Below are 57215 nucleotides of genomic sequence, written 5' to 3' on the forward strand. Positions count from 1 at the left end.
CGCAGATCCACAACCTGGAGCTGGACCTGGCGCTGGAACTGTTCGACCGCAGCGGCAAGTACCCGGCGCCCACCGCCACCGCCCAGGCACTGTTGCCACTGGCGCGCCAGGCCATCGGCCAGTTGCAGCGTTTCCAGCAGGCGGCGGATTCCTACCAGCGCGGCGAGGAGCCGCAACTGCATATCGTGTTCGAGGAACTGGTGATGCCGGACCGGCTGAACGATATGCTGGCCGCCTTCGCCGAGCGTTTTCCGCACACCCGCATCCGCTCCAGCAGCGCCGGCACCGACTGTGCCATCGGCCAGATCGCCGGCGGCCGCGCGGATTTCGCCTTCGTCACCGCCAGGGACAACTACCCGGATGCGCTGGACTTCAGCAACCTGGGGCAGCAGCGCATCCTGACCCTGGCCAGCCCCGAGCACCCGCTGGCGCAGCGGGCCGCACCGACACTGAACGATGCGGCGGAATACCGCCAGATCATCGCCGCCTCGCCCACCGACAATGGCCGCTGGCGCCTGTCGCCGCACTGCTGGAGTTGCGATTCGCTGCTGCAGGCGCTGGACCTAGCCGGCCGCGGGGTCGGCTGGGTCAACGCGCCCTTCGAACTGGCCCGCCCCTTCCTGAAAAGCGGCAAACTGGTGGAGCTGAACCTGACCAGTGCACTGAGCGCCTGGAGCCTGGGCGTCGACCTGCTCTGGTCCGCCAGCACCCCGCTGGGCACCGCCGCGCGCTGGTTCGCCCGCGAGGCGCGACGCCTCTACGGCAACTACTACAGCCCGCCGGTGGAGGATGCCCGCAGCGCCACCTAACGGAAAACCCGATAGATTCCAACTTTCACCCATCTCACACCGGTCGCACTATGACGCCCTCGCTGCGATCTGCCAGTCGACCATTGCCCGGACACCGAACCCGCAGATTGACCAAAAAGGAAAACGTTATGGACGCAGATTTCTGGCACCGAAAATGGACGGACAACGAGATCGCCTTCCACGAGGGCGAGGCCAACACCCTGTTGGTCGAGTATTTCCCGCACCTGTCGGTACCCGACGGTGGCCGCGTGTTCCTGCCACTGTGCGGCAAGACGCGCGATATCGCCTGGCTGTTGTCGCAGGGCTACCGCGTCGCCGGCGCCGAGCTCAGCGAAACGGCGGTACGGCAGTTGTTCGACGAACTGGATGTGGAGCCGGAAATCTCCACGGCCGGCGACCTCAGCCACTGTCGCGCCGACGGTATCGATATTTTCGTCGGCGATATCTTCCAGCTGTCCCGGGCAATGCTCGGGCCGGTGGATACGGTCTACGATCGCGCCGCACTGGTGGCCCTGCCCCGCAGCATGCGCGCGGGCTACACCTCACACCTGGTGGACATCACGGATCGCGCGCCGCAGCTGCTGATCACCTTTGAATACGATCAGGAGCTGATGGACGGCCCACCGTTTTCCATCCACGACACGGAAGTCCGGCAGCACTACCGCGACCACTACCAGCTGACCCGGCTGGAGCAGAGAAAGGTGCCCGGCGGCCTCAAGGGCAAATGTGCCGCGCAGGAAAGCGCCTGGTTGCTGGTTCCGTAGCGCGCGCCGCGCGCCACACCAGATTCAAACTATCCGAAGAGGAGCAACACCGTGGACAGACAAGAGCAATTGCGGGAACTGGAAAGCTTCTCGCAACACTACCGCTACGACGCGACCTACCTGAAGGAACTGTGGGAAAGTTCCCCGGAAGGCTTCCGCAAGTTCGCCGACTTCCGCCCGCTGTCCTACCACCGCGAGTTCCTGCCACTGGAGACCTACTGGGTCGGCAAACTGGCGGCGATGCAGGTGGCGGACTGCGGCGAGTGCCTGCAGCTGATGGTGCGCATGGCGCTGGAGGCGGGTGTGGACGAGAGGCTGGTGCGCGCCTGCATTCACGGCGGCAGCGGCCTGCCGGAAGCGTTGAAGGATATTTTCGATTTCGCTACCGCCGTGGCCAGCTACCGCAATATCGATCCGCAACTGAACGAGCGTATCGATACACAGCTCGACAGGCACCAGCGCATCGAACTGGGCGTCTGCGTCGCCAGCGCGCCCATCTACCCGACCATCAAACGCGCGCTCGGCCATACGCAGAGTTGCAGCCTGGTGGAGATAGAGTTTGCGGCCTGAGCGACTGCCTATTGCACCAATAGTCGCTCTGCAGCCCGGACAAGCTGGCCGGTAAGCTCTCGCAACAGTTCACCGCCGTTGCGCCAGTAGTGCCAGTAAAGCGGTACATCCACCGGCCGCTCCGGCAGCAATTCCATCAGCTCGCCGCGGGCCAGCGCGTCACCGACCTGCAGCTCCGGCACCAGCCCCCAGCCGAGACCCGCCGAAGTAAGGCGTACAAAACCCTCCGAGGACGGGCAAAGGTGATGGGCGAAAGTGCCGGCGATACCCAGCGATTCCAGGTAGCGGTGCTGGAGAAAATCGTCCGGCCCGAAAACCACGGCCGGGCTCCGGGCCAGTGCCGCGGGCGTCACGCCTGCAGGGAAATGTCGGGCGATAAACCCCGGGCTGGCCAGGGCCCGATAGCGCATGGCCCCCAGCGGAACGCTGCGCGCGCCGGCCACCGGTCGCTCGGCGGCACAGACACTGGCCGCTACCTCACCCGCCCGCATGCGCCTGAAACCCACCTCCTGATCTTCCACCACCAGGTCCAGCAGCACTCGCTGCCCGGCACAGAAATCGGCCACGGCGGTCGCCCACCAGGTCGCCAGGCTGTCGGCATTGATCGAGATACGCAGGCGCTCCGGTGGGCCGCCCTCATCGAGGGCCGGTACCTGCCCCTGCAGGTCCCGTTCGAGCAGACGCACCTGCTGCACATGGTTGAGCAGGCGCCGGCCGAGTTCAGTGGGCTGGGGCGGTGTCGCCCTCACCAGGACCGGCTGGCCGACCCGCGCCTCGAGCAGTTTGATCCTCTGCGACACCGCCGATTGCGACAACCCCAGCACCTGTGCGGCCCGCTCGAAGCCGGCCTGCTCCACCACCACAGCCAGTGCAGATAGCAGCTTGTAGTCAAACATATCGATTTCTCTAATGGGCCATCAGGGATATTTGTTTTTCTTATAGCAGTTATCGGTACAGACTCGCCAGCGCTGGAACAGATCGATGAATTGACACAAAGAGGAGCAGTGGTGGAATGTGGCAGAGTTACCTGAACGGCTTGCTGGTGGGCGCCGGACTGATCATCGCCATAGGAACACAGAACGCCTTTGTACTGGCACAGAGCCTGCGCCGCGAACACCACCTGCCGGTAGCTGCGCTGTGTGTACTGTGTGATGTGGTGCTGGTTACCGCCGGCGTATTCGGCCTGGCCACCCTGCTGCTGCAGAGCCCGTTGCTGCTGGCCGCGGCGCGCTGGGGCGGTGCGATTTTCCTGTTCTGGTACGGATTCCGGGCCCTGCTTCGCGCCCTTCGCCCACAGGGACTCACACGGGCCACGGACGCCGGCCCCCGCTCCCTCCGCGCCGTGCTGCTGACCGCCCTGGCAGTAACTTTGCTGAACCCGCACGTCTATCTGGACACGGTATTGCTGATCGGCTCCCTCGGCGCCCAGCAGGCCGAACCGGGCGCCTACGCGCTGGGCGCCGCCAGCGCATCAGTGACCTGGTTCTTCGGCCTCGCCCTCGCAGCCGCCTGGCTCTCGCCCCGGCTCGCTCGCCCGGCGGTCTGGCGCCTGCTCGACCTGTGTGTGGCCGCGATGATGTTCGGCGTGGCCGCGCAGCTGCTGCTTGCGCACTGATACCCGGTCCCGTTGTCACTTGCCCTGGGCGCGCAACAGGCCCGACCCGGCAATACCGCCGGCGACGCAGGCCAGCACGATGACCAGCGGCGCCAGCATTCCCAGCGCCAGGGCGCCGGGGCCGTAGCCGCGCATCGGCAGCAGCAGGAACAGCAGCACGCCGGCCGGTATCAGCGACAGGAAAAATCCCCGCGCCAGCCAGGACCTCCGCCACGGCAGCAGGAAAATCAGCCCGCAGATGCCGCCCCAGACAATGCGCTGGTACAGGTAGGCGTTGGAAAGATACGGGGCGATATCGACACCCGCCCAGCGGGTAAAACCGTAGTGGCCCAGGGCCCACAGCGCCAGCGCATAACCGAGGCCGCCGAGGCAGCCGGCGGCGAAGCAGACCGACAGGTTTTTGACGAATTCTCGCACTGGTTATCTCCGACGCAATGAATGGGCGGCAGTCTGTCAAAGCCGCGGAACCGCACCGTAAACGGGGAGTTCACTATTACGGCTCAGGGGGGATTTACAAAAGAAATCGGGCACAGCCCCGTTTGCGGGGCCATGCCTCCCGACGGGGATCAGGCGGGCCGTCCGGACTCGCCGTAGAGCGCTTCCAGCATCGCCTGTGTGCGCTCGGCCAGCGCCCGCTGGCTGTCGTCCAGCAGAATCACGTGGCCCATCTTGCGCCCGGGGCGCAGGCTCTTGCCGTACAGCCAGACACCCTCGTTCGCCAGCGTCGGCTTCTTGTCGACACCGAGCATATTGATCATCACCGCCGGGCGTTCGCTGTCGGTGTCTCCCAGTGGCATGCCGAGGATCGCGCGCACGTGATTGGCAAACTGGCTGGTTTTGGCACCGGCCAGCGTCCAGTGACCGCTGTTGTGCACGCGCGGGGCCAGCTCGTTGATCAGCAGGCCGTCGTCACTGACAAAGCACTCCATCGCCAGTACGCCGACATAGTCCCAGGCGTTCATCAGCGTCGACAGGTAGTCCTGCGCGGTTTTCTGTAATGCCTCGCCGACGTCCGGTGCCGGCGCGGTGGATACCAGCAGCGTGCCGCGGTAGTGATCGTTCTCCGCCAGCGGGTAGGTCACCACCTGGCCGTCGGCGGTGCGGGCGCCGATCAGCGACACCTCGCGGGAGAAGTCAATGCCCTTCTCCACCACGTATTCATCGTCCGGCACCTGGCCGCGGAGCGCCTCGAGCGACGCGTCGCTGTCCACCCGCCACTGGTTCTTGCCGTCGTAGCCGTTCTCACAGCTCTTGATAAACGCCGGGTAACCCAGTTTCTCGACTGCGGTGCAGATCTCGCCGTAGTTGTTGGCGGGCAGGAAAGGCGCCACCGGCAGGCCGGCGGCGGTGATGGCATTTTTCTCCCGCAGGCGGTGCTGGGTTTTCCCGAACGCATCCGGGCGCGGGTAGACCGGGCAGAATTTCTCCAGCGCACGCAACAGCTCTACCGATACCTGCTCGCGCTCGGCGGTGATCACTTCGGGACTGCCCATGGCGCGGTAGAGCGACGCCGCATCCGCGTCGTCGCCGTCGCCGGCGTGCACAATGGTGCCCAGCCCCTCGACGCAGCTGGTGTTTTCCCCGCCCTCGGCGAGAAAGCTGAATTCGATACCCAGCGGCCGGGCCTCCTGGGCCATCATCTGCGCCAACTGGCCACAGCCGACTATGCCTACGCGCCTGACTGTCATTTCCGGACTACCTCTCTCAATCCCGACTTCACTCGACCTCGAACGGCACCTGGGCGCTCTGGTTTTCGCGCCAGGCGATCAGCCGCTGCTGCAGTTGCGCGTCTGTCAGCGACAGCATCTGCGCCGCCATCAGGCCCGCGTTGTAGGCCCCGGAGGCGCCCACGGCCTGGGTGGCAACCGCCACGCCCTTGGGCATCTGCACGATCGACAACAGGCTGTCCATCCCGGTCATGAATTTGCTCTCCACCGGCACGCCGATCACCGGCAGCGGCGTCATGGCGGCGATCATGCCCGGCAGGTGGGCGGAGCCGCCGGCGCCGGCGATGATCACCTGGGTGCCCCGCTCGTGGGCGTTGCTGGCGAATTCCACCAGTCGCTGGGGCGTGCGGTGGGCGGAGACCACAGCGGTGGCGAAGGGCACCTGCAACTCCGTGAGCGGTACCGTCGCCCGCTGCATGGTCGGCCAGTCAGATTGGGATCCCATCACGATGGTGACTTTTTCGAAGGGAATCTGTTTCACTTACTGTTAACTCCAGTATTGCACGAGCGCCTGACTGGCTGGTTTCGCCACCGGCTGATAGTAAAGGGTAGGGTGATCGCGGGTGGAAAATCCGGCAGAACGCCCGCTCCGGCACCACCGGCTGCCCCAAAATAGGGGCGAGAGGATACCAAAACCCGGCGAGAAAGCACCCCTGACGGGGCCCTTTTGGCCCGCTCAGCTGGCGCTGGGGACCGATCGGGTCACTCTTCACCCAGCCGCGCACGCAGCCCGGCCAGCACCGGCGCGACCTCCGGGCGCACTCCGCGCCACAGGTAAAACGATTCCGCCGCCTGCCCCACCAGCATGCCGAGGCCGTCCGCGACCTCGGCGCCGCGCGCCGACGCCCAGGCCATGAACGCCGTCGGTTCGGCGCCGTAGACCATGTCGTAGGCACAGCAGCCGGGGCCGACCACGGAGTCCGGCAGCGGTGGCAGTTCGCCGCCGAGGCTGGCGGAACTGGCATTGATGATCAGGTCGAAGTCGCCGGGGAAGAGCTCCAGGCCGCCGGCGCTCATCGGGCCGCGGGCGGAAAACTCGGCAACCAGCTGCTCCGCCTTCGCGAAGGTGCGATTGGCCACATGCAGCAGTTGCGGCTTTTCGTCCAACAGCGGCAGCAGTGCACCGCGGGCGGCGCCGCCGGCGCCGAGCAGCAGGACTTTCCGGCCGCCAATCGACCAGCCCAGGTTATCGCGCAGATCCGCGACCAGGCCGGCGCCGTCGGTGTTGTCACCCAGCAGGCTGCCGTCGTCGCGCTTTTTCAATGTGTTGACTGCGCCCGCGGCGCGGGCGCGCTCGGTCAGCGCATCGGCAAAGCCGTAGGCATCCAGCTTGAACGGCACGGTGATGTTCAGGCCGCGGCCGCCGGAGGCAAAAAACAGGCGCGCGAAATCCGCAAAGCCGTCTTTTTCCGCCAGCAGTTTATCGTAGCGAATGTCCTCACCGATCTGCGCGGCAAAGGCGCGGTGAATCTGCGGCGACAGCGAGTGGGCGATCGGGTTGCCCACAACGGCGTATTGATCGGTCATCCCTGCGCTCCACCAGCGGCTCTTTTCCCCGCGCGCACGGCGCCGCGAATCTTCGCCGCCTCGTCCACCAGCACCAGCCCGTCGATTTTGAGACCGTCCTCCGTGTCGCCGACGAGATAGCGGGTGGTGGCGCTGTAGAGCTCGCCGCTTTTTTCCCCCTGCGGGCGGAGCAGCGTCCAGTTCAGTGAAGCCAGGCTGCTGTTCTCGTTCAACTCGATCACATCGGTCACGGTGCCGACTATCTGGCTGACCTGCAGGCGCTGGTAGGCCCTCAGCAACTTGTCCACCTGCTGTACAAACTCTTCGCGACCGACGGCCTGCTTGCTGCCATCCTCGCGGTAGTAATGCAGCGGGAAGCGGTAAAAGTCCGCCACCTGTCGCGCGTCGCCAACCTCGAACTGGCGGCGGTAGTCCAGGAACAGGCGGTTGATTTCCTCGAGTCGCCCTTTGTGCACTGCGGCTCTCCTCAATTCGTTTTTTTGCGGTTCAGACCCAGTCGCGGTGCGGCAGGAAATCCGTGTAGAGTTTTTCCTCGGCGGAGCCGGGTTCCGGCTGCCAGTCGTATTGCCAGCGCACCAGCGACGGCAGCGACATCAGGATCGATTCCGTGCGGCCGCCACTCTGCAGGCCGAACAGGGTGCCGCGATCGTAGACCAGGTTGAACTCCACATAGCGGCCGCGGCGGTACAGCTGGAAATTGCGCTCGCGCTCGCCATAGTCCGTCTCCTTGCGTTTCTGCACGATGGGCAGATAAGCGTCCAGATAACTGTCGCCGACCGAGCGCATCAGCGAGAAGGCGCTGTCGAAGCCCCCCTCATTGAAATCGTCGAAAAACAGCCCGCCCACCCCGCGCGCCTCGTTGCGATGCTTCAGGTAGAAGTAGTCGTCGCACCATTTCTTGAAACGCGGATAGACATCCTCGCCGAAAGGCGCGCAGGCATCGCGGGCTGTACGGTGCCAGTGCACCACATCTTCATGAAAGCCGTAATACGGTGTCAGGTCGTAGCCACCGCCGAACCACCAGACGGGTTCGGCACCGGGTTTTTCCGCCACGAACAGGCGCACGTTGGCGTGGCTGGTGGGCACGTAGGGGTTGCGCGGGTGGATCACCAGCGACACCCCCATGGCCTGGAAGGAGCGCCCGGCCAGCTCCGGCCGGTTCGCGGTGGCCGACGGCGGCAGGCCCTCGCCGTGCACATGGGAGAAATTCACCCCGCCCTTCTCTATCAGCGCGCCCTCTTCCAGCACACGGGTGCGGCCACCGCCTCCGCCGGGCCTGTCCCAGGCGTCCTCGCGGAAGGCGCCGCCATCCTCGGCGGCGATGGCATCACAGATGCGGTCCTGCAGATCGAGCAGATAGTTTTTGACCGCGTTGGTATCCACTTCACTCATGGTAGGAATCTTTGTTGTCGGGGAGGTTACTGACCGGGGCGCACTACGCCGCCATTGATCAGGTCGCGGATCTCGCTGGGCGCGCGGCGGCCGCCAGTGGCGCCGCCACCGACGAAGTCCAGCGCATCGCCGAAATAGCGCAGCACCTGGAATTTGTGCCGTGCCGGCTGGCAGCCGGCCGGATTGGCCGAGGTGGACACGATAGCACCGCCATAGGCGCGCGTCAGTGCCGCGGTAAACGGGTGGTCGCTACAGCGCAACGCGACCGAGTGATGGGCGCCGCTGATCCAGGGCGGAATACGGCCGAAATGCGGCACCAGCCAGGTAACCGGGCCGGGCCAACTGGCGTGCAGCTGCTGCAGCTGCGCCGCCGACAGGTTGTCCAGCAGCGCACCGAAGTCGCGCTCGTCGCCGGAAACCAGGATCAGCCCCTTCTCCAGCGGCCGGTTCTTCAGGTGCAGCAGCCGTTCGACCGCCTGCGCATTGAACGGATCGCAGGCGAGCCCCCAGACCGATTCCGTGGGGTGCGCGATGACACCGCCGGCGGCGAGGGCGCGGGCGGCTCGGTTGACGGCGAGAGACGAGTACATCATCGACCCTTACCCGATCTGGCGCCGTTGCAATTGATGGCCCAATTTCGCCGTGAATGGCTTTCTCATGTCAGCCCTCTCGCCCTGATAATTCCGGAGACGCGGCAAACTAGCGGATTGTTACCCGCCGCACAAGTTCACAACTGCCCGGAACAGGCTTCGAGCAGTTTATCTCCGGTGTCTACGCAACTCGTTGAACAGCCGAGCCAGTTCTGCTCCACGGTGCTCAATGCCACCACCACCACAAAGGGGCACGGTTTGGGTGGCGCCGCTCCCGGCGCGGCGAGGCCGCAATCTCCTCTCCCAGCAAATCCATTTTGCGACGATATCCACTGAGCGCCACGTCACTGTCCGCCAGTTTCATGGCAGTACGAAACTCCCCCCGATAGTCGCTATCACCGAGACGGAAGCGGGCCATTCCCAGCAGGAAGTGAAAACGGTGGTCCAGGTCCTCGATCGAAATGGCATTTTCCGCGCTGTCCGCAGCGGAAGTGTAGTCGCCGCGTCGATAGGCCTTCAGGGCCTGCGTGTACCAGAAATAGGGGTTTTTCCTGCGATAGCTCGTCAGCCGGTGGCTGAGGTTATCCGCGAGCGCCAATTCCCCACCCGCCCGGGACAGTTGCTCCAGGTTGGCCATTGCAGACAGGTTTTCGTCATCCTGCTGCAGTGCAATCAGGTAAGCCGACCGGGCGCGGCTCGCTTCACCCGCCCGGCGGTAAATGACCCCGAGGTTATTCCACAGGGTGGTGTCGCCGGGATTAAGCTGCAACGCCTTCTGCAAATACCGGTGGGCCTCGCGATAATCGCCATTATCCAGTAGTTCCATCGAGATATTGCTATAGTAGCGTGCGAATGCCTCGGCGTCCGTCAGTTGCCGCTGCCGGTAGTCGGCGCTGTAGCCGGTGAAGTTGAAATCGATCACGCGTTGCCCGCGCCCGGCATCCGCCACCACGTTGACGTGCCGGTAGACGGCGATCTGTTCGCTCTCCAGCTGCCAGGTGGCCGGCACCATCACTTGGTTAAAGTGAGCCTCGATACCCAGCTCCCGGGCCATGGCCACCATCAGTGCGCTGAACGCCATGCAGTTGCCCCGACGACGGGAGAACACTTCCGCCGCGGGCAGGGTGGCGTTGGCGTCGTAATAGACACTGAATGCCCGTGACTCCAACTCTGTCATCAAGTGATCCAGACGGTACCCGGGTGGGCCTTCGGGGATGGTTTCGAGAAGCGCCTTCATGGCGGGGCTGAGCTGTAATATCTGGTCGTCCGGCAGTGCACTCACTGTGGCCAGGGGGCCACCGCGAAGCAACCCGGCCCGGGAGTGCTCCGGTGGCGGGAGAAACTCAACAATCGGCGGCTGCGAGGCACAGCCCACCAGAACAGCGATGAGAAGGCAGAGACAGGCCCTTATTGTTATCGGCATACGGTCCTCCAGATCCTCAGAAATCGCAAAACTGCCGGGAGTCAGGCCCCCGTCAACAGGGATTCCGCTCCTCCAGGTGTGAGCTGGTAACCGCCGGCTACCTGCTCCACCAGCCCCGCCAGCTCCATTTGCAGCAGCGCCGCCATCAGTTCACCAGTGTCATCCCCTGTGTCACGGGCCAATTGCTCCATGCTGCGGAGGTCACCACCGAGGGCATCGACCAGGCGGCGCTGGATCGGCTCCACTACAGCTTCGGTCGAAGCGATTTCCTGCACCTGCGGCCGCGCCAGCAATCCGCCCAGCTGCTCGACGATATCGGCACTGGTCTCCACCAGCGCCGCGCCCTGCTTGATGACCCGGTGACAGCCGCGCGACATCGGGTTGTGGATGGAACCGGGAATGACGAACACCTCGCGGTTCTGTTCCAGCGCCAGGCGCGCGGTGATCAGGGAGCCGGAGCGCACCGCGGCCTCCACCAGCAACACCCCCATGGACAGGCCGCTGATGATACGGTTGCGGCGCGGGAAGTTGGCGGCCTCGGCCGATGCGCCCAGCGGCATCTCGCTGATCACGGCGCCGCCGCTGGCGAGAATTTCCTCTGCCAGGGCGACGTTGCGCCGCGGGTAGAGCCGGTCGACACCGCTGCCGAGCACCGCCACCGTGTTACCGTCGGCCTGCAGCGCACCGCGGTGGGCGGCGGCGTCGACCCCCAGCGCCAGGCCGGAGGTGATGGCGAAACCGGCGCCGGCCAGATCCGCGGAGAAGGCGCGGGCGTTGTCGAGCCCCGCGCGGCTGGCGCGGCGCGCGCCGACCACGGCGATCTGCGGCAGGTGCAGCGCGTCGGGTCGACCGCGCAGGTAGAGAATCGGCGGCGGGCGCGAGATCTGCGCCAGCAGCTGCGGATAGTCGTCTCGATCGCCGCACAGCAGCTGCACACAGGCATCGTCACAGCGCGCCCTTTCGGCCTGGGCCCACTGCACCAGCTCGCTGCCCTCACCGCGGCGCTCGAAATCGCGCCATTGGGACCGGGCCCGCTCGGGCAGCTTGTGCAACAGGGGTTCGGGGAGAGAGGACAGGGCCGTGCCGGCATCGCCGAAATGTTCCAGCAGTTGCCAGTAGCGGCCGGGGCCCATGCCCTCGAGCCGCAGCAGGGCCAGGGTTGCAGTCAACGCGTCCATGCGATTGTCGATTCAGGTTGTGATTGGGTTTGGGAGCTAATTGTTCAAGCGCCGGGGCATCCCGAGTCCCGAGTCCCGAGTCCCGAGTCCCGAGTCCCGAGTCCCGAGTCCCGACTAAGGATTCCGCACCAGGTCCATGACTTCCAGCGGGCGATCCGCCTCCAGCACCAGTGCCAGGCTCATCTTTTCGAAGGTGCGGAACACCATCAGCACACCGGCGCGCTCGTCCGGCAGTTTCACGGTGTCGCGCTCGATGCGGTCGCGCACCGTGGCGCCGCGCTTGAAGATGGCCAGCACATGACCCGGCTGCAACCCCTCGCGGGCGCCGCGGTTGACGGCCACGACGTCGAACTTGGCGATCTGGGTGACGCCCTCTTCGACACCCAGGATCACACCCTCGATCGGCATCGGCGGCGAACCCGGCTGGAACAGGGCGGCGATGGAGCGCTCTTCAACCGGCAACAGCCGATCCTCGAGGCGGATCTCGCGGGAGGTGCGGGTCACCTCCATGGTGGCCACGGCAAAATCCTGGCGGTTATCCGGATCCAGCTGGTAGAGGTCGGCGGAGCCCACATCCAGCGCCTTCATCCCGAGCACCTCGCCGCTATAGGGATCGGTGTACACCTCACCCGGGCGATAGATACCATAGGAAGCCAACGGCTCGCGGAAATCGCCGCGGGCGTAGATTTTCTCGCCGGCCCCCATCAGGATGCGCTGGTCGGCGCCGGAGATCACATAGGGAGTGCCGCGGAAGGCCTCCGGGCCGACGATGCGGGTGCGCGACAGGAAGGCGTTGATGGCCTCCAGCGGCACCGCCGGAATCGCCTCGCCCACCGCCTCGCGGCGCACGCGCGGGTGCAGGCTGCCGGCATCGGCGGCCGGGCTCAGCTTGTAGGCCTGGGGACCGCGCTCCAGGTGCAGCTGCGGCTCGCCGTCCACATAGACCAGGCGCAGGCGGTCGCCGGGGTAGATCAGGTGCGGGTTCTCGACCTGGGGATTCACCTGCCAGATTTCCGGCCAGTACCAGGGCTGGGTGAGGAAGCGACCGGAGATATCCCAGAGGGTGTCGCCTTTCTGCACCACATAGACATCCGGGTGGTCGGGATTGAGGCGCACCTGATCCTGCGCCTGAATGCCGAAGGTCGCCGCCAGTAATACGGCCGCGGCCAGGATAATTTTTTTCATGGAAGCATTCCTATGCTCTTTATCGCTATAATTCACAGCGCCGGGCCGCTGCCCCATCGGGCCCCGCCGCAGAGGCGGCGGGCATGGCTGGAGCCTGACGGGAACGTCAGTAGAAAATAAGACTCCAAAATCGGCAAATATTGAGCGCGATCATTATGTTATCAGCGCAAGTTCCACGATTACTAGAAGTTTGTCACAGGTGGGCAGCGCTGTAGTCGTGACGGGCGGACACCCGCGGGTGCCCGCACAGTAGATTGACAGAGATGACCAGGGTGTTATGGCCAAACTCGAAATTCTAGAATTCCCCGATCCGCGCCTGCGCGAGGTCGCCAAACCGGTCGACAAGATGACCGACGAGCTGACCCGGCTGGTGGACGACATGTTCGAGACCATGTACGACGCCCCCGGCGTGGGACTGGCGGCGACGCAGGTCAATGTGCACAAGCGCATCGTCGTCATCGACGTGTCAGAGGACCAGAGCGAACCGCTGGCGTTCATCAACCCGGAAATCGAAATCCTCGACGAGGAGATCCACCAGTACGACGAGGGCTGCCTGTCGGTACCCGGTTTCTACGAGACGGTGGAACGCCCGCGCAAGGTGCGCGTCAAGGCGCTGGACAAGCACGGCGAGCCCTTCGCCATCGAGGCCGAGGGCCTGCTGGCGGTATGTATCCAGCACGAGGTGGACCACCTGAACGGCAAGCTGTTCGTGGACTATATCTCGCCGCTGAAGCGCAACCGCATCCGCTCCAAACTGGAGAAGTCCCAGCGCAAGCGCGCCTGACGCGCCCCGCACCGAAGAGTATCCCGCCGCCGGCCCTCCCGGCGGCTTTTTTTGTTTTGAATCTATGCAACCACTGAACCTGATCTTCGCCGGCACGCCGGACTTTGCCGCCGTGCACCTGCAGGCCCTGCTCGACAGCCCGCACCGGGTGATCGCCGTCTACAGCCAACCGGACAGGCCCGCCGGGCGCGGCAAGAAGCTGCTCGCCAGCCCGGTCAAGCAGCTGGCGCTGGAACACGGGATACCGGTCTACCAGCCGCAGAGCCTGCGCGACGCATCGGCGCAGGCGGAACTGGCGGCGCTGGAAGCCGACGCGATGGTGGTGGTGGCCTACGGCCTGATACTGCCGCAGGCGGTGCTGGACACGCCGCGACTCGGCTGCGTGAACGTACACGCCTCACTGCTGCCGCGCTGGCGCGGCGCGGCGCCCATCCAGCGCGCCATCGAGGCCGGCGACGCCGAGAGCGGCGTCGCCATCATGCAGATGGAGGCGGGCCTGGATACCGGCCCGGTGCTGGTGGAGCGCCGCTGCGCCATCGCCCCGGGCGATACCGGCGGCAACCTGCACGACAAACTCGCCCAACTGGGCGGGCCGGCGCTGCTGGACGCACTGGCACAGTTGGCCGACGACACGGCAGAACCGCGAGCGCAGGATGAGGCCGGGGCCAACTACGCCGGCAAGATCAGCAAGGACGAGGCGCGGATCGACTGGCAGCGCCCGGCGGCGGAACTGGAACGCCAGATCCGCGCCTTCAACCCTTTCCCGGTGTGCTGGACCAGCTACCAGGACAAGAAGGGCCCGCAACGGCTGCGCATCCACGGCGCACAAGTGGAACACGGCGGCCGCGACGATGCCCCGGGCACCCTGCTTGCCGCCGACGACGAGGGCCTGCTGGTGGCCTGCGGCAGCGGCGCGCTGCGCCTGAAATCACTGCAACTGCCGGGCAAAAAGGCCCTGCCGGCAGCGGAAATTCTCAAGGGCTACCGGGCGCTGTTCGCGCCCGGCACGCGGCTGGGGCAATAGATCGATGAGCGGAGATGTGCGCGCACAGGCGGCGCGGGTACTGGGCGACCTGCTCCAGCAACGGGGTTCGCTGGCGCGGCTGCTGCCGCGCGCCGAACAGGGTGTCGACGAACGCGACCGCGGCCTGCTGCGGGAACTCTGCTACGGCGGCGCGCGCACCGCGCCGCGGCTGCAGCTGGTGGCCGGGAAGCTGCTGCGCAGGCCGCCGGCGGACAGCCGCGTGGAAGCACTGATCCTGCTGGGCCTCTACCAGCTGGAGTACACCCGCATCCCCGACCACGCCGCCATCTCGGCCACGGTCAACGCGGCCCGCGCACTGGAACTGGACCGCGCCACCGGCCTGATCAACGGCGTGCTGCGCAATGCACAGCGCAACCGCGAGCAGTTGCAGCGCAAACTGTCCGGCAATCCCCAGTTCAGTTCCATGCACCCGGCCTGGCTGCAACAGCGCATCAAGTCGGCCTGGCCCGAGCGGGCCTCCGATATTTTCCGCGCCAACAACAGCAACCCGCCGATGACCCTGCGGGTCAACGCCGCCAGGACTTCCCGTGACTCCTACCTGCAACTGCTGGCCGACGCCGGTATCGCCGCCGGCGCCTGCCGCGTGTCGCCGGTGGGTATCCAGCTGGCCGCGGCCTGCGCGGTGGGCGAGCTGCCGGGCTTTGCCGAGGGGCTGGTCAGTGTCCAGGACGAATCCGCGCAGCTGGCGGCACTGCTACTGGCGCCGCGTGCTGGCGAGCGGGTGCTGGACGCCTGCGCCGCGCCCGGCGGCAAGAGCTGCCACCTGCTGGAGCAGCAGCCGGATATCGCGCTCGGCGCACTGGATATAGACGAAGACCGCCTCGAGCGGGTGGCGGAAAACCTGCACCGGACCGGCTTCGAGGCGGAGCTGATCTGCGCCGACGCCGCCGAGGTGGACGCCTGGTGGAACGGCGAGCCCTACGATCGCATCCTGCTGGATGCGCCCTGCTCCGCCACCGGCGTAATCCGCCGCAACCCGGATATCAAGCTGCTGCGGCGGGAATCGGATATCGGCGAACTGGCGCAGCTGCAGGCTCGGATACTGCGCGCCCAGTGGCGCCTGCTGAAGCCCGGTGGCAGCCTGCTTTACGCCACCTGCTCCATACTGCCGGCGGAAAACACGGAGGTGGTGGCGCGTTTCGTTGCGGAGACCGGGGATGCGCGCGACAATACGCCGCAATTGCTGGGCGACGAACCCTGGGGGGAACCGCAGCAAGCGGGTATGCAGTTGTTTCCACACGGCGATGGTGGCGACGGTTTCTACTACGCTCTGTTGCAGAAGTCATAGGGCGCGCCGTGCGCCCGCCCATCTCAAATTCGCTCAACTTATGTATAGAAGGTGCGAGGCCACCAGGTGAGCGTCCGTGCGGGCAATGCACGGAGCCGTTGTCCGCCGCCGCGCACCCTGCGGCCAGAATAACAAGTCGGCTGTGATCGCTTATGAAAATTGTCATTCTTGGTGCCGGCCAGGTGGGCGGATCGCTGGCGGAGAGCCTGGCCTCCGAGCGCAACGATATCGTGCTGGTGGACAGCAACGAGAAAACCCTGCGCGAGCTGCGCGACCGCATCGATATCGGCGTGACCATCGGCCACGCCTCCCACCCGGACGTACTGCTGGACGCCGGCATCGAGGATGCCGATATCCTGGTGGCGGTGACCAATAACGACGAAACCAACATGGCGGCCTGCCAGATCGCCCACTCGCTGTTTCGCGTACCCACCAAGATCGCCCGCATCCGCGCCGCCTCCTACCTCAAATACCCGCAGCTGTTCGATACCCAGGCCATTCCCATCGACGTGCTGATCAGCCCGGAGCAACTGGTCTCGGAATATATCGCGCGGCTGATGGAACACCCGGGCGCACTGCAGGTGCTGGACTTCGCCCACGGCCGCGTACAGTTGGTGGCGGTGCGCGCCGTCCAGGGCGGCCCGCTGGTAGGACACCAGTTGAGCTACCTGCGCCAGCATATGCCCAAGGTGGATACCCGCGTGGCGGCCATCTACCGGCGCAACAGCCCCATCATTCCCCAGGGGGACACGGTCATCGAGGCCGGCGACGAGGTCTTCTTTATCGCCGCACGCGCCGATATCCGCGCGGTCATGAGTGAACTGCGACGCCTCGAGCAGGGCTACAAGCGCGTCACCATCGCCGGCGGCGGCAATATCGGCCTGCGGCTGGCGCGCAAGCTGGAACAGCGCTATTCGATCAAGATCATCGAGCAGAGCCACGAGCGCTGTGTGTTCCTGTCGGAAGAACTGTCCAACAGTATCGTGCTGCACGGCAGTGCCTCGGACCAGGACCTGTTGCTGGAAGAAAATATCGAGGACACCGATGTCTTCCTGGCGCTGACCAACGACGACGAGGCCAATATCATGTCGTCGCTGCTGGCCAAGCGACTGGGCGCGCGCAAGGTGATGACGCTGATCAACAACCGCGCCTACGTGGACCTGGTACAGGGCGGCGAGATCGATATCGCCATATCGCCGCAACAGAACACCATCGGCAGCCTGCTGACCCACGTGCGCCGCGGCGATATGGTCAATGTGCACTCGCTGCGGCGCGGCGCGGCGGAAGCCATCGAAGTGATCGCCCACGGCGACAGCCGCACATCGAAAGTGGTGGGCAGGAAGATCGAGGATATCGACCTGCCGGAGGGCGCCGCCATCGGCGCCATCGTGCGCGAGACCGACAGCGGCAGCCAGGTGCTGATCGCCCACGACAATGTGGTGGTGGAGACCAACGATCATGTGATCGTCTTCCTGGTGGATCGGCGCCACACCCGGCATGTCGAGCAGCTGTTCCAGGTGGGCTTCAGTTTCTTTTAAGAGCGGGACTCGGGACTCGGGACTCGGGTAGGGTGCGCCGTGCGCACCGCCGGTATCAACGGTGCCCACGGCGCCCCCTACATTTGGATCAATGACAGGCTGAAATGCGAATAGCGGTAATTGCGCGGGTTTTCGGAATTCTCCTGACGGTGTTCAGCCTCACGCTGTTGCCGCCGATCGCGGTGTCCCTGTGGTACGAGGACGGCTCCCACAGCGCCTTTACCGCCGCCTTTGTCATCACGCTGGTGACCGGCCTGTTCATGTGGCTGCCGGTACACGACCTGCGCCAGGAAATGCGCACCCGCGACGGCTTCGTGGTGACCTCCCTGTTCTGGCTGGTACTGGGCAGCTTCGGCGCCCTGCCGCTGATCATCAGCCCCCACCCGGCCCTGAGTATTACCGACGCCATCTTTGAATCCATCTCCGGACTCAGTACAACCGGCGCCACCACCATCACCGGCCTCGACAGCCTGCCGCCGGCGATCCTCTACTACCGCCAGCAGTTGCAGTGGTTCGGCGGTATCGGCGTGATCGTGATTGCACTGGCAGTACTGCCGATGCTGGGCATCGGCGGCATGCAGCTGTACAAGGCGGAGATTCCCGGGCCGGTGAAGGACACCAAGCTGACGCCGCGCATCGCCGAGACCGCTCGCGCGCTGTTCGTGATCTACATCACCCTGACCGCGCTCTGCAGCCTGGGTTACTGGTGGGCCGGCATGACAGTGTTCGACGCTGTGGGTCACGCCTTCTCCACGGTCGCCAACGGCGGCTTCTCCACCCACGACGCCAGCATGGGCTTCTACGCCAACAATCACGCGATCATGGTGATTTGCATCATTTTCATGCTGACAGCGGGGATCAACTTCGGCCTGCACTTCTTCGCCTTCCGCAATCGCACCCTGCGCCACTACTGGCGAGACTCCGAATTCCGTTTCTACGTGCTGATGACCATCGGCGCCTGCGTACTGATCGTCGGTTACCTGTGGGCCTCCGGTACCTTCTCACTGCGGGGCAGCCTGCTGCACGGTGTTTTCCAGGTTGTCTCCATCGGCACCACCGCCGGCTTCGGCTCCGAAAGCTTCTACGCCTGGCCCGCGTTCCTGCCCTACATACTGATCATGATCGGCATCATGGGCGCCTGTGCCGGTTCCACCTCGGGCGGTATCAAGGCGGTGCGCGTGATGTTGATCATGAAATCCGGCCTGCGGGAGCTGAACCGGCTGGTCCATTCCAACGCGGTGGTGCCGATCAAGGTCAACCGGAAAATCGTGCCGGAGAGAGTCACCGACGCCGTGTGGGGCTTTTTTGCCGTCTATATCCTGTCTTTCTTCGTACTGACGATCGTGGTCATGGCCACCGGCGAGAATTTCGAGACGTCTTTTTCCACCGTTGCCTCTTGCCTGAGCAATATCGGCCCGGCCCTCGGTGAGGCCGCCGCGAATTACAGCTCGGTCAACGAGGTGGCCAAGTGGTTCCTGATCCTGGCCATGCTGATGGGCCGCCTGGAAATCTTCACCCTGCTGGTGCTGCTGACGCCCGCGTTCTGGCGTCATTAGTCGGCCACAATCGGTACTCTTGTGCGATAGTCAAATTTGTAAGTTTCTGCCACAGTAGCGGACTACAGGAAGTAGTCATAATAAGAAACCGGCAGCATGAGCAGAAACACCAGCGAACTCCTCGACCAGTTGAAAATTGACCGGGAGGCGAGAACCGATTCGCGCACACCGACCAGAGGCCTCCTGATCGCCGCTGCCATCAGCGCCGCCACCGGCATACTGATCGGGGCCGTGGCAATGGCGCAGTTTGCCGCGGATCCTGCAGCGGAACCCGCGCCGGCAACCGCGCCACCAGCCACCGCTTCCGAGACATCCGCACCGGCCCGACCCGCGCCTCTCCCCGCTGCCGAAGTCCGCGAAACCGTACTCAACGCCTCCGGTTATATCACCGCCCGCCGCATGGCCACCGTATCGGCGGAAGTCATGGGGCTGATCGTCGGCGTCGATGTCGAGGAAGGCATGCGCGTCGACGAAGGCCAGGTACTGGCGCGACTGGATGCCGCCAAGGCGCGGGTGGCACTGGACCTGGCCGCGGCGCGGGTGCAGGTGCTGCAGGCCCGCATCGCCAGTATCGAAGCCAACCTGGCCGAGGCACGCCGCCAGCGGGTCCGCTACGCCGGACTGATGGACAAGAACTATTCCAGCCGCGCCCAACTGACCCAGAGCGAAGCCAGTGTCGAGAGCCTGGTTGCGGAACTGGCCAGCGCGCGCGCCGATATCCGCGTGGCGGAACTGGAAGTGCAGCGCCAGCGCGAACAGCTGGATGACTACACCATTCGCGCGCCCTTCACCGGTGTGGTTACACAGAAAAATGCACAGCCCGGCGAAATCGTCGCCCCCAGCTCCGCCGGCGGCGGTTTTACTCGCACCGGTATCTGCACCATCGTCGATATGGATTCACTGGAAATCGAGGTGGATGTCAACGAGGCATTTATCGGCCGCGTGCGCGAGGGGCAGAAAGTGAGCGCAACCCTGGATGCCTATCCGGATTGGGAAATCCCGGCCACCGTGGTTGCGATCATTCCCACCGCCGACCGCGCCAAGGCGACAGTGCAGGTGCGCGTCGGTATCGACAGAAAGGATCCGCGCATCCTGCCGGATATGGGCGTCAAGGTAGCCTTCCTGGCGGAGGGGCAATCTTCGTAGCCGGAGAGCCCGATCGAAAAATAACGTTACAAACAAGCGGAGGGATTTGGCGATGTCAGAGGATGTACTGTTTCAACTCAACGGTGTCAGCAAACATTTCGTGCGCGGCAAGGAAGAGATTTCCATTTTTGACAACCTGGACATGTCCATCGAACGCGGCGACTTCCTCGCCATCATGGGTCCGTCCGGTTCCGGCAAGACCACGCTGCTGAATATGCTCGGCGGCGTCGACCAGCCCAGCGGCGGCGAGATCCATTTCGACGGCAGCCGCGTCGACAATCTCAGGGAAAGCGAACTCACCCGCTGGCGCGCGCACAATATCGGTTTCATTTTCCAGTTCTACAACCTGATGCCGATGCTCAATGCGGCGCGCAACGTGGAACTGCCACTGCTGCTGACAAAGCTCTCCAGGGCACAGCGCAGGGTCAGCGTGGAGACCGCGCTGGCCCTGGTGGGCCTGAACGACCGCGCCCGGCACATGCCCAACCAGCTGTCCGGCGGACAGCAGCAACGCGTCGCCATCGCCCGCGCCATCGTCTCCGATCCCAACCTGATTCTGTGCGACGAGCCCACCGGCGACCTGGACCGCAAGACCGCCGACGAAATCCTCGAGATGCTGCAATTGCTGAATCGCGAGCACGGCAAGACCATTGTCATGGTGACCCACGACCCGGAGGCGGCGCGCTACGCGAAGCGGACGGTACACCTGGACAAAGGCCGGTTCGAACAGAGGGAAGTGGCGGCATGACTGATTTCTACCTGATCGTCAAGAACATGACGCGCAAGCCACTGCGGCTTTTCCTGACCTGCTTTGCAATTTTTATCGCCTTCCTGATATTCGGCGCGGTAACGACGCTGAAAGGCGCACTGGATTCCGGCATCGACCTGGCCGCCGACGACCGGCTGGTGGTGGTGAACCGCATCAATTTCACCAATCCACTGCCGATTTCCTACTACCGCAAGGTGGCGGCCATGGAGGGCGTGCGCAACGTGACTCACATGAACTGGTTCGGCGGCTACTACCAGGATCCGACCCAGCAGCTGGTGACCATGGCGGTGGAGCCGGAATCCTACCTACGGGTTTATGATGAGGTGGTGATAGAACCGGAACAGCGCAGCGCCTGGCTGCAGGATCGCCAGGGCGCATTGATCGGTGAAAAACTGGCGAAAATCCACGGCTGGAAGATCGGCGACCGCATACCGATCTCGTCCAGTATTTTCTCCCACCGGGACGGCGGCCACACCTGGGATTTCGTCGTCTCCGGAATCTTTACCGGCGAGAATGAGCAGTACGATACCGGCTACCTGGTATTTCACTACAAATACTTTATGGAGACACAGACCTTCGGCGGCGACACCATCGGCTGGCTGACGCTGACCACCGAGGACCCGTCGCTGAACGAAGCCGTCGCCAAGCGCATCGACGAGTCGTTTGCCAACTCCCAGTACGAAACCGATACCAGTACCGAAAAGGCTTTCAATAAAGCGTTTATCGAACAGATCGGCAATATCGGCCTGATCATTTTCGGGGTCGTGTTCATGGCCTTTTTCACCATCCTGGTGGTGGTCGGCAACACCATGGCGCTGGCAATCCGGGAACGCACCGGCGAAATTGCGGTACTGAAAACCCTCGGCTTTTCCAGCGCGCGGATTTTCCGCATGGTGCTGTCCGAATCGCTGCTGGTGGCGCTGATCGGCGGCCTCGCCGGTCTGGCCGCCGCCTGGTTCCTGATCGAGGGCGCCAAGGCGGCGATGGCGCGCTTCCTGCCCAACCTGGTCATGGGCGGCGATACCGTGCTGCAGGCAATCGGCTTCATGCTGCTGCTGGGCCTGATCACCGGTCTGCTGCCGGCGATCAATGCGCTGCGCCTGAACATCGTCACCGCATTCAACAGGGGATAAAGCGATGGGCTCTCTATTTTCTCAGATCGCCACGGTCACGGTAATGAATGTCCGCAGCCTGCCGCGGCGCCTGTGGATGTCGCTGGCAATGGTGCTGGCATCGGCGGTGGTCGTGGCCATCCTGCTCGCTTTCCTGGCCATGGCCAGGGGCTTCGAACGCACCATGGACGGCGCCGGCTCAGAGGGCACCGCCATCCTGATGCGCGAGGGCGCGGCCTCGGAAATCAACAGCGTCATCTCGCGCGAACAGGTGAACCTGGTGGAGGCGTCGCCGGGTATCGCCCGCGATGCGGAGGGGCCGCTGGTGTCGCCGGAACTCTACGTGATTGTCGACGGCATCAAGAAATCCACCGACAGCGAGGCCAATATCGCCCTGCGCGGCCTGAATGCGCGCGGCATGGCGATGCGCGAAAACATGCAGCTGCTGGAGGGCCGCCTGTTTACCCCCGGCACCAACGAGATGATCGTCGGCGCCGGCGTGCTGCGCGAGTTCGACGGCTTCGCGGTCGGCGACGAGGTGCGTTTCGGCAAGAACGTGTGGCGCGTGGTGGGCGTCTTCAGTACCAGCGGCAGCGCCTTCGAAAGCGAACTGTGGGCGGATGTCAAGGTGATCCAGAGCCTCTACGACCGCGGCAGCAGTGTGCAGACGGTGCGAGCAAAACTGGAGAACCCCGGCGACCTGGCGCCACTGGAAAAAACCATCGAGCAGGAACCGCGCCTGAACCTGGAAGTGCAGACGGAACAGGCCTACTTCGCCGGGCAGGGCAAGCAGTTGCAGTACATGGCGATCTTCGGCCGTGTCATCAGCTTCGTAATGGCGCTGGGGGCACTGGCCGGGGCCCTGAATACCATGTACACCTCGGTGGCGGACCGGGCGCGGGAAATCGCCACGCTGCGCGCCCTGGGCTTCAGCAGTTTCTCCGCCTTCTGCGGCACCCTCGCCGAGGCGCTGGTGCTGGCGATTGCCGGCGGGCTGCTCGGCTCGCTAGCGGCGTTCCTGTTTTTCGACGGGCTCAACGCCTCCACTTTCGGCGGCAGTTTCACCCAGGTGGTCTTCCGCTTCGAGATGTCGCCGGACCTGCTTTTGCAGGGCGCCTGGCTGGCGCTGGTGATCGGCTTTGTCAGCGGCTTCTTCCCCGCCTGGCGCGCCGCGCGGCTGCCGGTGATCGTCGCCTTCCGCAACGCCGCCTGAAACCGCTACAGGAAACCGTTCCATGACCGGACAACTGACACTCTACGGCGCCAGGGGCGGCGGCTCCGCCATTATCGAGGCGCTCTTCGCACTGGCGGGTATCGAATACCAGGTCCGCTATTTCTCCTGGGAGGATCTGCCGGACAGCGAGCTGCTGGCAATCAACCCGCAGGGGGAGATCCCCGCGCTGCGCCTCGAAAACGGCGAGATACTGACCGAGACCGCGGCCATTGCACTGTGGATTGGCGACCACTTCCCCGAGTCGGGCCTGGTACCGCCGGCCGGCGACCCGTGCCGCAACCGGTTCCTGCACCGCCTGATCTGGCTGGTGGCGGCCGTCTATCCCACCTTTACGTTCAGCGATCACCCGCGCCGCTTTATCCCCGGTGACGACGGGGCGCAGGCGCTGTACGAGTCCACCGAGCGGCGCCGCCAGCAGTTGTGGCGCCAGTTCGAGGCGGAGCTGGATGCCCCCTGGGCCTGTGGCGAAGAGATGACTGCGGTCGACGTGTTCATCGCCGTGATGAGCTGCTGGCGACCGCGGCGGGCGTGGTTTGCGCAGGAGTGCCCGAAACTGTTCGCCATCGCCCGGCAGGTGGACAAGTTGACGCCGCTGCACCGGGTCTGGCGCGACAACGAGCTGGCGGGCGAAGCGGGGATCTGAGCCCTATCCGAAGGTGTCATGGCGGCCGCGCAGGATCATCCAGTAGCGCGGCAGAAAGATCGCCAGGACCCAGGCTTCCAGTGCGCAGCCCACCAGGCTGAAGACCTTGATGGCGTTGCTCACCAGGCGCGCAAGTTCGGAAGTTTCCGACAGCCAGTTGATGGCCACCAGCTGCAGAAAACCTGTCCCCAGCACCAGGAAGGCGACAGCGGTCGCCGCCTTCGGCAGCAGCCGCGGCGCCACCTTGAACGGGATCTTTTTCCAGCCGATCAATACCGCGATCACGGACAGCTGCGCGCTGTACCGCAGCAGCACCAGCGCCGCGTAGAGCGGCACCTGGGTCTCGTTGAACCACAGCAGCGCCATCAGTGACAGCACGAACAGCTTGTCCGCCAGCAGGTCCAGCAGCGCACCGACATGGGTGCGCCAGTTGAAGGCCCGCGCCAGGCGACCGTCGAGGAAATCCGTCAGGGCGCCGGCAACGAACGCCGCAAAGGCAAACAGCGGATAGCTATTCCATGTGAACCAGGCAATCACGGGGATCAGCGCGATGCGCAGCGCGGAGAGGAAATTCGGCAGGTGTCGCCAGTAACTGCGGTCTATATCTTGCGCCAAAATAACTCAGCCGTGCGAAATTCAGCCACTGTCGCCAAGTATAGTTACGGCTTGCGGTAGATCCTGCTCTTGCCCTCCGGTTGCTTGCGGAAGCGCTTGTACTCCCACTGGTACTGCTCCGGCGCCTCCGCGATGCAGGCCTCCACACCGCGGTTCATGGCCGCCAGCGACACCCGGGTCTCGTCGCTGTAAATGGCTTTTTCCGCCGGCAGGAACACCAGTTCAAAGCCGTCATCGATCCGCTTGCCAAAACCGAATACGCAGCGGCAGCCGGTGCGCTGCAGCAGGTTGTGGGCCAGGGTCATGGTCAGCGCCGGCTTGCCGAAGAAGGGCGCGAAATCCCCGCCCATGTCCGGCTCCTGGTCCGGCAGTACCATCACGATGCCCCCCGCCTTCAGCGCTTTCAGCAGCGCCCGCACACCGTGCACATTGGTGGGCACCATCTGCGCGCCGGTAGCCTCGCGCCCGGCGCGGATCACCGGGTCCAGCGCGGTGATCTTGGGCGGCGCGTAGAGGGCGGTGGACGGCCCCAGGGTCGCCAGGTACATGCCGAAGATCTCCCAGTTGCCGGTATGCGGCATCAGTACCAGTACCCCGCGGTCGTCATCGACCTCCTCGCACAGCAACTGCTGGTTGCGTACGCGCACGATGCGGTCCTCGCTGCGGCTCCAGGGCTGGCGCCAGAGGGTCGCCACCTCGCAGCCGGTCACGGCGGTGTGCACGACGCTGTCCCGCGCCAGCCGCTCGCGCTCCGCCGGGTCCATCGCCGGGTAACAGAGCGCCAGGTTGATACGGCTGATGCGCAGGCTGTCGCCGCGGGTCCAGACCGCCAGCTTGCCGACCAGCCAGCCGAGGCGGCGCGACCAGCGCAGGGGCAGTGTTCCGACCAGTTTCAGCGCCGAGGCGGCCAGCCAACCTTTGATATCCAATGCAACTACTTCCTGATTCCTGAATCGAATGCGGGATCCGCGGGACCGCCGGCCCCGCCTTCAAAGTATGGGACCCCCGCCACTGCAGCGCCGCCAGGGCCCCCTATACAGGCCGCGGACCTGTTCAGAGGTTCCTTTTAGTAGGCCGCGCGCTGCCGCTATAATTGCGTCCCTTTGCCCGCGGCGCCCCGGGAGCGCCGCGGATCGAGTACAACCTATCCGGAGAAAGCGGTGTCCAAGCAATACGACCTCAGCACCTTCCAGGGATTGATCTTTGCCCTGCAGGACTACTGGGCGCGCCAAGGGTGCGTCATTCTACAGCCTCTGGATATGGAAGTGGGCGCCGGCACCTTCCACCCGGCCACCTTCCTGCACGCGGTGGGTCCCGAGACCTGGAATGCCGCCTATGTACAACCCTGCCGCCGCCCCACCGACGGCCGCTACGGCGACAACCCCAACCGCCTGCAGCACTACTACCAGTACCAGGTGGTGATGAAGCCGTCGCCGGACAATATCCAGGAGCTCTATCTGGACAGCCTGCGCGCCATGGGCGTGGATCCGGCGGTGCACGATATCCGCTTTGTCGAAGACAACTGGGAATCCCCCACCCTGGGCGCCTGGGGCCTGGGCTGGGAGGTGTGGCTGAACGGCATGGAGGTGACCCAGTTCACCTACTTCCAGCAGGTGGGTGGCCTGGAGTGCTACCCGGTCACCGGCGAGATCACCTACGGCCTCGAGCGTATCGCCATGTACCTGCAGGGCGTCGAGTCCATCTACGACCTGGTCTGGACCCGCAGCCCCGACGGCACCCCGGTTACTTACGGCGATGTCTTCCACCAGAACGAGGTGGAGATGTCCCACTACAACTTCGAGCACGCGGACGTGGAGTTCCTGTTCGCCACCTTCGACCACTGCGAGCGCGAGAGCGGCCGCCTGATCGAGCTGGGCCTGCCGCTGCCGGCCTACGAGCAGGTCATGAAGGCCTCGCACGCGTTCAATATGCTGGATGCGCGCCACGCCATCTCCGTGACCGAGCGCCAGCGCTATATCCTGCGCGTGCGCACTCTCGCCCGCGCCGTGGCCCAGGCCTACTACGACGCGCGCCGCAGCCTCGGTTTCCCGCTGGCGGCGGAACATATTCGCAAAGAAATACTGGCCGAAGACGTCGAACAAGAGGAGAAGCAGTAATGGCGCAGGATTTTCTGGTAGAGCTGGGCACCGAGGAGCTGCCGCCAAAAGCACTGCACACGCTGATGACTGCCTTTGCCGACGGTATCGGGCAGGGCCTGAAAGCCGCGGAACTGGAGTACGGCGAGGTGAAAGCCTACGCCGCACCGCGCCGGCTGGCAGTGGCCGTGTCCGGCCTGGCCGACAAACAGGCCGACAAACAGGTCGAGAAGCTGGGCCCGGCCGTGAAGGCCGCCTTCGACAAGGACGGCAATCCGAGTAAGGCCGCCGAGGGCTTCGCGCGCAGCAATGGCGTCACCGTGGACCAGTTGCAGCGCAAGGACACCGACAAGGGCGAGCGCCTGGCGTTCGTCAGCGAGCAGAAGGGTGTCGCTACCGAGACCCTGCTCGGCGGGATCGTGGAAAAGTCCCTGGCACAACTGCCGATCCCGAAGCGCATGCGCTGGGGCGTCCGCCGCGAAGAATTCGTGCGCCCGGTGCACTGGCTGCTGATGTTGTTCGGCAACAGCGTGGTCGACGCCGAGGTACTGGGCCTGAAAGCCGGCAACAGCAGCCGCGGCCACCGCTTCCACTGCAACCGCGAGTTGGAAATCCACTCGGCGCAGGACTATGTACAACAGCTGCGCGACCCCGGCTATGTGGTCGCCGACTTCAATGAGCGCCGCGAGATCATCCGCGACCAGGTCACGGCCGAGGCCCACAACGTCAATGGCGAGGCCGTGATCGACGACGACCTGCTGGACGAGGTCACCGCGCTGGTCGAGTGGCCGGTGGCGCTGACCGGCCGTTTCGAGGAGCGCTTCCTGAACGTGCCCGCCGAGGCGCTTATCTCGTCGATGAAGGAGCACCAGAAATACTTCCACGTCGTCGACGGCGACGGCCAGCTGCTGCCCTTCTTTATTACCGTATCCAATATCGAGAGCGCTGACCCGGTGCAGGTGATCCAGGGCAACGAGCGGGTCATCCGCCCGCGCCTCGCTGACGCCGCCTTCTTCTTCGATACCGACAAGAAAACCAGCCTCGAAGCGCGCCGCGAGCGCCTCAGGCAGGTGATCTTCCAGAAACACTTGGGCACCGTCTACGACAAGACCGAGCGGCTGGCGGCGCTGGCGCCGAAGATCGCCGAACAGACCGGCGCCAACCCGGACTGGGCCGGTCGCGCGGCCAGACTGTGCAAATCGGACCTGGTCACCGAAATGGTGTTCGAGTTCGCCGACATGCAGGGCATCGCCGGTTACTACTACGCCGAGAACGACAAGGAGCCCCTGGAAGTGGCCAAGTCCATGTACGAACAGTACATGCCCAAGTTCGCCGGCGACGAACTGCCGGCCAGCGACACCGGCACCGTCATCGCACTGGCGGACCGGCTCGACACCCTGGTCGGCATCTTCGGTATCGGCCAGCCGCCCAGCGGTTCCCGCGATCCCTTCGCGCTGCGCCGCGCCAGCCTGGGTGTGATCCGCATCCTGGTGGAGAAGAAGCTCGACCTGGACCTGCGCCAGCTGCTGGAGCTGGCCCGCGACAACTACCCGCGTACCGCGCTGGGCGAATACAACACCGTGGTCGACGAGGCGCTGAACTATATCCTCGAGCGCTTCCGCGCCCGCTACGAAGATCAGGGTATTGCCACCGAGGTCTTTATGGCCGTGGCGGCGCGCAGGCTGTCGCGGCCGCTGGATATCGACAACCGCGTACACGCGGTGCACGCCTTCAGCGAACTGCCGGAAGCGGCGGCGCTGGCCGCGGCCAACAAGCGGGTATCGAATATCCTCGCCAAACTGGAGGGCCCGGCGCCCACCAGCGTGGACGAGAGCCTGTTGCAGGAGGATGCGGAAAAGGCGCTGCACGCCGCCGTCAGGGATGCACAGCAACAGGTCGGACCCCTGTACGCGGATGCGCTCTACACTGAGGGCCTGGCCGGGCTGGCCGGCCTGCGGGAAACCGTCGACAGCTTCTTCGACCACGTCATGGTCATGGCCGACGACGAGAAGCTGCGCGACAACCGCCTGGCACTGCTGGCGCAACTGCGGGAGCTGTTCCTGGAAGTGGCGGATATCTCGCTGCTGGCGCCGGCCAAATAGAGGAAATAAACTGCTGCAGAGGGCCTTAAAATAAATTCCTGCTGCAGCAGATTTTTGCCCCCTATACAACCTGTTTTGATACGGATATACCGACACACAAGGAAAAGTTATGCCAAAGCTCTATCAATACCTAGGAATAACCCTTTTCTTCTACAGTAACGAACACGAGCCCATTCACATTCATGCCAAACACGAGGGCCGCGAGAGTAAAGCTGAAATACATTTCTTTCACGGAAAGATCAAAGAAATTATTATCAAGGACAAGGGCCGGGGACTGGACCCTAAGAAACGGAAGGAGTTCGAAGAGTTCGTCAACGTCTATGCGGATGAAATAGTAGATAAATGGGTTGCCTACTTCGTCAGGAAGCAGCCAATTGCACCGAAAGTAATCACTCAGCGAGTAAAAAATGTCAGAAATTTCGGTTAAAACCGCAAAGCATCTCAAGTCCCATATACTGGAAATTGAGTTTTCTGATGGACATAGACAAATAGTCGACTTCGCGCCATTTATTTTTTCAGCCGGACATCCCGACTATGATAAATATAAATCCGAAAGTGGTTTCCTGAGTTACGAAATATTGGATGGAAATCTAAACTGGGATGACTACACCATGATTTTCCCTGTGGAAGATCTGTATACCAACAACATCCTGAAGAACAAATAATGCTTCTCCGGAATAGAAACCCTACCCCCTTACAATGATCGAATGCATATGCCACTAATCGTTCTGGACCGCGACGGCGTCATCAACCAGCAGACCAGTGACCATATCACCAGCGTCGAAGAATGGGTGCCGGTGCCCGGCAGCATCGAGGCCATGGCAGCATTGAGTCGCGCCGGCTACCAGCTGGCGATCGCCACCAACCAGGACGGCCTCGCGCTGGGCCTGCTCGATCTCGATGACCTGGAGGCCATACATGCGAAACTGCGCGCGCTGGTGGAAGACGCCGGCGGCGAGGTGGCCGGTATCTTCTACTGCCCGCACAGCGACGAGGACCACTGCCGCTGCCGCAAACCCAAGACCGGCTTGCTGGACGTGATCGAGGCGGAGTTCGATACCAGCCTGCACGGCTGCTACATGGTCGGCGACCGGCTCAAGGACCTGCAGGTGGCGCTGGCGAAGGACTGCCAGCCGGTACTGGTCAAAACCGGGCACGGCACCGAGACACTGCAGCAGTTGATCGACGAGCCGGACGAACGCCTGATCGGTACGGCCGTGTTCGACAACTTGGCACAGTTCTCCCAATTTCTGTTACAGAATCCACCCTCTTCCCCGCAATAAAATCAATCCCGCGCCACCTTATTGATTCCTGCGCCCCGCTGCAGTACAAGCAGGGGTACAGGAATACTGATCCGCCTGGAAAGCGCCTGTTAGTAGGTGTTTTTCGGCGGAGCAGGGTTTGAAGGACCAAACCAGCTGTACTGTCGCTACTGGCCGCTCCCGGCTCACACCTTTTCCCGCGACAGCTTTCCATCCTTCAACCGCCTCCGTTCCTGCAAACCCAATAACTACAACGGGGCATTACCATATGAAGTTCACTATCTTTCCCACGCTGATTGCGGGGCTGCTGCTGTCGTTCGGCAGTGCCGCGGATCCGGACCAACGGGGGCCGGTTCCCGACCTGCGCAAGGACCGGAAAATCTATATCGTACAGTTGGCGGAAAAGCCGCTGGCCGCGTTCGGCAAACAGATTCCCAGCCTGGCCGCGGCCCAGTCGCGCAGCAACGGGCGTATCGATCCGCAGAGTACCGAATTCCGCGATTACGCGAATTTCCTGGGGCAGCGCCGCGACCAGGTGCTCGCGTCCATCTCCGGGGCACGCAAGGTGCACGACTACCAGGTCACCTTCAATGGCTTTGCCGCGCAGATGACTGCCAAGCAGGCCGAGCTGTTGCGGGCGCGCAAGGACGTGGTCGGTGTCTGGGAGGACGAACTGTTGAAGCCACAGACGGACTCCACGCCCGAATTCCTCGGTCTGACCGGCCCCCGGGGCCCCTGGTTCTGGGGTTTTACCGGTGAGGATGTAGTGATCGGTGTGATCGACAGCGGTATTCACCCGGAGCATCCGAGCGTCGCCGATGTGCCGACACGCATACGCGGCGATCGCGGCCGCAAAGTGCCCTACGGACCCGCACCCGAGCACTTCACCGGCGAGGGTTGTGATTTCGGCAACAGCGAATTCAACCCGGGCGATGCACCTTTCGAGTGCAACAACAAACTGATCAAGGCCGAGTCCTTTTCCGAATCCTTCCTCAGCATCAACACACTGGCGGACTATGAATTCCTGTCCGCCCGCGATGCCGATGGTCACGGTACCCACACCGCCACCACCGCCGGTGGCAACAACGGCGTTGAATCCTCTTTCGGCGGCACGGTCAGTGGCATGGCGCCGCGGGCCCGGGTTGCTGTGTATAAAGTCTGCTGGGATGCGCCCAACCCGGACGACAGCGGCTGTTTCTCGTCGGATTCCATGGCCGCCATCGACCAGGCGGTAGCCGATGGCGTCGATGTGATCAACTTCTCCGTCGGCGGTAGCAGCACCACCTTCAACGGCCCGGACGACATTGCGTTCCTGTACGCCGCCGATGCCGGCGTTTTCGTCTCCGTTTCTGCCGGCAACAGCGGCCCGGGATCCGAGACCATCGGTACGCCTTCCGGGGTGCCCTGGGTCACCTCCGTCGCCGCCGCCGAGGACAACCAGAGCTTTGGCACTGGCCTGCAACTGGACGCGCCAACGGAACTGGCCGCCATCTACGAAGGTCTGGAAGGCGGCGGCCCGGTCAAGCTGGCTGACAGCGGCGCCATTTCCTCTGGCGTCGTTGCAGCAGAGCCGCTGGATGCCTGTGGCCCGCTGACCAACACCGCCGCCATGGACGGACAGATTGCACTGGTGATCCGCGGAGCCTGTGCCTTTACCGATAAGTACAACAACGCCGCGGCAGCCGGCGCCCGTGCCATTGTGGTCTACAACGACGGTACGGCAGCCGACCGCATCGACCCGATCGTCATGTCGGCCCCGGATACCACCATTCCCGGCGTCATGATCCGCCACCCGGACGGCGAACTGATCGCCTCCACCGCCGATACAACGGGAACCCTGAGCCCGGAGATACAGGTTTCGCGCGAGGACCGCATTACCGGCTTCTCTTCCCGCGGTGCCAACGCCGGGGCGCCGGATATCATCAAGCCGGACCTGGCGGCACCCGGTGTCGGAATCATTGCCGGTACTTCCCCGGTTTCCAGCGGCGGCGACCTGTTCGCGTCCCTGAGTGGTACCTCGATGGCCAGTCCGCATATAGCCGGCATCATGGCGCTGCTGAAACAGGCGCACCCGGATTGGACCCCGGCAATGGCCAAGTCGGCACTGATGACCAGCGCACGCACCGACCTGCAGAAATCCTTCGGGCCGGAAGCGGCGGATCCGTTCGATATGGGTGCCGGCGCCGTGGCACCGTCGGCCGCCTTCACCCCGGGACTTGTCTACGACGCCGGACTGGCGGACTACTTCGCTTTCCTGTGCGGGGCGGAAAAGCAGCCGCAGCTGATCGACGCGGCCACCTGTAGCCAATTGGAGACCCAGGGTTTCTCCCTGGATTCCAGCGACCTGAACCTGGCCTCCATCGGTGTGGCCGAACTGGCCGGCAGCCAGACCATTACCCGCCGCGTGACCAGCGTCTCGCCGCTACCGATGTTCTACTGGGCGTCAGTGGATGCACCGGAAGGCGTGGATGTGCAGGTAACGCCGGCTTTTCTCTATCTGGACCCGGGTGAGACAGCCAACTTCCAGGTTACCTTTACCACGGAACAGGAAGCCGGCCTGGGCGAATGGGCCTTCGGTTCCCTGACCTGGAATTCGCTCGGCGGACACAGCGATGCCCGCAGCCCGATCGCGGTGCGCCCGGTACCGATTGCGGCCCCGAGTGCACTGGGTGGCACTGGGACCGATGGCAGCGCGAGTTTCGATGTACAGTTCGGCTATAGTGGCGATTATCAGGTCACTGTGAACGGACTCGCGGAAGGGGTTACTTTCCCGGGAGCAGTGGAAGATGGCTCGAACGACCTGATCTTCTTTGAAATTCCGGAGGGCACAGACTTTGCCCGCGTGGCGCTGTTCGACGCCGATGTCGGCGCCGGCAATGGCTCCGATGACCTGGATCTGCAGGTGCTGGGCCCGGGTCCGGATTTCCCACTTGTCGGTACCAGTGGCACGGCCACTTCTGCAGAGTCTGTCGATATCCCGAACCCGGTTCCGGGTGAATATGCCGTCTTCGTGATCGACTACGCCTCGGCTGCCGGTCCGACCCCCTACACGCTGTTCAACTTCAACCTGAACGGCGACAGTGGCAATACGCTGGTCAGTGCGCCGACCAGCGCCACGCTGGGAACGACCGGTAATATCAGTCTCGAATGGATGGGGCTGGCACCGGGTACGCGCGCGCTGGGCATACTCGAACACGGCGATGGACAGACGTCCTTCACACAGACCGAAGTCATGATCGACACCCAGTAAACTCCGATAAAGATCCCCTCGAAGGAGGGGATCTTTTTCAGCAACAACTACCTCGCCTCAAGGCCCTTTACGCAGAATACCCTCGCACACCAGCCCCCGCTTTTGGCCCAGGTGCACCTGGTATTCCCGTTCACCGTGATAAACCAGCGCCCGGTAGCCGGCAGTGACGGACGGCAGGTAGCGGCGTCCGGGTTTCGGACAGCCGAGGCTCGAATCCTCCCAGCGCACCGCCTCTATTTTCACAACCCGCAACTCACTGGGGTCCACCTGCAAATGGGAGGCCGCGACGCTCAGTGCGCGCTGTTCGGGCTCGAGCCGATCGCGCTCATCCGCGAACGCCAGCGATACCGGCGCGAGGACAATCGCGGCAAAGCAGAATGCGAGAGCCTGAAATGACATGGGGACTACTCCACGCACCAACTACCGGGCAGTCATTTACATTCACCCTTTATAGCCTGGCAAATCCGTCTCAACGAAACTCTGTGCATCGATCAGGGCCGGAACGCGGCCATGAAAATTCTGACGCTCTCCTGCGCGTGCGCTTTCAGATCTCCCTCCGCCGGAATGCCGCTGTCACCCAGCAGCATCGCCCGGTTGACGGGTTCCCCCATCAGCAGCCAGTTGAAATAACTGGCGGCGGCGAGGGGGTCCGCACAGTCCAGCGCACCGCGCCCGGCGTGTTCCTCCAGAACCGCGGCGAGCTTTTCGATCGAGCGTTGGGGCCCCTGCCGGTGCAGGGCCCTGCCGAGGTCGGGAAAGCGTTCCACCTCGCCGATCACCAGGCGCCGCAACTGCATCAAGCGGGGTGTCAGCACAATCGAGAGTTGCTGCCGCGCGAACGCCAGCAGAAACGGCTCCAGCGGCACGGCCCGCTCCCGCAGGCCGATCTGCTGCTCCAGGGCCTGCGAGGCTCCGCCGGTCATCGCCTCGACCACTTCGACAAAGAGGGATTCCTTGGAACCGAAATGCGAGTAGACCGTCTGCTTGGAAATACCGGCAGTGGCGGCCACCTCGTCCATGGTGGTTCCCGGGAAACCACTGCGGAGGAAGAGCTGTTCCGCCGCCACCAGTATTTTCTCCCGGCTTTTCGTCTGCCGTTTTACTGCACCGTTCGGCATAACCAACCCCCATCGACACCCTTGCCATTTCTCATATCCGGCCGATGGTATCCACGTCGGCTTGACTAATCAAACTGGACTGTCTAGTCTAGTTAGCAATAACCAAAAGCAGACCGTCGGGAAGGTGAACGTGAAGCCCCAGAAAAACATCAGTTGCCGTTGCGGCCGGGTCTCCCTGCAGCTTGCGGGCCAGCCGATCATCAGCACCGAATGTCTCTGCAACAGCTGTCGAGAAGCGGGGGAGTATCTGCAGTCACGGCCGGGTGCGCAGCCGCTACTGGATGACAAGGGGGCAACCCATATGGTGCTCTATCGCAAAGACCGGGTTCAGTGCACGAAAGGTGCGGATTCCCTGCGGGAATATCGCCTGTCTCCGGATTCGAAAACGCGCCGCGTGATTGCCGCATGCTGCGACACCCCGATGTTCCTCGATTTCACGCCGGGGCATTGGTTGAGTCTCTACGGTCGGCGGTGGCCGGAGACAGCGCTGCCTCCGGTGCAGCTGAGAACCATGGTGCGCGACAGGCCCGAAGGCACTTCGCTACCGGACGATATCAGAAACGCCGAGACACATTCCCTGGCCTTCTTCGCGAAACTGGTCTGCGCCTGGGCGGCGATGGGGTTCCGCACACCGCAGGTCGACTTCGTCAATGGCGCTTTCGATACGCATTAGCCCCCCGACTGGCCGGACGCCACGGCGGCACAGTTGTCACCGCGGGCGCGGATAAACTCGGCGGCAATCTGTTCGGAAATACTGCCGAAATCCCAGAACACCTCGGTCTTGCGGTTGATATTGACCGCTATCGCCATGCGGTAGTCCGGCATTACCATCAGCCAGCTCTGGCCTCCGCGGGAAACACCGCCGTGGTTGGCGTTGCGCACCGGGCCGACGCCCGGCACCTCCATATCGGCGATACGCCAGCCGAGGGCATACTTCTGTGGATTCACGTCTCCGGCGGCGGTTTGCTGTGGTGTCCAGAACTGCGCGCGGATTTCCGGTGCCAGGTATTCGCTGTCGAAATAGAGGCTGCCGAGTTTGACCAGCTCGGTGGGCGTCGACACAAAGCCGCCGCCGGGCAGGCGATGGCTCAGGTCTACATCCCGCCACGGCCGGAACCGCTGCGCGGCGCCCGCCAGGCGGTTGCTCCTGTAGGGGGTAGCAATATCATTTTCGGGATCGCCACCCACGGGCGACACGATGGTCGCCGTCATTCCCGCGGGTGCGAACACCTGCTCGCGCATCACCTGCAGATAGCTCTTTTGCTCCGCCGCGCCCATGGTGGCGCCGAGTAGCACGGTATCGAATGTGCTGTAGTGAAACGCCGTGCCCGGCTCGTTCACCAGTGGTGTGTCGTCGAATACCTCCAGCGCATCCACCATGCTGTCGTAGTGTTTGCGCAGCGCCAGTGTGTGGTACAGGCCGCCCCAGTCGCGGTTCTCCTTGTACTCCGGCATCCCCGCCATATGCGATGCCAGCTGGCGCGGGGTCAGTTGCGCCCAGGCCGTATTCGGCAGTGTCTGCAGGTATTCGGCAATGGGTGAGTCCAGCTCCATGCGGCCGGACTGCACCAGCCGCGCCAGCGCGGTGGCGGTCAGGGATTTCGAGGTGCTGCCGATGCGAAAACGCGTGGCGGTGGTGGCCGGGGTTTGCGAGGCGATATCCGACCAGCCGGCGGCGCCGGCCCAGACCACGACACCGCAGTGCGCCACCGCGGCGCTGATGGCGGGCGCGGCGATATCCCGCCGGTGTCGCTCGATCGCGCGCAGCGACCGGGTAGCGGCTTCGGTATAGGCCGGGTCGCTCAGCACCTGTTCCGAGGGCACTTCCGGCGGCAGCTCCAGCCAGCCGTAGTGCGGCAGGGGCAGGTCGCCTTTGTTGTAGGCAAAGAACTGGTAGGCGGGGAAAAGCAGCCAGCCTGTTAACGAAAGCAGCAGCGCCGTCAGCAACAGCGGCAGAGTTTTTCTTGTCACTACGGTTTCCCTCTTTATTATCCTTGGGGGTCATCATCCCCAATCCCTTCACCGTTATTCAGTCCGCGGCGCCATATCTGGCAGTGAGACCTTGATTGTGGTGGTTTCTATTGGACGATTTTCCATAAACCGGTCGATGACCTGCTGGACTTCAGCGGAGGCCATAAAGAGGTTGTGCCCCGCGTTTTCGACCGTGATGCCAGTCAGGTTTGTGAGGCCGGAGACCGCCTCCCGCTGGCTCTCGAGTGTGGTTCTGCCATCCAGGCTGCCGCTCAACAGCATTACCGGTATGTTACTCACAGGCGGTGTGCGAAATCTTTCCCCAGGTCCAGCTCTGGCGCCACGCCATCGTAGTGATAGGAAAAGTTGAGGTAGTCCTTCAGCAGCGCCGATTCGGCCTGTGCCGCAATGTCGACCGCGCGCTCTTTGCCGATGCCGGATGCAATATCCGTGGCGGTCGACATCGCATCCAGGACAATCGGCATTCCCGGCCGGAAAAACGCATCGGGAAAATAGCGCGCGGGTACGGCGTCGAAGGCCGGTGTGTCACCGCGATCCAGGGCGCGATAGAACGCCAGCAACCTGGCGGCGCTCGTCGGGTCGGCGATAAAGCTCGATGCGATCCGCTGCATGTCCCGTCGCTGGAGCAGGTAGTCGGTGCGGGTTCCATCCCGCAACGGTATTTGTATCGGCAGCGGCTTTTTATCCAGCGCATCGTGCACCCGACGCATCAGGGCGTCGATATCCGGATAGGCGTTTTGTGCTTCGGGTTGGCTGTCGATGGCAAGCTGTAATCGCCGCAGGTAGGCGTCGGTGCGGGCGGGAAGTTTTACCGTCTGGTTCAGCCCTTCGGCACTGGAGATCACGACCTTTTCGATCCTGTCTTCCATTCCCTTCAGCGCCGCCAGCGCCAGATGGCTGCCGTAGGAAGTCCCCCACAGCACGACCTTTTCCGCCCCGAGATGCCGTCGCAGCGCATCGAGGTCGCGGGCGTTTTCGATCGTGTTGTATCCGGCCAGGTCGATACCGCTTCTCTGCCAGAAGGCCAGGCACTCGCGCAACGCCCGGCGGTGGTATTCGATATAGCGCTGGTCGGAAACCGGCACCGTGGCCGGGATCACCTGGCTGGAGCGGCATTGCGGCAGGATATTGGATGCACCGGTACCCCGCTGGTCCAGGGCAATCACGTCGCCGTACCGGCGCAGGGCCATAAACATGCCGAAGCGGTAGTTGACCGCCGCGATGCCGGAACCACCGGGCCCGCCGGCCAGGTAGATGATCGGTGGTCCCGCTTGCGCCCCGGTTGCCGGGAAGCGCAGGTATTCGACCGGGATACTGCGGCTGTGTTTTTTGCGCCTGTTTTCCGGTACCTGCAAGGATCCGCGGTAGCCATCCGCACGTTGGCCGCCCCAGGTTTCAAAGGTGAAATGTTTTTCGCCTTCGAGTGGCGCCGTGAATGCTGTCGGGCATCCAAACAGGATGAAAAAAAGTACCGGGGCCCAGGCGAGCCATGTCGACGTTATTATCTGCATTGTGTTCATCCCTGGCTGGTGTCTCACCCTTTCGTTGCAAGCACCTGTACCTGTTGTTAAAAAACGTCTCGTTGCAGACGCTCTACTTCGTAGCACCCATCGCGATCAGGTATTTGCGCACTCTCCCACTGCGCGCCCGGTTCAGTGGCGTTCTGTAGTTGCCACCATTGGCCATCACGCCCAGGTTTACATCGGCTCCACTTTCCACCAGAAATTTGACCATCCCGAAGTGGCCGTGATGGGCGGCATTGATCAGCGGCGTTTCGTCGGTCGAAACCACACCGTTGATATCGGCACCCTGTCGATAGAGGCGCTTCGCGATTTCCAGGTTGCCGGTCATGGCCGCGGCTATCAGCGGGCTGCCATCCCATTTGGCGGACTGATTGACATCGGCGCCCCAGTCGATCAGCTGCTCCGCGAACGCCTCGTGGCCGGAACGGATGGCGACAATCAGGGGCGTACCGTCCCGGGGGATGGCCGCATTGATATCGGCGCCGCGCTGATACAGCTGTTCGGCCAGCGCCAGGCGGTTGTGGCGCGCGGCGGCGATCATCGGGTTGCCATCGCCCAGTGGAGGCAGGTTGACATCCGCACCGGCATCCAGCAGCAGCTCGACCATTTCCCGGTTACCCTGTCGTACCGCCTCGATCAGGGCCGTGCCCTCCCCCAGCACCGGTGTGTTGATATCCAGGCCGCCGTTCAACAGCGCCGTCAGAGTATCGGTATCGCCGCTTCGGACCGCGTTGATCAGCCGCTCGCCTTCGGCGCGGGTCAGGCCGGCGCCGTAGACGGGCAGACCCGTAATCGAGGCCAGGTTGATGCGCGGCCCGTAGCCCTGGGCGATGGCCAGGCCGGTGATGGCAAATACACAGCAGGCGCTGGCGATCGCCAGCCGTTTCGGAGTTCGTTCACTTTTTATTTTCAGCACGGCATCAATTCTCTCTGTCAGGTCCTTCTTCTTACGGAACAGGCCCATGGCCAGCACACTCTGCCGGCGGGCGACCATCAGCCCGGCACAATCGAGCAGCGACTGCGCAAACCGCTTGCCACTGCCCAGCATGCGCGCCGCACGCAGATCGCACGCCAGCTCCCTGGAAACATGAATACGGCGGTTGATCAGCCGCAGCAGCGGGCTCCACCAGAACAGGATTGCCAGCAGTTCCTGGGCCGCGCCTATCCACAGGTCGCGGCGGCGGATATGGGCCCACTCGTGCAACAGGATCGGCGCCAGCTGTTCTCTATCGAACTGCTCCGCAAAAAGCCGCGGCAACAGGATCACTGGATTCAAAAGCCCCATCGCCATGGGTGCGCCGATCGCGTCGGAAACCAGCAGCGGGCAGCTAATCGGTTCCGGAGGATCTTCACGGTGGGGCAACGCATTTTTTACCAGGCGGCGCGACTGCAGTGCCGAGCGCAGCAGAAACCCGGCGCGCCAGATGGCTCCCAGCAGCCAGATCCACAGCAGCGCGTAGACGCCGGTCGCCGCTTTTTTTATCCAGCGGCCGGGCATCGCCCAGCTGTAGGTGCGCCTGTCGGATAACGCGGTCGCCGCGCCGGCGGACTCCGCGATGGCACTGGCGCCGGGCGGGGGCTCCGTCTGCGCCGCGGGAGCCGCCAGCGTCGCAGTGGCCTGCGGCGGTGTAGTGGCTGTCGGAACCAGGGACAGGAAAGGCACCAGTACGCAGATGCCCAGGGCGGTAGTCCAGAGCCAGCTCTGCAGTTCGGCACCGGGGGGGCACAGCCTGGTGAACACCAACAGCAGCAACACCAGGCAACCGCCGATCAGCAGGTGGCTCAGGGTAAAAGTGGTAAACAGGTTCAATTCGAAAAGCATGGTGCGTCCCGCCGCTCAGTCCGTTTCGTCGATTTTCTTCTGCAGCGCTTCCAGGTCTTTGAGCTCGATATCCGTCTCCTGTAACAGATGTTGCGCCAGCAGCTCCGGTGAGCTGCCAAAGAAGCGGTTCAGCAGGTTTTTGAGTGCACTCTGGCGGGCTTCGGTGCGGCTGATACGGGCGCTGTAGATAAACGCGCGTCCCTCCTTGCGGTAGTCGGCGTAGCCTTTTTCCGCCAGGATTTTGCACATGGTCTGCACGGTGGTGTAGGCGGCGGGTTTTTCCTCTGACAGCGCGGCGGCGATATCCTTTACCGAGCATTCACCCCGCTGCCACAGAATTTCCAGAATGCCCTGCTCGCCATCGGTGAGCTGATCGGATTTCTTCCTGGCCATCTCTTTTCCTACTAATTATTTAGTTTTTAAACTCTAGAGTCAGCCGCCCCGACTGTCAACTAATGAATTAGTTTTAATGTGGCGGAGATCCCGGAAGATGATCGCTCGGTGCTGGGAAGGTGGTTGGAAATCCGTTACTGCGCGGGAATCACTCCGTTGCATCGTGCAGCGCGCGTGTCAGCAGGCGCTGGCGCAGGTTTGGGTAGAACTGCACGAAAGTGCCATCGAAAGCCCCGTCTTCGCGGTGACAGGCGACGCAATCGTTGCCGGCGGGAATCATCGGCGCCGCACTGCGGTCGCCGGAAAAAATATAGAAGGCACTGCGGTCGGCAAACCGCTGTTTGTCCAGCAGGTGAATTTCAAAGCTCGCCAGTTCGCCCTGCACCACGCCGTCCACCGCGGGCGCCGGAGTCTGCTGGGTATCGTAGAAAGACAGCGCCAGCATGGTGCCGTTGGCATATTCGCCATGATCTTGCAGGTAGCGATAGGCGCGGGGTTCCATCTGTACCACCTGGATCTGCCCGGGGCTCGCAGCGCTGAACCTGCGTGCATCACCCTGCGGATAGCCGTGGCCGACAACAGCGCCGACAAAAACCCACTCGTCCAGTTTTGCCGGTCGCTGCAGCTGGTCGGCACTGTCGAATTCGGCCGCATCGATACGCCCCGCGGCGGCGGAGCCATTGGCAACGCACAGGGCGATCGTGGCGAACAGCGGGAGCGATATAGTTTTCACTGACATGAAAATCCTTTTTGTCGTTATTGGGTAGGCCTGAGTTATCGGGGGAGCGGATTAATCGCTTTCGCGCCCAAAGCGTCTCCGGTAGTCGCCCGGCAGTATGCCCAGTTGACGGAGAAAGGCCCGGCGCAGTTGTTCCTGCGAACGGAAGCCGCACTGTGCAGCGACTTTTTCCTGTGGCAGGGCAGAATCCGCCAGCAAATGACGCGCCTTTTCCGTGCGCGCACGCTCGACAAATTTGGCCGGGGTGCAACCCAGCTCATCGGTAAACAGGCGCGCGAAATTGCGCGGACTCATCAGCGAACGCTGCGCGAGCGTGTCGACGCCGAGCGGCTGGGCCAGATTGCCGTAGATCCACTCCACCAGTTCCGCAAAGCGGTCGCTGTCCACCTGGCTGGACAGGTGGGAACTGTACTGCTGCTGTCCGCCATCGCGTTTCAGGTACAGGACCAGGCGCCGGGCCACGGCCAGCGACAGCGTGCGACCGAAATCCTCTTCAACCAGTGCCAGCGCCAGATCCATACCGGCGGTGATACCGGCGGAACTGTAGATGTTGCCATCGCGCACAAAGATCGCGTCCGCATCCACATCGACGCGCTCGAATACCCGCAGCAGGTCGACATCCATCCAGTGAGTGGCGGCGCGGCGGCCGTCGAGTAGTCCGGCGCCGGCAAGCAGCAGCGCGCCGTTGCAGATGGAGCCGAGGCGCTGTACTCGCCCGGCACGCTGGTACAGCCACTGGCGCAGCTTTTCATTCTGCTGCTGGCGCGCCACGGCGACGTCTTCACCGCCGCACACCAGGAGTGTGTGAATGTCGCCAGCGTCGGTATAAGCGCCATCGGCGCTGAGGCGGATGCCGGAGCTGGTGGCAACCGGGCCGGGTGTCTCGGCCAGCATTTGAATCTCGTAGACATCGCGGTCGATATGGCCGCTCTCCCGCAACTGGCGATTGGCGAGGGAAAACACTTCCAGCGGGCCGGTGATATCCAGGCACTGGGCACCGGGGTAGATCACCATCGACACGCGGCGGAGGGGTTCGGTGGCCGGATCGGGCGGTGGCGCTTTCATCGACACAGTGTTCCACAAAGCGCCCGCGGCAGGAATGACAAAACACAGGCAAAAACTGCCAGCCGCAGCTCCTCCCCTCCCAGGCCATCCCCCCCGGAAACCTGTTTGCGACCAATGGCAATCAGGCCCGATCCTCGCGCGGACGGCGTTCACCGCGGAAACCGGCTTCCGCCAGCCGCAGGCAGTGGTCGCGAATGTCCCTGGGCCAGTCGGCAATTTCCGCCACAAACAGATCCCGCTCACCGGCAAACAGGGCGCGGTTGGCTTCCTCAAAATGCGGGCGGTTTCCGGCCATTGCCTGCATAAAGCGATAGCAGGATTCCCGCGCCAAGCGGCGCCGGTCCCTGCCGCTATTGGCGCGCCGGCCATCCTCCACCAGTTTGCGCAGCGCCACCGAGGCGCCGCCAGGCTGGCTGTTCAACCACTCCCAGTGACGCGGCAGTAGTGTGACCTCCCGCGCCACCACACCGAGTTTCGGACGACCGCGGCCGCGCTTGGCGAGAGCCTCGGGCTGCTCGCGATCTCGGGGGGCCGGCTTCTGGCGACGCTCCACCTCTTCGATACTGCCGCGGAAATCCACTTCGACGATACGGCTATCGCGGTCGTCGAAGAGCAGCAGTGCGGCCAGTTGATCCTCGTCCAGCTCCCGTTTGCAAGTGCTCACTACCTCCGCGACACCACCGCTGGCAATGAGTTTTTCACCGAGGAAGGCGCTGCAGTGAGGCGCCGTTTCGCTGTTGGTCATGCTATGGACTCCACTGTTTTTACCCGGGTAATATTATAGGATAATTTTGCCCGGGTAAAATTAATTACCGCCTAGGGGTTGTGTCCCGAACGGATTAGCATTGTTTGCAAGTATTCACTTACGGAGTTTGCATGATACGCAGAGCGGTTGCCGGAGATCTGGAACGGCTAGAGCAGCTCTGGCTCTATACCGTGGTCACCAGCCACCCGAGCCTGCCGCGGACCTACTGGCGCGGACGCCTGGACGAATTCCGCCGGAGCTACCTGGGCGCGGAGAACTGCCTGGTCTTTTATGAAAGCCGCCGCGGTACGGCGGATGGCTTTGTCGTGGTTGGACGGGGGCAGGTGCTGGAGTTTCTCTGTATCACACCGGCCGTCGCCGGACGCGGCGGTGGCAGCGAGCTGATGCGGGCAGCCAAGGTTGGACGGGCACAGCTGGAGGCCACCTTGCTTCAGGAGAATCTAGGCGGACGCTATTTTCTGCAGCAGCACGGTTTCGTCGAGGCGGAGCGCAAGCCCAGCGCGACAGCGGCGCAGGCGGAAATCGTCATGCGCTATTCCGCCGGGCGCGAGGCGGCAGCTTGAGCAATCGGTGGTCACAGGGCCGGCCCGTCATATAACCAAAACTTTAGTTATCACTCATTTTTATTGTTTCTCAATCCGATCTGGCGCGCGTAGGATTTCAGCTGTCCATTTACCAACGCAGCTTTGACAACCATGGGACTGAACGCCAGCACTCGCAGTATCGTCGAACCGGAACGCACCTTTCACCACGGCGCCGACCTGGACGCACTCAACCGGCGCTTCAACGAAGCCCGGCCGAGCGAGATCATGCGCTTCACCATCGAAGAGGCGCAGAACCCGGTGGTGTTCACGAACTTCCGTCCGCTGGCCGTCGCCTTCCTGCACCTGGTGACCCGTGCCAAGCCGGATATTCCGGTGATCTGGGTGGATCATGGTTACAACACGCCGGAAACCTATCGGCATATCGAACGCCTGATCAAGGCGTTTGACCTCAACCTGTATACCTATTCGCCGAAGATGTCCGCGGCGCACTACAACGCTGTCTACGGCGGTATCCCCAAGCTGGATACTCCCGAGCACGATTTCTTCTCCCGCACCGTGAAGCTGGAACCCTTCAACCGCGCGATGCAGGAATTGAAGCCGGATGTGTGGCTGAATGGTATCCGCCACGACCAGAACGCGCATCGCAAGGGGCTGGATGTCTTCACCAAAGGCAATCACGGTACCGTGCGCGTGGCGCCGATGTTCCACCTGAAGGAAATCGACGTCGAGGAGTATGTGTACGAGAACGACCTTCCCGACAACGATGTCTACTTCGATCCGACCAAGGGTGAGGAACACCGGGAGTGTGGGCTGTTGTTACAGAAATAGATCCTGTCATCCTGGAATGAGAAACGGCCGCTTTGCGCGGCCGTTTTCGTTTAGGGGAGCTTGTCTACCGGGGCCTCTTTAGGCCAACCTCCCCCGAGTCCCGAACAGATTAGACGTCCAAGTTCTCCACCGCCAGCGCATTGCTCTCGATAAAGTCCCGGCGCGGTTCCACCTGGTCGCCCATTAGGGTGGTGAAGATCTGGTCGGCGGCGATAGCGTCCTCGACGGTGACCTGCAGCATACGGCGGGTTTCCGGGTTCATGGTGGTATCCCACAACTGTTCCGGGTTCATCTCGCCAAGGCCCTTGTAGCGCTGGATACTGTAGCCGCGGCGGCTCTCGCTCATCAACCACTCCAGGGCTTCCGGGAAGCTGCCGACCGGCTGCTGTTTCTCGCCACGCTGGATATAGGCGCCCTCTTCCAGCAGGTCCACCATCTTTTCGCCCAGCGTCTGGATAGCGTTGTACTCGGCGGACTCGAAGAACTCGTGCCCGATGTCGTAATCGCTGCCAACCCCGTGGGCGACGATATGGATATGGGGCAGGAACAGGCCGCGCTCGGTATTCTCCTGCACGGTTACCGTATGGCGGCGACCGCCACCATCGGCCTCTGTCGCCAGCTGTTCCTGCAACCGTTGGCACCAGGTTTCCATCTTCTCCCGGGACTGCAGATCTTCCGGCTTCAGGCTGGGCAGGTAGATCATGTTGCGCAGTACTTCGTCCGGGTAGACACGCGACAGGCGATCGATGGTCGACAGTACGGCGCGGTACTCGGCCACCAGCGCCTCCAGGGACTCACCGGACAGGCCGGGCGCGTCGGGATTGACGAACAGTGTCGCGCTGTCGAGGGCGGCGTTGGTCAGGAACTGGGTCAGCGCCCCCTCGTCTTTCAGGTATTGTTCCTGTTTGCCTTTTGCGATCTTGTACAGCGGCGGCTGGGCGATAAACACATGGCCGCGCTCGATCAGTTCCGGCATCTGCCGGAAGAAAAAGGTCAGCAGCAGGGTGCGGATATGGGCGCCGTCCACGTCGGCATCGGTCATGATAATAATGCTGTGGTAGCGCAGTTTGTCCGGATCGAATTCGCTCTTGCCGATACCACAGCCCAGGGCGGTGATCAGTGTGCCCACCTCGGCGCTGGACAGCATCTTGTCGAAACGCGCCTTCTCCACGTTCAGGATCTTGCCCTTCAGCGGCAGGATCGCCTGGGTGCGGCGGTCGCGGCCCTGCTTGGCGGAACCGCCGGCGGAGTCGCCCTCCACCAGGTAGATTTCAGACAGCGCCGGATCCTTCTGCTGGCAATCCGCCAGTTTGCCGGGCAGGCCGGCGATATCCAGCGCCCCTTTGCGGCGGGTCATCTCCCGCGCCTTGCGCGCCGCCTCGCGGGCCTTGGCGGCATCGATCATCTTGCCGACCACCGCCTTGGCCTCCTGCGGGTGCTCCAGCAGGTAGTCGTTGAAGTGGTGCGCCATCTCCTGTTCTACGGCCGGTTTTACCTCGGAGGAGACCAGCTTGTCCTTGGTCTGGGAGGAGAATTTCGGGTCCGGCACTTTCACGGAAATGATCGCGGTCAGGCCTTCGCGGGCGTCGTCGCCGGTGGTGCTGACCTTGTCCTTCTTGCCCAGGCCTTCGCGCTCGATATAGCTGTTCAGGCCGCGGGTCAGGGCCGCGCGGAAGCCCGCCAGGTGGGTGCCGCCATCGCGCTGGGGAATGTTGTTGGTGTAGCTGTAGATATTTTCCTGGAAGCTGTCGTTCCACTGCAGGGCCACTTCCACGGCGATGCCGTCTTCACGTTGGCTCTGGAAGTGCAGCACCTTGTTGATCGGCGTCTTGTTCTGGTTCAGGAACTCCACAAAGGCGCTGAGACCGCCCTCGTACTCATAGATTTCTTCCTTGCCGGAGCGCTCGTCCTTCAGCACGATGCGAACGCCGGAATTCAGGAAGGACAACTCGCGCAGGCGCTTGGCCAGTACATCGAAGTGGAATTCGATATTGTTGAACGTCTCTGCGGAGGGCTTGAAGTGGACGGTCGTGCCGCTGGTATCGGAGTCGCCCACCACGTCCAGCGGCGCCTGGGGCACACCGTGACTGTAGATCTGCTCGTGGATCTTGCCGTTGCGGCGGATGGTCAGTTTCAGTTCCTCGGACAAGGCGTTGACCACCGAGACCCCCACGCCATGCAGGCCGCCGGAAACCTTGTAGGTGTTGTCATCGAACTTACCACCGGCGTGCAGCACTGTCATGATCACTTCCGCGGCGGACACCCCCTCCTCCGCATGCACCTCGGTCGGGATACCGCGGCCGTTGTCGGAGACGGAGATGGATTCATCCGGATGAATGACCACGCGAATCTCGTCACAATGCCCCGCCAGGGCCTCGTCGATGGAGTTGTCCACCACCTCGAACACCATATGGTGGAGACCGGTACCGTCGTCGGTATCGCCGATATACATGCCGGGGCGCTTTCGCACCGCATCCAGGCCTTTCAATACCTTGATACTGCTGGAGTCATAGCTGTTCTGCTCTGACATTTACTCACTCCATCAAATTGCGGGGCCGATCGGATTCGGCACTGATACGCCCATGTTCCACGTGGAACACTGTCGGGCAATTCCAGGGTGAAGCCAGGGTCAGCCAGGGACGGCTGGTGGCTTCACGGTCAATTCCTGTCACCAGCACCTGGCTGGCACAGCGACTTACCCACTGGGCAAATCGGCTCTGATTATCTTCATCCAGCTCAGCCGGCAGGTCGTCCACCAGGAATACCGGTTTCTGGTTCCTTTGGCGCACAAGCTCGGCCATGGCAGTGCGCAGCGCGCAGACCAACATCTTTTGCTGGCCGCGGGAGAGGATATTCTGTGCTGCCTCGCCGGCGACGCTGAAACGCAGATCAGCCCGGTGCGGGCCACTGCGGGTATGCCCCTGGGCAAGGTCTCCATCGCGGGATTCCACCAGTGCCTGGCGCAGATCCGACTCCTTGCGCCAACCGCGCCGATAGGACATTTCCACCCGCGCCAACGGCGAATCCGGCAACTCGCGGATAAAAGCGGAGGTGGTGGCATGCAGTTCAGTGAACACAGCCCGGCGCAATTCGTCGACTCGATTTCCACTTTCCGCGAGTCGCTGCTCCCAGATATCCATCAAATCAGCGCTGATTTTACCACGTCGGAGCAGCGCATTTCGCTGACGCAATGCGATCTGGTAGTTTTTCCATTCCTGCGCGTAATGATGTTCCACGTGGAACACCGTCCAGTCCAACAACTTCCGCCGCACACCGGGGCCGCCGTCCAGTGCGGCGAAACTGTCACTATTGATGACCTGCAGTGGCAGACAGCTGGCCAACTGGGAGCTGGACTCCGCCGGCGCACGATTGATGCGAATACGCCCCCCGCCGCTGCGCAACCGCTCGACTCCGAGCTGGAAACCGCTGTCCAGCAGACCAAAGACGGTCAGCGTGTCCTGACCTTCCTGGATCACCGCCCGGTGCTGGCGGGAGCGAAAGGAGCGGCCTGTCGCCAGCATATGCACCGCCTCCAGCAGCGACGTCTTGCCGCTGCCGTTGACACCAAAGAAAAGGTTCACGCCCCGCCCCAGCGCCAGATCAGCGCTGTCGATATTGCGAAAATGGGCCAGCGACAACCGGGTCAGCGCCACGGCCCCTCCTCTCGCGCACCGGGCATCAGCACACAGGGAGCAGGATCGCTGTCCCAATATAAAAAGACCGCCATCCCGGGGAAGATGGCGGCTTTTTCAGTCGAAAACGGCAGGCGGTCGAAAGTCATCAGAGCCGCATCGGCATAATCACATAAACCGCATCGCCCTCTTCCGGCTGTTGCAACAGCGCACTACTGTTGGCATCCGCCAAGCCGATACGGATCTGGTCGCTGTGAATGGCACCGGTCACATCCAGCAGGTAGCCGACATTGAAGCCGATCTCCAAAGGCTCGCCGACATAGTCCACCACCAGCTGCTCCTCGGCCTCCTCCTGCTCCGGGTTATTGGCGACAATCTGCAGCGACCCCTCGGACACCTGCAGGCGCACACCGCGATACTTCTCGTTGGACAGAATGGCCGCGCGGGAAAACGCCTGGCGCATCGCCTGGCGATCGGCAAAAATCTCGTTACCGGTCGCGCGCGGCAATACCCGCTCGTAATCCGGGAATTTGCCGTCCACCAGTTTGGAGGTGAAAGTGAACTGGCCACTGATAACGCGGATATGGTTGTTGCCCAACACCACATCGGCCTGCGCGTCGTTGTCTTCCAGCAGCCTGCCCAGTTCCAGTACGCCCTTGCGCGGTACGATTGCCTGGATCGGCGACTCCACATTCAGGCCCGGGGCGTCGCGGTCGCAAAGCGCCAGCCGGTGGCCATCAGTGGCCACGGCGCGCAACTGCTGCGGGCGACATTCGAGCAGCAGGCCGTTCAGGTAGTAGCGCACATCCTGCTGCGCCATGGCGAAGCTGGTGGCTTCGATCAGGCGGCGAATCTCGCGCTGGGAAATGGCAAAGCGGGTCTGGGCGCTGGTCTCCTCCTGGTTCGGGAAGTCCGCTGCCGGCAGGGTCGACAGCTGGAAGCGGCTGCGACCACTGCGCAGCACCAGGCGCTCGCCGTCGCGCTCGAACTTAAGCTCGGCGCCATCGGGCAGTGAGCGGCAGATATCCAGCAACTTGCGCGCCGGCACCGTCACCTCACCCTCCATTTCCACGCCGTCCACCGGCAGGCGGCCGACGATCTCCACCTCCAGGTCGGTACCGGTCAGGGCCAGCTCCTGTCCCTGCAACTGCATCAGCACATTGGACAGCACCGGCAGGGTCTGGCGCTTTTCCACCACACCGGCAACCAGTTGCAACGGCTTGAGAAGGGCGTCCCGGCTCACATTGAATTTCATCGGTAGTTTCGCCTTGTTAGTCGGTTTGTTCTTTGGGGAATGCCTGAAATGCCGATCACTGCCAGTCGGGCATATCCCAGTCTTGTCAGGGGATCAGGTCGTCAGCGAGCGCGTCAGCAGTTTGACGTCCTCGCGGATATCCGCATCGGATTCCTGCAATTGGCGGATTTTACGGCAGGCGTGCAGCACCGTGGTGTGATCCCGCCCGCCAAAAGCGTCGCCAATCTCCGGCAGGCTGTGGTTGGTCAGCTCCTTGGCCAGCGACATGGCCACCTGGCGCGGGCGCGCCACCGAGCGGCTGCGTCGCTTGGAGAGCAGATCGGCCACCTTGATCTTGTAGTACTCGGCCACCACGCGCTGGATATTGTCCACACTCACCAGCCGGTCCTGAAGCGCCAACAGATCCTTGAGCGCCTCACGCACGAGAATATCGTCGATCGGGCGGCCGGTGAACTGGGCGTTCGCAATGACCCGCCTCAGCGCCCCTTCCAGCTCGCGCACATTGGAGCGAATACGCTGGGCGATAAAGAATGCGGAGTCATGGGGCAGGTCCACACCCACCTGCTCCGCCTTTTTCATCAGGATGGCCACCCTTGTCTCCAGTTCCGGCGGTTCCACCGCAACCGTCAGCCCCCAGCCAAAGCGGGACTTGAGGCGCTCCTCCAGGCCATCGATCTCTTTCGGGTAGCGATCGCAGGTGAGGATGATCTGCTGGCCACCCTCAAGCAGCGCGTTGAAGGTATGGAAGAACTCCTCCTGGGAGCGCTCCTTGCCGGCAAAGAACTGGATATCATCGATCAGCAGTGCATCCACAGAGCGGTAGTAGCGCTTGAAATCGCTGATCGCATTCAACTGCAATGCCTTGACCATATCCGCGACAAAGCGCTCCGAGTGCAGGTAGACCACTTTCGCGTTCGGATTGCGCTCCATCAGGGCGTTGCCCACCGCGTGCATCAGGTGAGTCTTACCCAGGCCCACACCGCCGTATATAAAGAGGGGATTGTAGGCACCGCCGGGGTTATCGGAGATCTGCTGCGCGGCCGCCAGGCCCAACTGGTTGGACTTACCCTCGACAAAGGATTTGAAGGTAAAATTGCGGTTGAGGGAACTGCCGTGCTTGATCGCCCCCTCGACCTCGACATTGCGCGCCGGCGGCGGCTCGGCCGCAGGGCGCTGCGTTGGCGAACGCAGGTCAGTCAACGCCAGTTCGCCACTGGTAATCTGGTCGGCAGTCGCCTCTTCCGCTGCGGCGCGCGACGCCGCACTGGCATCGTGGCCGCCGAAACGGGCCTGTGGGGCAGCGCCGAACTGCGCACCGGCGGGACTCTGACGCCGCCCCACGGGAGCCGCCGCGACTCCCGGTTGCGGCGCGCCACCGCCGAAAGTGTCGTCGGCCCGCGGGCGCTCGGCAGCGGGACGGCTGCGCTGGAAGCGCGTGGGGCGGCCACCCGCCGGGCGGCGCTCGGTGATGTCCAGCACCACCTGCGGCGGCTGTTCGCCGCCAAAATGCTGTACCAACTCCAGGATGCGGTTCAGGAACTTGTCTCCCACCCAGTCGCGCACAAAGCGGTTGGGCGCCAGCAGGCGCATCTCTCCGGCCGCGGCAGCGGAACTGACCCGAAGCGGCCTGATCCAGGTATTGAACTGCTGTGACGGCAATTCATCCTGCAAACAGGTGGCACACTGCTTCCATACGGATTCAGACAAGAAACCCCCTAAAACCCCAACAAAAGAGACCTGGATAAAGGCGACAAACCGGTATTGCGTTTTGTCCGGGGCCGCCGAAAAAGATTCGGGCAGTATACCTCTGCCCCCCAATGTTATCCACAGAAAAAGGCAGCTTTGAAGAAAAAAAGCGCTCGAAAAGTGCCGGACAATCAAAGGCTTGCACACTATTTAGCCAGACAATGCCCCACTCCTCGGAATTTCATCCACAGGCAATCTGTGGATATCTTGGGGTCAATCGGTGGGCATTCGGGATTATTCGCGCCGACTCAATCACTTGCCATCGCGGTCGTCAAAACGTACGCGTGTACCGGTCGATGCCATCCATCGCGAAGCGCTATTTATTGGCTCCCGGCGCGTTGATTTAACTGGTGCCTTTCTATACAATCCGCGGCCTTCGCAGCGCATTGCTCCGCCTGCGCCGGTCGATACCGGAACCGGAGCTCAGGCGGCGGCCGGGGACCTCCCCGAGAAATTCCGAATACAAAGTCTCAGGTAGCAAGACAATGAAACGTACATTTCAACCCAGCAACTTGAAGCGCAAGCGCAACCACGGTTTCCGCGCCCGCATGGCCACCAAGAACGGTCGCAAGATCCTGGCCCGCCGTCGCGCCAAAGGCCGCAAAGTCCTGTCCGCATAAAATGCTTCCCGCGGATGCGGGAGCCCCTCCTTTTATGCCACAGACGCGCAGCGACTTCGGATTCCCCAAGCCGCTGCGTTTGCTGAACGCGGCCCAGTATCGCGCTGTCTTCTCCGGCACACAGATCCGCGCCGCGCACCCCAATCTGCTGATTCTCGCCAGCCGGAATGATCTCGGGCACCCGCGCCTGGGCCTGGTCATGGCCAAGAAACACGTCCGCAACGCCACCGACCGCAACCGCATCAAACGTATCGCCCGCGAGACCTTCCGCCTGCGACAGCACCAGTTGCCGGCCGTCGACGCGGTGGTACTCGCCCGCCCCGGCGCCGGGGCGCTGGACAATGCCGCGCTGGGCAAGCTGTTCGACAAGCTGTGGCGCAAACTGGCCAAACGCGCACAACAACCCGCAACCGGGAACCGGCACACCGGGGAGCGGAAACGCAGGCGCGCACCGTGACCCGCCTCGCCATCAAACTGATCCATGTCTATCGCTACCTGGCCAGTCCCTGGGTCGGCAACCAGTGTCGTTTCTACCCCACTTGCTCGCATTATGCGGAAGAGGCATTAAAAACCCACGGATTCCTGAAAGGGGGTTATTTAAGCGTCCGGCGCCTTATAAAATGCCACCCCTGGCATCCCGGCGGACTGGACCCGGTTCCCCCCGCCCGTGAACCAACCGACCCGAAACCCCGCTCAACTAGGTAACAAGATGGATTGGCAACGCTACACACTGCTGGGCGGCATCGCCGCAGTCGTCCTGGCACTGATATTCCAGTGGAATGAATTCAAGGAGGAGCGCGCGCCGGCCGTCGACCGGGAGACCGTGGTCAGGGCTGAGGCCCCCACGCTGCCGGAGCAGCGGGAGACCGCCAGCAGCGACAGCGACGTCCCCCAGTTGCAGAGCGAGGCGACCCAACCCCGGGCGGATGACGATCAGCAGCGCCAGTTCATCAGCGTCACGACCGATGTCTTCGACCTGCTGATCGACCCCCGCGGCGGCGATATCGTCAAGGTGGCCCTGCGCGACTTCGACGAGGAGCTGAACACGCCGGATCGCCCGCTGATCCTGCTGAACCGCACCCAGCACCACACCTATATTGCCCAGAGTGGCCTGATCGGGCCCAACGGCACCGACAGCAACGCCGGCCGCCCGCTTTTCAGCAGCGCAGCGACCGAGTACGCCATGGTCGAGGGCAAGGACACCCTGACGGTGGATCTGACGCTGAAGCAGGACGGCGCCAATATCACCAAGCGCTACACCTTCAACCGCGGCGATCACCTGATCGGGGTCAGCTACCTGGTGGACAATACCAGCGACAGCGACTGGTCGGCGGCCATGTTCGGCCAAATCAAGCGCGACAGCCGCGAGCCGCCGGTGGATGTGGGCATCGGTGTCTCCCCGTTCCTGGGCGCCGCCATCCACACCGCCGAGGAAAACTACTTCAAACAGGATTTCGAGGAGATCGCCGAAAGCCCGACCCGCGAGACCATCGAGGGCGGCTGGGTGGCCATGGTGCAGCACTACTTCCTGAGTGCCTGGGTGCCGCCGCAGGACCAGCAGAACACCTTTGAGCTGCGCGAGCTGTCCAACGGCCTGTTCCGGATGGGTTTCACCTCGACGCCGCAGACCATCGCCGCCGGCACCCAGGGGGAGTTGAGCGCGTCCTTCTACGCCGGCCCCAAGGACGTCATACGCCTGGAGCACATCTCCCCGTACCTGGACCTGACCGTCGATTACGGCTGGCTCTGGTGGATCGCCAAACCACTGTTCCGCGTGCTGCACTTTATCCAGGAGCATATCGTCAGCAACTGGGGCTGGGCCATCGTGCTGCTGACGGTGTTTATCAAGGCGCTGCTGTTCCCGCTGTCCGCAGCCGGCCTGAAGTCCATGGCGCGCATGCGCAAGTTCGCGCCGCAGATGAAGAAACTGCAGGAGCAGTACAAGGGCAACCGCCAGAAGCTGGCGGAAGAGACGATGAAGCTCTACCGGCGGGAGAAGATCAACCCGATGGGCGGCTGCTTCCCGATCCTGCTGCAGATGCCGGTGTTCATCGCCCTCTACTGGATGCTGACGGAGACGGTGGAGCTGCGCCACGCCCCCTGGATCCTGTGGATCCACGACCTGTCGGCCAAGGATCCGTACTTTATCCTGCCGGTGCTGATGGGGCTGACCATGTGGTTCATGCAGCGACTCAACCCGCAGCCGACGGATCCGACCCAGGCGCGCATCATGCAACTGATGCCGGTGATGATGACCTTCTTCTTCCTGTGGTTCCCGGCCGGGCTGGTGCTCTACTGGCTGGCGAACAACATCATCTCCATCGCCCAGACCTGGTATATCAACAAGCAGGTGGAGGCCGGGAAGGTCTAGTGGGCCGCACAAGCAGACAGAGAAAGGGGCCGCAATAGCGGCCCCTTTGCGTTGGAGTAAACTCAAGCCATGACCCAGCAGAACCCCAGCAGAGACACCATCGTCGCCGTCGCCACCGCCCCCGGTCGCGGCGGTATCGGTGTGATCCGCCTGTCCGGGCCCGCGGCGCAGGCAATAGCCCGCGGCATCTGTGGCGATGCGGAACTGAAGCCCCGCCATGCCCACTACCGCAGCTTCCGCCACGGCGAACAGTTGGTGGACCGCGGCATCGCGCTGTTCTTCCCCGGCCCGAACTCCTTTACCGGCGAGGACGTGGTGGAACTGCAGGGCCACGGCGGCCCGGTGATTCTCGACCAGTTGCTGCAGGCCGCCATCGAGCTGGGCGCCCGGCAGGCGCGCCCGGGCGAGTTTTCCGAGCGCGCTTTCCTCAATGACAAGATCGACCTGGCCCAGGCAGAGGCCATCGCAGACCTGATCGAGGCCGGTAGCGAGCAGGCGGCGCGCAACGCCATGCAGTCACTGCAGGGGGTATTCTCCGAAAAAATCGAAGATTTAGTGGAAAACCTGACGCATCTGCGTATCTATGTCGAAGCATCGATCGATTTTCCCGAGGAAGAAATCGATTTTCTTGCCGACGGCAAGGTTTCGGCAGATATCGACGCCCTGCTGCGACAACTGGCCGGCGTCGAGCACCAGGCACGCCAGGGCAGCATCCTGCGCGAGGGCATGCGGGTCGCCATCGCCGGCCGGCCGAACGCCGGCAAGTCCAGCCTGCTCAATGCCCTGGCCGGCCGCGACGCCGCCATCGTCACCGACATCGCCGGCACCACACGGGATATCCTGCGCGAGCATATCCATATCGACGGACTGCCGCTGCAGTTCGCCGACACCGCCGGTTTGCGCGATTCGCCGGACCAGGTGGAACAGATCGGCATCCAGCGCGCCTGGGAAGAGATCCGCGGCGCCGACCGGGTGTTACTGGTGGTGGATGCAGAGCAGATACAGGCGCTGGACCCGGAAACCGCCTGGCCGGAGTTCACTGCGCAACTGCCGGACACGGAAAAGCTGACCCTGGTACTGAACAAGATCGACCTGACCGACTACAGCGCCGGCCTGCAGGCGCACACCGACGGCGTGCCGGTAATCGCCATCAGCGCCAGGACCGGCGCCGGGCTGGAGGCCCTGAAGGAACACCTGAAACAGTGCATGGGCTACAGCGGCGGCGCCGAAGGAAATTTCAGTGCCCGCCGACGCCACCTGGAGTCGCTGGCCCGCGCCCGCGCCTTTATCGAACAGGGCGCGAGCCAGCTGCACGAGGCCGGCGCCGGTGAGTTGCTGGCCGAAGACCTGCGCCTGGCCCAGCAGGCCCTGGGGGAAATCACCGGCGAAGTGACCGCAGACGAACTGCTGGGAAAAATCTTCGGCAGCTTCTGTATCGGCAAGTAACCCGCCACTGATTCCCCTCTCCTCCTACGCCCTATCCTCCCTCTTCCATCCATCCGCGGAGGCATCTCCCGATGCCTCCGCCGGGTCCGGTCCCCACAGCAACTGCCCCAAATACGCCGATAACGAAAAGTCATTCGGTCCGGCAGCAACGCCGGCAAGGCGTGCTCTGGCGGAAAAATTACCCACAGTGACGTACTTTTCCACCGGAAGTACCGACTCCCCCACGAGAAGAACACAAAAGTTGCCCACATACACCCACAGGGTTATCCAGAACTATACAGTTATGCACAGGGCGCCCCCATAGTGTTGAGCCTCTCCCACACACGATCAGAGAGCCGGCATCGGGTTGTGGGCAAACCAGTGGGTAAGCGGACGGACAATTGGCGAGTGATATGGGTATAACCGCGCCCGCGATGCGGGGCCTGCAGAGTTATCCCGTCGGTCCACAGCACCGTACCGCGGTTACCCCGCCTCAAAGGCAGGGGTTGCACGCAGGGTTACACATTCCATAAAGCATTGATTTAAAAGGATTTTATGTATTTATACCGGTTTGAGGGGTCCCCTAATAATTACAACAACAACAAACCACTACTCATACAAGATATGTATAACTTCTTTTTACTTGGTAAGAAGAAACGGAACACTCGATTGCTGGAAAGATCCGCCCTTGCCTGAACGGTGACTTGTCAGTTCCACTCCGGGGACATTCCTGCAACCGACAACAATCAGTGTTTGCTGTATCCACCGGGCTGGCTATAAAATATGCGCCCATTTTTATCCCCAGCGGCGACAGCTATGGATTACCCGAAAAACTACGACGTCATCGTGATCGGCGGCGGCCACGCGGGCACCGAGGCCGCACTCGCCGCTGCGCGTATGGGATCCACGACCCTGCTGCTGACCCACAACATCGAGACGCTGGGGCAGATGTCCTGCAACCCGGCCATCGGGGGCATCGGCAAGAGCCACCTGGTCAAGGAAGTGGACGCCCTCGGCGGCGCCATGGCCGAAGCCACAGACCTGGGCGGTATCCAGTTCCGCGTCCTGAACGCCCGCAAGGGCCCGGCGGTACGCGCCACCCGCGCCCAGGCCGACCGCGCCCTGTACCGGGCCGCGATCCGCGCAACGCTCGAACGCCAGCAGAACCTCGAGATTTTCCAGCAGGCCGCCGACGACCTGATCGTCGAGGGCGAGGCAGTCACCGGCGTGGTGACCAACGCCGGGGTACGTTTCCGCGGCAAGACCGTTGTGATTACCGCCGGCACCTTCCTCGGCGGCAAGATCCATATCGGCCTCGACAGCCATTCCGGCGGCCGCGCCGGCGATCCCCCCGCCATCGCCCTGGCCCGACGGCTGCGCGAGCTGCCGTTCCGCGTGGAGCGCCTGAAAACCGGCACGCCACCGCGCATCGATGCGCGCTCTGTGGATTTCTCCGGGCTCGAGGAGCAGTGGGGCGACACGCCCACGCCGGTGATGTCCTATCTCGGCCGCCGCGAGCAGCACCCGCGCCAGGCCTGCTGCTGGATCACCCACACCAACTCCGGCACCCACGGCATCATTCGCGGCGGCCTGGACCGCTCGCCGATGTTTTCCGGTGATATCGAGGGTGTGGGCCCGCGCTACTGCCCGTCCATCGAGGACAAGGTGCACCGCTTCGCCGACAAGGACAGCCACCAGATCTTTGTCGAGCCGGAGGGGCTGACCACCAACGAGCTCTACCCCAACGGTATCTCCACCAGCCTGCCGTTCGACGTGCAGATCCAGCTGGTGCACTCGATCAAGGGCTTCGAAAATGCCCATATCACCCGGCCCGGCTACGCCATCGAGTACGACTTCTTCGATCCCCGCGACCTGTTGCCGTCGCTGGAGACCAAGTTCATCCACGGCCTCTACTTCGCCGGCCAGATCAACGGCACCACCGGCTACGAGGAGGCCGCCGCCCAGGGCCTGCTGGCCGGCGCCAACGCCGCCCTGCGCGCGCAGGAACGCGAAGTCTGGTGCCCGCGCCGCGACCAGGCCTACCTGGGCGTGCTGGTGGACGACCTGATCACCAGCGGCACCAGGGAGCCCTACCGCATGTTCACCAGCCGCGCCGAGTACCGTCTGCTGCTGCGGGAGGACAACGCCGACCTGC

55 protein-coding genes (2 of these 55 only partly in view) are annotated in these 57215 nt (G+C 63.2%); 28 read left to right on the forward strand and 27 right to left on the reverse strand.

Going from position 1 to position 57215, the window contains the following annotated elements; translation table 11 throughout:
* From MWN76_RS07215 to MWN76_RS07225, 3 genes are all read left to right on the forward strand, one after another.
* Positions 1 to 809, forward strand: partial view of a LysR family transcriptional regulator gene (locus tag MWN76_RS07215; protein ID WP_250460576.1) — the 3' portion only. The gene continues 109 nt to the left of window position 1, outside the view; the window shows 809 of its 918 coding nt (coding positions 110-918); the start codon falls outside the window, past its left edge; it ends in the stop codon at positions 807 to 809.
* Between the two features lie 128 nt (positions 810 to 937).
* Positions 938 to 1573: a thiopurine S-methyltransferase gene (gene tmpT / locus MWN76_RS07220; protein WP_250460578.1), complete on the forward strand. Its 636-nt coding sequence runs from the start codon at positions 938 to 940 to the stop codon at positions 1571 to 1573.
* A gap of 51 nt (positions 1574 to 1624) precedes the next feature.
* The gene (locus tag MWN76_RS07225) at positions 1625 to 2143 is read left to right on the forward strand and encodes a carboxymuconolactone decarboxylase family protein (RefSeq protein WP_250460580.1); all 519 of its coding nucleotides are present in this window, start codon (positions 1625 to 1627) and stop codon (positions 2141 to 2143) included.
* Between the two features lie 8 nt (positions 2144 to 2151).
* Here MWN76_RS07225 and MWN76_RS07230 read toward each other — a convergent pair whose 3' ends face one another.
* Complete coding sequence (locus MWN76_RS07230; RefSeq protein WP_250460582.1) at positions 2152 to 3039, reverse strand: LysR family transcriptional regulator ArgP; 888 nt, start codon at positions 3037 to 3039, stop codon at positions 2152 to 2154.
* A 116-nt stretch (positions 3040 to 3155) separates the two neighbouring features.
* On the opposite strand from MWN76_RS07230, the gene MWN76_RS07235 reads away from it, so the two are divergent.
* Positions 3156 to 3758 carry a LysE/ArgO family amino acid transporter gene (locus MWN76_RS07235; RefSeq protein ID WP_250460584.1) on the forward strand — a complete coding sequence of 201 codons (603 nt, stop codon included), beginning with the start codon at positions 3156 to 3158 and terminating at the stop codon, positions 3756 to 3758.
* Positions 3759 to 3773: 15 nt separating this feature from the next.
* Here MWN76_RS07235 and MWN76_RS07240 read toward each other — a convergent pair whose 3' ends face one another.
* From MWN76_RS07240 to MWN76_RS07285, 10 genes are all read right to left on the reverse strand, one after another.
* Positions 3774 to 4175, reverse strand: a complete 402-nt coding sequence (locus MWN76_RS07240) for a hypothetical protein (protein WP_250460586.1) — start codon at positions 4173 to 4175, stop codon at positions 3774 to 3776.
* A 149-nt stretch (positions 4176 to 4324) separates the two neighbouring features.
* Positions 4325 to 5446, reverse strand: coding sequence for a 5-(carboxyamino)imidazole ribonucleotide synthase (locus tag MWN76_RS07245; RefSeq protein WP_250460587.1), 1122 nt, complete (start codon positions 5444 to 5446; stop codon positions 4325 to 4327).
* Between the two features lie 28 nt (positions 5447 to 5474).
* The gene (purE, locus tag MWN76_RS07250) at positions 5475 to 5966 is read right to left on the reverse strand and encodes a 5-(carboxyamino)imidazole ribonucleotide mutase (protein ID WP_250460589.1); all 492 of its coding nucleotides are present in this window, start codon (positions 5964 to 5966) and stop codon (positions 5475 to 5477) included.
* Between the two features lie 221 nt (positions 5967 to 6187).
* Positions 6188 to 7012, reverse strand: a complete 825-nt coding sequence (gene aroE / locus MWN76_RS07255; protein ID WP_250460591.1) for a shikimate dehydrogenase — start codon at positions 7010 to 7012, stop codon at positions 6188 to 6190.
* Positions 7009 to 7467, reverse strand: coding sequence for a hypothetical protein (locus tag MWN76_RS07260; protein WP_250460593.1), 459 nt, complete (start codon positions 7465 to 7467; stop codon positions 7009 to 7011). The genes aroE and MWN76_RS07260 overlap by 4 nt, the downstream gene beginning before the upstream one ends.
* Before the next feature lie 31 nt (positions 7468 to 7498).
* A complete protein-coding gene (gene hemF / locus MWN76_RS07265) occupies positions 7499 to 8404 on the reverse strand; it encodes an oxygen-dependent coproporphyrinogen oxidase (protein WP_250460595.1) in 906 nt (301 codons plus the stop codon).
* Between the two features lie 26 nt (positions 8405 to 8430).
* Positions 8431 to 8997, reverse strand: a complete 567-nt coding sequence (locus MWN76_RS07270) for an L-threonylcarbamoyladenylate synthase (RefSeq protein ID WP_250460597.1) — start codon at positions 8995 to 8997, stop codon at positions 8431 to 8433.
* Between the two features lie 223 nt (positions 8998 to 9220).
* Positions 9221 to 10171: a tetratricopeptide repeat protein gene (locus MWN76_RS07275; RefSeq protein ID WP_250460599.1), complete on the reverse strand. Its 951-nt coding sequence runs from the start codon at positions 10169 to 10171 to the stop codon at positions 9221 to 9223.
* A gap of 287 nt (positions 10172 to 10458) precedes the next feature.
* Entirely contained in the window at positions 10459 to 11595 is a 1137-nt protein-coding gene (gene dprA, locus MWN76_RS07280) for a DNA-processing protein DprA (protein WP_250460601.1), read from the reverse strand.
* Positions 11596 to 11709: 114 nt separating this feature from the next.
* On the reverse strand, positions 11710 to 12780 hold the full coding sequence (locus MWN76_RS07285; protein WP_250460603.1) for a LysM peptidoglycan-binding domain-containing protein: 1071 nt from the start codon (positions 12778 to 12780) through the stop codon (positions 11710 to 11712).
* A gap of 277 nt (positions 12781 to 13057) precedes the next feature.
* On the opposite strand from MWN76_RS07285, the gene def reads away from it, so the two are divergent.
* The 10 genes from def (at position 13058) to MWN76_RS07335 (ending at position 23895) form a co-directional block, all read left to right on the forward strand.
* On the forward strand, positions 13058 to 13564 hold the full coding sequence (gene def, locus MWN76_RS07290) for a peptide deformylase (protein ID WP_250460605.1): 507 nt from the start codon (positions 13058 to 13060) through the stop codon (positions 13562 to 13564).
* A gap of 64 nt (positions 13565 to 13628) precedes the next feature.
* Entirely contained in the window at positions 13629 to 14588 is a 960-nt protein-coding gene (gene fmt / locus MWN76_RS07295) for a methionyl-tRNA formyltransferase (protein ID WP_250460607.1), read from the forward strand.
* Between the two features lie 4 nt (positions 14589 to 14592).
* On the forward strand, positions 14593 to 15897 hold the full coding sequence (rsmB, locus tag MWN76_RS07300; RefSeq protein ID WP_250460609.1) for a 16S rRNA (cytosine(967)-C(5))-methyltransferase RsmB: 1305 nt from the start codon (positions 14593 to 14595) through the stop codon (positions 15895 to 15897).
* Between the two features lie 152 nt (positions 15898 to 16049).
* Positions 16050 to 17435, forward strand: a complete 1386-nt coding sequence (gene trkA, locus MWN76_RS07305; protein WP_250460611.1) for a Trk system potassium transporter TrkA — start codon at positions 16050 to 16052, stop codon at positions 17433 to 17435.
* A gap of 104 nt (positions 17436 to 17539) precedes the next feature.
* The gene (locus MWN76_RS07310) at positions 17540 to 18991 is read left to right on the forward strand and encodes a TrkH family potassium uptake protein (RefSeq protein ID WP_250460613.1); all 1452 of its coding nucleotides are present in this window, start codon (positions 17540 to 17542) and stop codon (positions 18989 to 18991) included.
* 96 nt (positions 18992 to 19087) lie between these two features.
* Positions 19088 to 20137, forward strand: coding sequence for an efflux RND transporter periplasmic adaptor subunit (locus MWN76_RS07315; RefSeq protein WP_250460615.1), 1050 nt, complete (start codon positions 19088 to 19090; stop codon positions 20135 to 20137).
* 52 nt (positions 20138 to 20189) lie between these two features.
* Positions 20190 to 20885 carry an ABC transporter ATP-binding protein gene (locus MWN76_RS07320; RefSeq protein ID WP_250460617.1) on the forward strand — a complete coding sequence of 232 codons (696 nt, stop codon included), beginning with the start codon at positions 20190 to 20192 and terminating at the stop codon, positions 20883 to 20885.
* Entirely contained in the window at positions 20882 to 22039 is a 1158-nt protein-coding gene (locus tag MWN76_RS07325; RefSeq protein ID WP_250460619.1) for an ABC transporter permease, read from the forward strand. Before MWN76_RS07320 ends, MWN76_RS07325 begins: the two co-directional genes overlap by 4 nt.
* A gap of 4 nt (positions 22040 to 22043) precedes the next feature.
* Entirely contained in the window at positions 22044 to 23231 is a 1188-nt protein-coding gene (locus MWN76_RS07330) for an ABC transporter permease (protein WP_250460621.1), read from the forward strand.
* A gap of 22 nt (positions 23232 to 23253) precedes the next feature.
* Positions 23254 to 23895, forward strand: a complete 642-nt coding sequence (locus MWN76_RS07335; protein WP_250460623.1) for a glutathione S-transferase family protein — start codon at positions 23254 to 23256, stop codon at positions 23893 to 23895.
* 3 nt (positions 23896 to 23898) lie between these two features.
* Here MWN76_RS07335 and MWN76_RS07340 read toward each other — a convergent pair whose 3' ends face one another.
* Both MWN76_RS07340 and MWN76_RS07345 read right to left on the reverse strand, forming a co-directional pair.
* Positions 23899 to 24510 (reverse strand): CDP-alcohol phosphatidyltransferase family protein, encoded by a 612-nt coding sequence (locus MWN76_RS07340; protein WP_250460626.1) that lies wholly within the window; start codon positions 24508 to 24510, stop codon positions 23899 to 23901.
* A gap of 44 nt (positions 24511 to 24554) precedes the next feature.
* Positions 24555 to 25439, reverse strand: a complete 885-nt coding sequence (locus tag MWN76_RS07345; RefSeq protein WP_250460628.1) for a lysophospholipid acyltransferase family protein — start codon at positions 25437 to 25439, stop codon at positions 24555 to 24557.
* Between the two features lie 231 nt (positions 25440 to 25670).
* On the opposite strand from MWN76_RS07345, the gene glyQ reads away from it, so the two are divergent.
* The 5 genes from glyQ (at position 25671) to MWN76_RS07370 (ending at position 33220) form a co-directional block, all read left to right on the forward strand.
* On the forward strand, positions 25671 to 26627 hold the full coding sequence (gene glyQ / locus MWN76_RS07350) for a glycine--tRNA ligase subunit alpha (protein WP_250460630.1): 957 nt from the start codon (positions 25671 to 25673) through the stop codon (positions 26625 to 26627).
* The gene (gene glyS, locus MWN76_RS07355) at positions 26627 to 28708 is read left to right on the forward strand and encodes a glycine--tRNA ligase subunit beta (RefSeq protein ID WP_250460632.1); all 2082 of its coding nucleotides are present in this window, start codon (positions 26627 to 26629) and stop codon (positions 28706 to 28708) included. Before glyQ ends, glyS begins: the two co-directional genes overlap by 1 nt.
* A gap of 109 nt (positions 28709 to 28817) precedes the next feature.
* The gene (locus MWN76_RS07360; protein ID WP_250460634.1) at positions 28818 to 29135 is read left to right on the forward strand and encodes a DUF4160 domain-containing protein; all 318 of its coding nucleotides are present in this window, start codon (positions 28818 to 28820) and stop codon (positions 29133 to 29135) included.
* A 286-nt stretch (positions 29136 to 29421) separates the two neighbouring features.
* A complete protein-coding gene (gene gmhB, locus MWN76_RS07365) occupies positions 29422 to 29991 on the forward strand; it encodes a D-glycero-beta-D-manno-heptose 1,7-bisphosphate 7-phosphatase (RefSeq protein WP_250460636.1) in 570 nt (189 codons plus the stop codon).
* A gap of 247 nt (positions 29992 to 30238) precedes the next feature.
* A complete protein-coding gene (locus MWN76_RS07370; RefSeq protein WP_250460638.1) occupies positions 30239 to 33220 on the forward strand; it encodes a S8 family serine peptidase in 2982 nt (993 codons plus the stop codon).
* A 57-nt stretch (positions 33221 to 33277) separates the two neighbouring features.
* On the opposite strand, the gene MWN76_RS07375 is transcribed toward MWN76_RS07370, so the two are convergent.
* Together MWN76_RS07375 and MWN76_RS07380 are read right to left on the reverse strand one after the other, a co-directional pair.
* Positions 33278 to 33619: a hypothetical protein gene (locus MWN76_RS07375; RefSeq protein WP_250460640.1), complete on the reverse strand. Its 342-nt coding sequence runs from the start codon at positions 33617 to 33619 to the stop codon at positions 33278 to 33280.
* Between the two features lie 92 nt (positions 33620 to 33711).
* Positions 33712 to 34338, reverse strand: a complete 627-nt coding sequence (locus tag MWN76_RS07380) for a TetR/AcrR family transcriptional regulator (RefSeq protein ID WP_250460642.1) — start codon at positions 34336 to 34338, stop codon at positions 33712 to 33714.
* 130 nt (positions 34339 to 34468) lie between these two features.
* On the opposite strand from MWN76_RS07380, the gene MWN76_RS07385 reads away from it, so the two are divergent.
* The gene (locus tag MWN76_RS07385) at positions 34469 to 35011 is read left to right on the forward strand and encodes a GFA family protein (protein ID WP_250460644.1); all 543 of its coding nucleotides are present in this window, start codon (positions 34469 to 34471) and stop codon (positions 35009 to 35011) included.
* On the opposite strand, the gene MWN76_RS07390 is transcribed toward MWN76_RS07385, so the two are convergent.
* The 8 genes from MWN76_RS07390 to MWN76_RS07425 all read right to left on the reverse strand — a co-directional run bounded on the left by MWN76_RS07390 (position 35008) and on the right by MWN76_RS07425 (position 42617).
* Complete coding sequence (locus MWN76_RS07390; protein WP_250460646.1) at positions 35008 to 36309, reverse strand: serine hydrolase domain-containing protein; 1302 nt, start codon at positions 36307 to 36309, stop codon at positions 35008 to 35010. The genes MWN76_RS07385 and MWN76_RS07390 overlap by 4 nt on opposite strands.
* Before the next feature lie 54 nt (positions 36310 to 36363).
* A complete protein-coding gene (locus MWN76_RS07395; protein WP_250460648.1) occupies positions 36364 to 36585 on the reverse strand; it encodes an alpha/beta fold hydrolase family protein in 222 nt (73 codons plus the stop codon).
* A gap of 20 nt (positions 36586 to 36605) precedes the next feature.
* Positions 36606 to 37841: an alpha/beta fold hydrolase gene (locus MWN76_RS07400; RefSeq protein ID WP_250460650.1), complete on the reverse strand. Its 1236-nt coding sequence runs from the start codon at positions 37839 to 37841 to the stop codon at positions 36606 to 36608.
* Positions 37842 to 37923: 82 nt separating this feature from the next.
* Entirely contained in the window at positions 37924 to 39675 is a 1752-nt protein-coding gene (locus MWN76_RS07405) for an ankyrin repeat domain-containing protein (protein ID WP_250460652.1), read from the reverse strand.
* A gap of 15 nt (positions 39676 to 39690) precedes the next feature.
* Positions 39691 to 40068: a BlaI/MecI/CopY family transcriptional regulator gene (locus MWN76_RS07410; RefSeq protein WP_250460654.1), complete on the reverse strand. Its 378-nt coding sequence runs from the start codon at positions 40066 to 40068 to the stop codon at positions 39691 to 39693.
* Positions 40069 to 40216: 148 nt separating this feature from the next.
* A complete protein-coding gene (locus MWN76_RS07415; RefSeq protein WP_250460655.1) occupies positions 40217 to 40801 on the reverse strand; it encodes a cytochrome P460 family protein in 585 nt (194 codons plus the stop codon).
* A 57-nt stretch (positions 40802 to 40858) separates the two neighbouring features.
* Positions 40859 to 41872: a GlxA family transcriptional regulator gene (locus MWN76_RS07420; RefSeq protein WP_250460657.1), complete on the reverse strand. Its 1014-nt coding sequence runs from the start codon at positions 41870 to 41872 to the stop codon at positions 40859 to 40861.
* Positions 41873 to 41993: 121 nt separating this feature from the next.
* Positions 41994 to 42617 carry a DUF2239 family protein gene (locus tag MWN76_RS07425; protein WP_250460659.1) on the reverse strand — a complete coding sequence of 208 codons (624 nt, stop codon included), beginning with the start codon at positions 42615 to 42617 and terminating at the stop codon, positions 41994 to 41996.
* 131 nt (positions 42618 to 42748) lie between these two features.
* Here MWN76_RS07425 and MWN76_RS07430 point away from each other — a divergent pair, with 131 nt between their 5' ends.
* Together MWN76_RS07430 and MWN76_RS07435 are read left to right on the forward strand one after the other, a co-directional pair.
* The gene (locus tag MWN76_RS07430) at positions 42749 to 43201 is read left to right on the forward strand and encodes a GNAT family protein (RefSeq protein ID WP_250460661.1); all 453 of its coding nucleotides are present in this window, start codon (positions 42749 to 42751) and stop codon (positions 43199 to 43201) included.
* A 132-nt stretch (positions 43202 to 43333) separates the two neighbouring features.
* Positions 43334 to 44011 (forward strand): phosphoadenosine phosphosulfate reductase domain-containing protein, encoded by a 678-nt coding sequence (locus MWN76_RS07435; RefSeq protein ID WP_250460663.1) that lies wholly within the window; start codon positions 43334 to 43336, stop codon positions 44009 to 44011.
* Between the two features lie 109 nt (positions 44012 to 44120).
* On the opposite strand, the gene gyrB is transcribed toward MWN76_RS07435, so the two are convergent.
* The 4 genes from gyrB to dnaA form a co-directional block, all read right to left on the reverse strand.
* Positions 44121 to 46541 (reverse strand): DNA topoisomerase (ATP-hydrolyzing) subunit B, encoded by a 2421-nt coding sequence (gene gyrB, locus MWN76_RS07440; RefSeq protein WP_250460665.1) that lies wholly within the window; start codon positions 46539 to 46541, stop codon positions 44121 to 44123.
* 4 nt (positions 46542 to 46545) lie between these two features.
* Entirely contained in the window at positions 46546 to 47664 is a 1119-nt protein-coding gene (gene recF / locus MWN76_RS07445) for a DNA replication/repair protein RecF (protein WP_250460667.1), read from the reverse strand.
* A 127-nt stretch (positions 47665 to 47791) separates the two neighbouring features.
* Positions 47792 to 48898, reverse strand: a complete 1107-nt coding sequence (dnaN, locus tag MWN76_RS07450; protein ID WP_250460669.1) for a DNA polymerase III subunit beta — start codon at positions 48896 to 48898, stop codon at positions 47792 to 47794.
* 93 nt (positions 48899 to 48991) lie between these two features.
* Positions 48992 to 50605: a chromosomal replication initiator protein DnaA gene (gene dnaA, locus MWN76_RS07455; protein ID WP_250460671.1), complete on the reverse strand. Its 1614-nt coding sequence runs from the start codon at positions 50603 to 50605 to the stop codon at positions 48992 to 48994.
* Between the two features lie 524 nt (positions 50606 to 51129).
* On the opposite strand from dnaA, the gene rpmH reads away from it, so the two are divergent.
* The 6 genes from rpmH to mnmG form a co-directional block, all read left to right on the forward strand.
* Positions 51130 to 51264: a 50S ribosomal protein L34 gene (rpmH, locus tag MWN76_RS07460; RefSeq protein ID WP_067084833.1), complete on the forward strand. Its 135-nt coding sequence runs from the start codon at positions 51130 to 51132 to the stop codon at positions 51262 to 51264.
* A gap of 34 nt (positions 51265 to 51298) precedes the next feature.
* Positions 51299 to 51721: a ribonuclease P protein component gene (rnpA, locus tag MWN76_RS07465; protein WP_250460674.1), complete on the forward strand. Its 423-nt coding sequence runs from the start codon at positions 51299 to 51301 to the stop codon at positions 51719 to 51721.
* Positions 51718 to 51969, forward strand: coding sequence for a membrane protein insertion efficiency factor YidD (gene yidD / locus MWN76_RS07470; RefSeq protein ID WP_250460676.1), 252 nt, complete (start codon positions 51718 to 51720; stop codon positions 51967 to 51969). Before rnpA ends, yidD begins: the two co-directional genes overlap by 4 nt.
* 4 nt (positions 51970 to 51973) lie before the next feature.
* Positions 51974 to 53635, forward strand: a complete 1662-nt coding sequence (yidC, locus tag MWN76_RS07475) for a membrane protein insertase YidC (protein ID WP_250460677.1) — start codon at positions 51974 to 51976, stop codon at positions 53633 to 53635.
* A gap of 69 nt (positions 53636 to 53704) precedes the next feature.
* Entirely contained in the window at positions 53705 to 55081 is a 1377-nt protein-coding gene (mnmE, locus tag MWN76_RS07480; protein WP_250460679.1) for a tRNA uridine-5-carboxymethylaminomethyl(34) synthesis GTPase MnmE, read from the forward strand.
* A 795-nt stretch (positions 55082 to 55876) separates the two neighbouring features.
* Positions 55877 to 57215: the 5' portion of a tRNA uridine-5-carboxymethylaminomethyl(34) synthesis enzyme MnmG gene (mnmG, locus tag MWN76_RS07485; protein WP_250460681.1), read on the forward strand. 551 nt of this gene lie beyond the right edge of the window; the window shows 1339 of its 1890 coding nt (coding positions 1-1339); it begins with the start codon at positions 55877 to 55879; its stop codon lies beyond the right edge, outside the window.

Source organism: Microbulbifer litoralis, assembly GCF_023634065.1.
GTDB classification, from domain to species: Bacteria; Pseudomonadota; Gammaproteobacteria; order Pseudomonadales; family Cellvibrionaceae; genus Microbulbifer; species Microbulbifer litoralis.

What these genes read in the sequence shown, in the direction of transcription:
- rpmH (WP_067084833.1), top strand. Translation starts at nt 51,130, where the DNA reads ATGAAACGTACATTTCAACCCAGCAACTTGAAGCGCAAGCGCAACCAC.
- MWN76_RS07245 (WP_250460587.1), bottom strand. Translation starts at nt 5,446, where the DNA reads ATGACAGTCAGGCGCGTAGGCATAGTCGGCTGTGGCCAGTTGGCGCAG.
- MWN76_RS07310 (WP_250460613.1), top strand. Translation starts at nt 17,540, where the DNA reads ATGCGAATAGCGGTAATTGCGCGGGTTTTCGGAATTCTCCTGACGGTG.
- MWN76_RS07375 (WP_250460640.1), bottom strand. Translation starts at nt 33,619, where the DNA reads ATGTCATTTCAGGCTCTCGCATTCTGCTTTGCCGCGATTGTCCTCGCG.
- yidC (WP_250460677.1), top strand. Translation starts at nt 51,974, where the DNA reads ATGGATTGGCAACGCTACACACTGCTGGGCGGCATCGCCGCAGTCGTC.
- trkA (WP_250460611.1), top strand. Translation starts at nt 16,050, where the DNA reads ATGAAAATTGTCATTCTTGGTGCCGGCCAGGTGGGCGGATCGCTGGCG.
- MWN76_RS07400 (WP_250460650.1), bottom strand. Translation starts at nt 37,841, where the DNA reads ATGCAGATAATAACGTCGACATGGCTCGCCTGGGCCCCGGTACTTTTT.
- MWN76_RS07315 (WP_250460615.1), top strand. Translation starts at nt 19,088, where the DNA reads ATGAGCAGAAACACCAGCGAACTCCTCGACCAGTTGAAAATTGACCGG.
- tmpT (WP_250460578.1), top strand. Translation starts at nt 938, where the DNA reads ATGGACGCAGATTTCTGGCACCGAAAATGGACGGACAACGAGATCGCC.
- mnmE (WP_250460679.1), top strand. Translation starts at nt 53,705, where the DNA reads ATGACCCAGCAGAACCCCAGCAGAGACACCATCGTCGCCGTCGCCACC.
- dprA (WP_250460601.1), bottom strand. Translation starts at nt 11,595, where the DNA reads ATGGACGCGTTGACTGCAACCCTGGCCCTGCTGCGGCTCGAGGGCATG.
- def (WP_250460605.1), top strand. Translation starts at nt 13,058, where the DNA reads ATGGCCAAACTCGAAATTCTAGAATTCCCCGATCCGCGCCTGCGCGAG.
- MWN76_RS07320 (WP_250460617.1), top strand. Translation starts at nt 20,190, where the DNA reads ATGTCAGAGGATGTACTGTTTCAACTCAACGGTGTCAGCAAACATTTC.
- MWN76_RS07405 (WP_250460652.1), bottom strand. Translation starts at nt 39,675, where the DNA reads ATGCTTTTCGAATTGAACCTGTTTACCACTTTTACCCTGAGCCACCTG.
- MWN76_RS07325 (WP_250460619.1), top strand. Translation starts at nt 20,882, where the DNA reads ATGACTGATTTCTACCTGATCGTCAAGAACATGACGCGCAAGCCACTG.
- dnaN (WP_250460669.1), bottom strand. Translation starts at nt 48,898, where the DNA reads ATGAAATTCAATGTGAGCCGGGACGCCCTTCTCAAGCCGTTGCAACTG.
- MWN76_RS07330 (WP_250460621.1), top strand. Translation starts at nt 22,044, where the DNA reads ATGGGCTCTCTATTTTCTCAGATCGCCACGGTCACGGTAATGAATGTC.
- MWN76_RS07420 (WP_250460657.1), bottom strand. Translation starts at nt 41,872, where the DNA reads ATGAAAGCGCCACCGCCCGATCCGGCCACCGAACCCCTCCGCCGCGTG.
- MWN76_RS07335 (WP_250460623.1), top strand. Translation starts at nt 23,254, where the DNA reads ATGACCGGACAACTGACACTCTACGGCGCCAGGGGCGGCGGCTCCGCC.
- MWN76_RS07360 (WP_250460634.1), top strand. Translation starts at nt 28,818, where the DNA reads ATGCCAAAGCTCTATCAATACCTAGGAATAACCCTTTTCTTCTACAGT.
- MWN76_RS07380 (WP_250460642.1), bottom strand. Translation starts at nt 34,338, where the DNA reads ATGCCGAACGGTGCAGTAAAACGGCAGACGAAAAGCCGGGAGAAAATA.
- MWN76_RS07435 (WP_250460663.1), top strand. Translation starts at nt 43,334, where the DNA reads ATGGGACTGAACGCCAGCACTCGCAGTATCGTCGAACCGGAACGCACC.
- aroE (WP_250460591.1), bottom strand. Translation starts at nt 7,012, where the DNA reads ATGACCGATCAATACGCCGTTGTGGGCAACCCGATCGCCCACTCGCTG.
- MWN76_RS07410 (WP_250460654.1), bottom strand. Translation starts at nt 40,068, where the DNA reads ATGGCCAGGAAGAAATCCGATCAGCTCACCGATGGCGAGCAGGGCATT.
- MWN76_RS07425 (WP_250460659.1), bottom strand. Translation starts at nt 42,617, where the DNA reads ATGACCAACAGCGAAACGGCGCCTCACTGCAGCGCCTTCCTCGGTGAA.
- hemF (WP_250460595.1), bottom strand. Translation starts at nt 8,404, where the DNA reads ATGAGTGAAGTGGATACCAACGCGGTCAAAAACTATCTGCTCGATCTG.
- MWN76_RS07235 (WP_250460584.1), top strand. Translation starts at nt 3,156, where the DNA reads ATGTGGCAGAGTTACCTGAACGGCTTGCTGGTGGGCGCCGGACTGATC.
- MWN76_RS07275 (WP_250460599.1), bottom strand. Translation starts at nt 10,171, where the DNA reads ATGACAGAGTTGGAGTCACGGGCATTCAGTGTCTATTACGACGCCAAC.
- gmhB (WP_250460636.1), top strand. Translation starts at nt 29,422, where the DNA reads ATGCCACTAATCGTTCTGGACCGCGACGGCGTCATCAACCAGCAGACC.
- fmt (WP_250460607.1), top strand. Translation starts at nt 13,629, where the DNA reads ATGCAACCACTGAACCTGATCTTCGCCGGCACGCCGGACTTTGCCGCC.
- rsmB (WP_250460609.1), top strand. Translation starts at nt 14,593, where the DNA reads ATGAGCGGAGATGTGCGCGCACAGGCGGCGCGGGTACTGGGCGACCTG.
- MWN76_RS07370 (WP_250460638.1), top strand. Translation starts at nt 30,239, where the DNA reads ATGAAGTTCACTATCTTTCCCACGCTGATTGCGGGGCTGCTGCTGTCG.
- MWN76_RS07430 (WP_250460661.1), top strand. Translation starts at nt 42,749, where the DNA reads ATGATACGCAGAGCGGTTGCCGGAGATCTGGAACGGCTAGAGCAGCTC.
- gyrB (WP_250460665.1), bottom strand. Translation starts at nt 46,541, where the DNA reads ATGTCAGAGCAGAACAGCTATGACTCCAGCAGTATCAAGGTATTGAAA.
- MWN76_RS07285 (WP_250460603.1), bottom strand. Translation starts at nt 12,780, where the DNA reads ATGAAAAAAATTATCCTGGCCGCGGCCGTATTACTGGCGGCGACCTTC.
- rnpA (WP_250460674.1), top strand. Translation starts at nt 51,299, where the DNA reads ATGCCACAGACGCGCAGCGACTTCGGATTCCCCAAGCCGCTGCGTTTG.
- glyS (WP_250460632.1), top strand. Translation starts at nt 26,627, where the DNA reads ATGGCGCAGGATTTTCTGGTAGAGCTGGGCACCGAGGAGCTGCCGCCA.
- MWN76_RS07230 (WP_250460582.1), bottom strand. Translation starts at nt 3,039, where the DNA reads ATGTTTGACTACAAGCTGCTATCTGCACTGGCTGTGGTGGTGGAGCAG.
- MWN76_RS07270 (WP_250460597.1), bottom strand. Translation starts at nt 8,997, where the DNA reads ATGATGTACTCGTCTCTCGCCGTCAACCGAGCCGCCCGCGCCCTCGCC.